This window comes from Longimicrobium sp. (assembly GCF_036399935.1).
Lineage (GTDB): Bacteria > Gemmatimonadota > Gemmatimonadetes > Longimicrobiales > Longimicrobiaceae > Longimicrobium.
Window position 1 is genome coordinate 1 of record NZ_DASWMD010000051.1, and the last position, 57,671, is coordinate 57,671.

Genomic DNA, 57,671 nt, shown 5'->3' on the forward strand with positions numbered 1-57,671 from the left:
GCTCCGGCGCATGCCTCGGGTGGGCCCCTCCCCCGGCCCCTCCCCGCATGCTGCGCATGCGGAGAGGGGAGAATTCGATCGCGCTTCGGCAGGTCGAGGTTGCGCGTGCAGGTGAAGCCCCGGACGGGACGCGCGAGCGGCCCGGGCCGGGCTTTCCGCTGCGCGAGCGGCGGGTTCACCCGCTCAGGACGGCGCTGGAGGTACCGGAGGCGCTTCAGCCGGGCTCCGGCGCATGCCTCGGGTGGGCCCCTCCCCCGGCCCCTCCCCGCATGCTGCGCATGCGGAGAGGGGAGAATTCGATCGCTCGTCGGCAGGTTGAGGTGCGCGTGCAGGTGAAGCCCCGGACGGGACGCGCGAGCGGCCCGGGCCGGGGCTTTCTGCTTTTCCAGCGGCGGGTTCACCCGCTCAGGGAGGCCCGAAGTTCTGGTTCGTTGCGTTCTCACGCCGGCGTGGGCTCGGAACAGGTGTAGACCGGGGGAGTAGAATCACGGCAATGACTCCTCCCGCCGTTTCCGCCCCGCCGCGTCCCGCGGCACACCCGGCCGGTGCTCCCGCGCCGGGGCCGGCGGTACGCGCGCGCGCCCCGTTCACCCGGCGGCGCCCGGAACGCCCGCCGCTGTTCACCGGGCGCACCCTCGGCATCTCCCTCGTCCTTCACGCGCTGCTCGCGGTGGGCGTTCTGCTACTCCCGGAGCGCGGGGATCGTACGCCCGCGTTCACCACCGGCGAAGAGGAGCGTACGCTGGAGTTGGTGGAGTACCTGGACGTGGGCGCGTGGGGCTCCATGGCGACGCCGGGCGAGCTGCCCCCCGCGTCGGCCGGCGCCGCGGTGAGCGCGGACGCGGTGATCGGGGCCGGCGCGGCGGACTCGGCGCTGGCCCGCCTGCCTAACCCGGTGGCGTTTCCGAACGCCGTTCCGTCCGGCATCCCCCGCGCGCTGCCTGGCACGGCTGGAGCGGGCGGCGGGACGGTCGGCGGCTCTGCGCCCGGCTCGACGGGTGGGCAGACGGGCGGCGCGGGGCAGGGGACGGGAGCGGGCCGGCGCGGGCTTTCGCCGGAGTACGGAGATCCGCGCCTGGCCGTGACGCCGCAGGCCATCCCAGAACGCAAGCTGACCGACGAAGAGCGCTACCGGCGCCATCTGGAGAGCCGCATCAACGGGCTGAACGACAGCATCGCGGGCGAGGCGGCGTACCAGCGGGGGCTGCTGGACTGGACCTTCCGCGACGCACAGGGCCGCCGCTGGGGGATCGACAACGGGCGGGCGGTGATCGGCGGGCGCAGCGTGCCGCTTCCTCGCCCGGCCTCGCCGCCGCGCGACCGCGACGAGGAACAGCGCACGGAGCGCGACCAGCGCCGCGAGATGGACCGCCAGGAGGAGGACGTGTCGCGCGAACGGCACCTCCGCGAGCGCGGGCGCGCCATCCGCGAGCGGGAGAACGAGCGCCGCCGCCAGCAGCGGGAAGGGCAGACCACGCCCTAGCCGGGCCGGCACCCGCGCCACGCACACGAAGCCGTATGGGAACGCGAATTGCTTTCCCCTGCGGCTTCGATCGTTCGTCCCGACAACGCGTTGAAAGCCCATGGCCCAGAACGACAAGAAGCGCCAGGACCGCCAGTACGAGGTCGAACTGGAAGCGGCCCCGAACGACAGGAAGCGTCAGGACCGCAAGTACGAAGTCGAGCTGGAAGCGGCCCCGCGCGACAGGAAGCGCCAGAACCGCCAGTATGTGGTCGACCTGGAAGAGCCCAGCAACGCGGGCCGCAACCTGCTCTATGCGCTGGGCGCGCTGGGCGCGCTGGGCGGGCTTGCCTTGGCGGCATTTCTCAGCGGCCGGACGGGCGACCGGCCGGCGCCGCGCCGTACGCAGGGTGAGGAGCAGCCAGAGGGAACGACGTCGTACCCCGCCCGGCTGCGCCGCGACCAGGCCGATCAGGACACGCTGGCCGTGCTGGAAGACACCATCCTGGACGCCTTCCTGGACGACGAAGTTCTGTCGGCGCGCGGGATCGACGTGGGCGCGGTGAGCCACGGCATCGTGGAGCTGTCGGGCTCGGTGTGGACGCGCGACGAGGCGCGCCACGCGGTCGCGGTGGCCCAGGGCGTGCCCGGGGTGGACACGGTGATCAACCGGATGGAGATCGAGGACGAGCGCGAGCGCCTGCACCCGCGGGCGGACTACGGGGATGACTTCGACGAGGATGACGAGATGAGCACAGAGTGGACCGGGAACCGCTCGGGGATGGGCAGCCGCCGCCAGGGGCGCGAAACGGACCCCGCCCGCAGCGACGATTCGCACTCGCACCGCGAGTTCGCGATCGAAAAGGCCGACCGCGACCAGATGGACGACGAGGGGTACGGCGGGTGGCCGCGCGTGAGTGAGCGTCCCGAGGTGCAGGAAGCCAACCGCACCAACTTCTCCGAGGACGAGCTCGACAACCAGAGCCCTTTCGGCAAGCACGCGGTGCCCGTGGTGGAGCAGCCGCAGGCGATGAACAGCCAGGCTCGCGTGGGCGAGGGGATGAAGCCCGGCACCGAGCTTCGCCTGGAGCAGTCGGACGTGCCCCTGAAGCCGCACCAGCGCCAGCCCGGCGACGAGGACCGCGGCGTCTGATCGACGGGTCCGCAGTGATGAACGGCCCCGGAGCGCGACGCTCCGGGGCCGTTTTCATGGGTCCACGCGAGGGCCAAGGCACACCCCATGTCATCCTGAAGGAGCGGCCAGAACCTAGCGGATGCCCCCTCCAAAGCCCGCAGCGACTGAAGGATCCGCCACACACCACGGGCGCGCCACCTGGGCGCCGGATGCACCGCGGCAAGCCAGTCCGCGAATGCGGAATCGGGTGGTCGTTGCAGCGAATTCATTCGCCGGGCGAGGCCGGCCGCGCGCACCCCGGTCCTCTTCTCACTCCCGGAACTGCCGAGGTCCGAGCATTCGTGCCGCTGCCGCGCCCTGACTGGTTCGTGGTTCAGGCTAGATCCTTCGGCCCGCCTGGGTCTGGTATTCGGGCAGGGTCGGTGCGTTTGGGCCTCTGGATGACAGGGTCTTATGAGTGTGCAGGTGCGGTGCGTCTGCGCGTCGGCACGACCGGGTTTGGGTGCGTACAGGTATGGAGTGCATGGTCGTCCGCACGACAGGTATTCGGGTGCGTGAAGGTACGGTGCGCCCCGGCCTCAGACCGAAAGCGGCGCCTTTGGGCGGCAGGTTGCGGGCCGGGCGAGGGTGCGCGTAGCTTGGCGCGCACCTGGCCCACCCCTCGGAGGCGCGACCCGTGACCACGTATCCCAACCTGACCGTCGTTCAGCACCCGCTGATCCGCCACAAGCTGGCGGTGCTGCGCGACGTAGAAACGCCCACCAAGCAGTTCAAGGAGCTGGTGGACGAGATCGCCATGCTCATTACTTACGAGGTCACGCGCGACCTTCCGCTGGAGCCGGTGGAGATCGACACGCCGCTGGAGCGCACCACCGAGATGATGCTGGCGGGCAAGAAGCTCACGCTGGTGCCCATCCTGCGCGCCGGCCTGGGGATGGTGGACGGCGTCGCGCGGCTGATCCCGGCGGCGCGCGTGGGGCACATCGGCCTGTTCCGCGACCACGAGACGCTGAAGCCCGTCGACTACTACTTCAAGATCCCGTCGGACCCCGGCGCCCGCGACTTCATCGTCCTCGATCCCATGCTGGCCACCGGCGGCTCGGCGTCGGCCGCGGTGTCGTCGCTCAAGCGCAGCGGCGCGGCGCGGGTGAACTTCGTGTGCCTGGTGGCGGCCCCGGAGGGGGTGCAGCGCATGCTGGACGACCACCCCGACGTCCGCGTGTGGACCGCCGCGCTGGACCGCCAGCTGAACGACGTGGGCTACATCCTCCCCGGCCTGGGCGACGCGGGCGACCGGCTGTTCGGGACCAAGTGAGTGCGTGAGTGCGTGAGTGCGTGAGTGCGGATCGGGGGGAGCGAGCAGGGCAGTTGAGCGTGGGGCCGGTTCGGACTATATTCGTCGGCGCTCCGGGCCGGTAGCTCAGGGGTTAGAGCAGTGGACTCATAATCCATCGGTCGTGGGTTCGATCCCCACCCGGCCCATACACCACCCACGTTTGAGGGGCCGCCAGCGGGAGCATCCGCCGGTGGCCCTCTCGTTCTTCAAGCAGCGGCGCATCTACTCGGCACGAAGTGAGATCTGGGGATCGACTGCCGCCGCGCGCCTGGCGGGCCGGTAGCTCGCGAGGAGCGCAACGCTTCCCAGGGTAATAGCGATGCCGCCGAAGAGGAGCGGATCGAACGGCTCCACTCCACTCAGCAGCAACTCGAGCAGGCCCGTGATCCCACTGGCCGCGATCACCCCGACGACGATGCCGAGTCCGACGATGCGGAGGCTCTGCACAAGCACGAGGCGCGAGACGTCTCTCGTGCGGGCCCCAACGGCCATGCGGATCCCGATCTCACGCGTGCGCCGCGCCACGTTGTACGACATCACCCCGTGCAGCCCCCAGGTGCCCAGGACCAGGGCCGCGGCCGCGACGGCACCGAAGACAACGGCCAGCCAGCGGAGCGGCGCGCGAAAACGGGCCAGGTATGCTTCCATCGTCATCCCGCCGGCGAGTTCCGCCCCTGTCCCCGGCCCTCGAACCGCCTCCTCGATCGCCGGAAGGAGCGCCATCGGCTCTCCCTTGGTCCGCACCACCAGGCCCACGCTGCCGGGCGGGTGTTGCCAGGCGGAGGCGTAGACCTTCGCTACCGCCTCGCTGCCGGATCCCACGCCCTCGGCACGGATGTCTTCTACCAGCCCCACGACGGTGTACCACGCACCGTCGAGGTTCGCGCGGTGAAACTGGACTTTTCGCCCCACGCCGTTTCCCCTCAGCCTGAAAACGGACGCGAATGCCTGGTTCACGACGACCACGCGAGGAGCGCCCGCGGTATCCGCCGCGCCGAACTCACGGCCATGGAGGACACGAACCCCCAACGTGCGGAAGAACCCGGGGCCCACCGCGTGATACCGGGCGGGTTTGACCCAGCCGGGTGCGGTCGGACTGCCGGTCAGCGCGTGGACCATATCGCTCTGGCCCAGCCCAACCCAGGCGCCCGCGGACCCGATGCTCGTATCCGCGACGCCCGCAAGCGCCGCCACTCGACCGAGCATCCCTTCGTAGGCGAGGTGCCGCTCAGGGGCGCTCAAACCGCCAGCGTCCGGCAGACGCACCTCGGCGGTCAACATGCCTCGGGGGTCGAAGCTCGAGGTGGGGACGTCCTCCGAGGAGGAGGCGAAGCCCCGGAGGAGTACCCCGGCGCTCGTGAGCAGGACCAGGACGGCGCCGATCTGCGCCACGGCCAGCGTATTCCTCAGGAATGCCTCACCGCGGGTGGCCGTGGCACGCCCGCCGCTGGTGAGGAACCGGCGCAGGTCGCGCCGCCAGGCCACGCTCACCGGGGAGAGCGTGGCGAGAAGCGGCACGAGGAGGAAGATGACCACCACGCATCCGAGCAATCCAACCCCGGTGGGGTGATTGCCCCAGGGCGACGCGCCACCCGGCCACGAGGCGTGGAGCGCATGGGCCGTGGCGACTCCGATCAGCAGACCCAGTCCCCCGCCGAGCAGGGGCACGCGGGCACCGTCGCGAAGGAGGTCGGGGACCAGGCGGCCCCGCGTCGCTCCGAGTGCCGTACGCAGGGCGACGTCCGGGCGGCGGGCCGTCGCCCGCGCGAGGGTCAGGGTAAGGGCTTCGACCAGTGCGATGGCGAGCAGGAGCACGACTAGGGCGAGCAAGACCTGCAGCAGCACCCGCCATGCGCCGTCCTGGAGCTGGGGGATGGTCTGCCGCGAGGCAGTCCAGCCGGAGAGCCAATCCGCCGTCAGGGAACTCTCTTCGAAGTCGGGATCCATGTAGGGTGAGGCGCGATGCAGGCTGGAGCGGATGATCCCGAGCAGGGGGATCCCTAAGCCAATTCCAATCGCCAGGGCCAGCACCACCGGGACGGTGACTCCGGCGGTTTCGGCCACGGAGCGCGCGGCGCGAGAGGGTTGCCGAACGCTCCTGCCCGGTTCATCGCCGGGGCGTCGCGTCTCACGCTTTTCGTGGATCACGCGCGTTGTTCCTCCCGGACGATCCGCCCATCGAGAATGTGCAGGGTGCGTCCGGCGCGATCGGCGTAGCGTGGGTCGTGGGTAACCAGCACGATGGTGGCGCCCTCCGAATGCAGATCGGCGAGCAGGTCCATCACGGCGTCCCCGTTCGCGGAGTCCAGGTTGCCGGTCGGCTCGTCGGCGAGCAGTAGAGGTGGTGCTCCCACGATTGCACGCGCTACCGCCACGCGCTGCTGCTCACCCCCGGAGAGCTCGGAAGGATAGTGATCCGCCAGGTCCGCCATCCCAACCCGCTCCAGCGCCGCCCACACGGCGTCCTCCCGCGCCGCCTTGGACGCGTCGCGGTACGTCAGCGGAAGCTCTACGTTGGCGAAGGCCGTCAGATCGCCGATGAGGTTGAACGACTGGAACACGAAGCCGATCTCGCGCCCCCGAACCCTCGCCCGTTCATCGGCACCGAGAGACGACACGGGCCGGCCGTCCAGGTGGTACTCGCCCGCGGTCGGCACGTCCAGCAGTCCCAGGATGGAGAGCAGGGTAGACTTGCCGCAGCCGGAAGGTCCTGAGATCGCCAGGTACTCGCCTTTGCGCACGTCCAGGCTGATGTCGCTGAGCGCATGCGTCTCGGCCGATCGGGCGCGGAACACCTTCTGGACGCACTCCAAGCGGACGAGGCCGTCGGCCAACGGGTGGGGCGCACGCATATCAGGTGGGGTCCGGGTTCACGGCTGGGGCGATGGATGTGAGACGGCGGTTCGGGTTCGACCGTTGCTTCGAAACGTACCGCTTCGTCCGGTGTAGCTGCGAGCAGGTGACTGTTGAGCCTTCACGACCAAGCCGGTGAGCCGGATGCACCCCTTCTTCCTCTCCGCAGTCCTCCTCCTCGTCAGTTGCACGCCACCGCAACTGCAGGCACCCAGTTCTTCTGCCCGGGAGGGCTACTTCCCTGGGGCCGAGGGCGAATCGCTGTACTATCAGGCAATCGGCGGTGGGCCGGACACCGTCGTTGTGGTGCACGGATTTCAGGGCAACGGCAGCAGTTATCTGGCGCCTGACCTCCAGCGCCTTGCAGACGGACGCACGCTCCTCGTCTACGACCAACGAGGTGAGGGTAGATCCGATTCGGTGCAGGGCCTGGAGCATCCTGGTCTGGAGGAGCACGTCCGGGATCTGGAGGCGCTTCGGCGGCACTTTGGGCTGGAGCGCCTGCGCCTGTTCGGCCACTCGGGCGGCGCAGCCATCGTCGTGCATTACGCGGGTGTTCATCCCCAGCACGTGGAGCGGGCGCTTCTGGTCGCGCCTCCCCCACTCGTCGGCGCGGCGTATGGCGAGCTGACCGGCCAACGGTTCTTCGCCCGCCTCGACAGCGCTACCTGGGCGCGCATGCGTGCGCTGGAGGCACGCATCGCCCAGGCCGAAGACCCGGCGGTCGTGTGCCGCGAGATCATCGCAACGACGCTGCCGCGCGCGTTCCTGGCCGACTCGACGGCGCTGGGCCGGATGCGCGGCGACTTCTGCGGCGCACCGCCCGACCGGCTGCGGACCCGTGCGGCTCGCCGCGACGCATTCCTGCGGTCTCAGCAGGGCAGGGACTGGCATCCGATCCTGGAGCGGATCCGCGTCCCCGTGCTGATCATCCACGGAGAGCAGGATGCAATCCCCGCGGAGTCGGCGCGCGAACTCGCCCGGGCTTTGCCGGATGGGCGGGTGCTCATCCTGCCTCTCGCTGATCACCTCCCGTGGCTGGATCAACCGATCAAGTTCTTCTCTGCGGCTGACGCATTCTTCCGAGGCATCTGCCGTGGTGGGCACGAGCGTGTGAACCCGCCGCAACGACAGCGGAAAGCCTCGCAAACCGCGCGAGAGTTCAAACCGCACGCGCCCTCCGTCTGCCGAAGCGCGATCGAATTCTCCCCTCTCCCGCTTGCGGGAGAGGGGCCGGGGGAGAGGGCAGCCGAGGCATGCGCCGGACCCAGTCGAACCGCACCCACGTACGCGAGGCAGGCTCCGCAAGAGCGGGTAAACCCGCCGCTGGAAAAGCGGTAAGCCCCGACACGGGCCGCTTGCGCGTCACGTTCCGGGTTTCAACGGCACGCGCACGACGTCTGCCGAAGCGCGATTGAACTCCTTGCGCGGGGCACCATCCGGCTCAATGATGGGCCACCCTGTTGAACGACTCCAGCCCACCACTCGGAACGCAATGAAGACTTCTTTCCCTCGCCGGAGCGGCTCGCCCAGACGGCGCCTCCGGGTGCTGTGCGCGGCGCTGGGCAGCCTCCTCCTGGGAGCCTGCACCGTAACCGCCTCCGCCGGGAACCCCCGTCCGGCCTCGTGGGCCGCGGACGAAGCGCAGATTCGCGCGGCGACCACCGCGTCGGCCGAAGCGTGGAACCGCGGCGACCTGAAGGGACACCTCTCGATCTACGTAGACTCGGTTACGTACATGACGCGCAACGGGCCGCGCCCGGGCGTGGGCGCCATCGAGCGGGATTTCACCGCCGCGTTCTTCAACCAGGGGGTGCCCAAGCAGCAGCTGCGCTTCGAGCAGCTCACCGTGCGGCGGCTGGGGCCCGAGGCGGCGCTGGAAACCGGGCGCTTCATCCTTTCCGGTGGCGGGCAGCCGGACCAGTCCGGCTGGTTCACCCTGGTGTGGGTGCGCACGGCGGATGGCTGGAAAGCGGTGCACGACCACTCGGGCTGATCGCGTCTCCTGGGAAAAGAACAGCCCCGGCAAGCGCGCGCTTGCCGGGGCTGTGTCGTTTGTGAGGCGAACCGTGCTACGTGTTGGCGACGGTTACAGCCTCCACGATCTTGCCCTCGCGAACCAGGGCGTAGCCCATCAGCTTGCCCTGCTTCTTCCACGTGCTGGGCGGGTTCTGGAACGCCCACACCTCGCCGTCGTCACCCGCCTGGCGTTGCAGCTTCTGCCACGCCATGCGAATGCGCAGCGCGGCCATGTCCGGCAGGTGGCGCGCATAGGAGGTCGGGGCGTTGTCCACGCGCTCCGTCAGCCACTCTTCGATGATCTTCATGGGTCCTGCCCTGAATCCGGTTGATCGCACCCGTCAGGGCAAATGGACCTGACGTTTACAAGCTACCGCAACCGGCCGCCCCACGCTACCGCAGCGCTCTGGCGCCCGGTTCGGCGCGGCACCAGAATGGACGGATTCCACCGGAGACCGACCATCCTCACCGTCCCACATTCGACCATGCGAATCGTGACCTACGGCGCGGCGTGCAGCCTGGACGGGTTCATCGCGGGGCCGGACCACTCGCTGGACTGGCTGCACTTCAGCAAGGACGTGCAGGAGTTCTTCGGCGCGTTCATGGCCACCGTCGACACCATCGTCATGGGCCGCAAGACGTGGGAGGCGTCGGCCGGGCAGATCGGCCCCGACGGCTACGGGATGCGCACGTACGTGTTCTCGACGTCGCTGGAGCGCATCGACCACCCCGCCGTGGAGCTGGTGCGGGAAGACGCCGCCGAGTTCGTGCGGCGGATGAAGAACGACCCGGGGAAGGGGATCTGCGTGATGGGCGGCGGCGAGCTGGCCTGCTCGCTGCTGCGCGCGGGGGTGATCGACGAGGTGGGACTGAACGTCCACCCGCTGCTGCTGGGCTCCGGCGTTCCCCTGTTCCGCGACGCCGGGCGCATTCCGCTGGACCTGCTGGAATCGCGCGTGATGGACGGCGGCTGCGTCCTTACCCGCTACCGCGTGCACCCGAGCTGACGGTACCCGGTCAGCGGGCGAGCTGCGCGTCTCCGGCGGAGAGGAACGTTCGCGTGCCCTCGTGGTTCACCACCGCGGCGAAGTAGTAGCGGCCCGGCGGAAGCCCGGCACCCAGGATCTGCTGGGATGACGCCTGTACGCCCCAGGTCCGCGCCTCGCCGCGCGACAGCGAGTACTCCAGCATGTCCGGCCCGCAGCGGGGGTGCGAGGTCCACGCGGGCGGCCCCGCGCGCGGCGCCTGGTCGCGCTCCTCGCGCGTGCGGTACGCGTGGAGCACCACGGGGCACTCCGCCGACATCCGCACCAGCGCGCCGCCCGCGTGGGACAGCGTTCCCGTCACCGCCACCTGCACGGTTCCACCGTCCACGGTGCTCCGCGCGCGGAACGTCATCACTCTCGTGACGCGCTCGGCGCTCATCGCGCGCCGCGGCGCCGAAAGCTGCGCGTCCCCGGCGGGAATGTCGGGCGACGCAGCGGAGTTCAGCTCGATCACCGCGGTGAACCAGTAGCGGCCATCCGGCAGCGAATCCCCCAACACCTCGATTACCGGCGACTCCACGCCGAACCGGGCCAGCGAGTCGCCGGGCGCGATCACGGCCCCGTGCCCCACGGCGTCGCAGCCGTAGAAGCCGCCACCGCCGTACGGCTGACGCTCCTCCGAACGCCAGGCTGGCGGCCCCGTTCGCGCGGCGGTTCGATACGCCCGGAGGTTCAGCGCGCACGAGCCGTATTCCACGCTGACCGGGCGGCCACCGGCGTTGACCACCACGCCGCGGCCCCGCAGCGTCGAGCCGTCCACGCCGACCGAGGCCTGGTAGCGGAGCGCGCCCAGGCCGGTGCTCATCACCACGTCACCGGCGGGGATCTCTACGGTCCGGTCGCGCAGGCGGACGGTGGCCGACAGGTAGTAGCGGCCTGGCGGCAGCGAGTCCCCCAGAAACCGGTCCGCGTCCATCCCGGTCTCGAACTCACGCGACTCGCCGGGGCTGAGCGCGATGGTGAACGGGTCCTGCATGCACTGCGCGCCCCGGTACGCGTGGGGCAGGGCAGGGACGGTCCGCGCCGGGTCGCGATACGCGCGAACGCCCTCCGTGCACCCGCGCACGGCCAGGTCCACCGGGCGGCCGGCGCGGTTCTGCACCGTGATCAGCGTCCTCACCCGCGTCGGTCCGACCGCGCCCTCACGGGTCGAATCCGCCACGGTACGCGCGCTGAAAGCGATCCCATCCACCACGGCGCCGTTCGCGATCTTCGTGGTGCTTTCCGTCATCTCCATGTTGCGCCACGCCTCGGTGCACTCGGGCAGCCCGCCCCCGGCGTAGTAGGCGAGACGGCGCCTCACCTCGTCGGTGCTCATGGAATCCACCGAGGGTAGAATCTCCCGCTCGCCGCCCCGTCCCCGGCCGCCGCCGCGCCCCCGATCTCCAGCCTCGCCCGGCGCGGCGGGACCGGGCACCGTCCATCCTCCCGCCCCATCCGCGAGTCCGGGGTTGAACTGGCGCACCAGGGGATCGGCGGCCAGGCGGCGCAGGGCCTCGCCGCTGCCCACCACCTTGAGCCCGTACACGGCCGGCGCGCCGCTCCGCAGCGTTCCCGACGCGGCGCGGACCGCCTCGATGTCCGACAGCATGTACCGCGAGCCGGGGTCGCGCTCCCCGGGCGCCGGAGGGGCGCCGCGGCCCTGCATGGCACCGGCGCGGGCCACCAGCACGCACGGGGCCATCCGGATCTGCTCGGCCTTCACGCGGCGCGCATCGGCGATCACCTCCGCCGAGGCGCGTTCCACCGGCACCGCGTGCACCGACGGGTTCCGGCCCACGATCAGCCACACTTCGTACGGGCGCACGCCGTACCGCTGCACGAGCGCCATCACCTCCTCGTCCGCCACCGCCCGCCCGAACCCGATCCCCGCGGCGCGGGTGCCCGCCGGCAGCCGCATCTGCTCCGGCGGCTCCATGGGACGCGGCGGGGGCCCGGAGCTGCCGGCCGGCGGCGCGCCCTCCGGGGCGGTGCCGCACGCAGTGGCCAGCGCGACGAGGGAGGCAGCGAGGATGGGCGGGCGTAATGCCATGGGGCTGCGCGTTCAGGTTCACGGATGCACGGGCGGAGTACGCACGCGGCGCGCCGAATCTGACCCGGTCCGGGACCACGTGTCCGGCTCGGCCCGAGCGATTGCGCTGTCCGGCTGGTGGCACGCACCGTGACGGGACCACGGCCCGCGGCGGCGCCGGCCCCGCGTGGCGGACCCCTGGACAGCAGATGGACGAGATGGCCGACGAGCGCCCGCAGGACGACGACCGCATCCGCATCATCGGCTACACCTGGTCGCCGCGCTCGCACGACGTGCGCGACTTCCTGGCGCGCACCCGGGTGCCGTACCAGTGGCTGGACTTCGAGCACGACCCCCAGGCGCGGCGCCAGGCAGAGGCGCTGGGCGCCACGGCGGGAACCGGACTGCCGCTGCTGATCTTTCCCGACGGCACGCACGTGGCCGATCCGGACGACACGGCGCTGGCCGAAAAAGTGGGGCTGAGCACCCAACCGGACCGGCCGTTCTACGACCTGATCATCGTGGGCGCCGGCCCCGCGGGGATGGCGGCCGCCGTGTACGGCGCCAGCGAGGGGCTGCGCACCCTGCTGATCGAGCGCGAAACGCCGGGCGGGCAGGCGGGGATGAGCGAGGCCATCGAGAACTACCTGGGCTTTCCCGAGGGGCTGCGCGGCAGCGAGCTGGCCGAGCGGGCCATGCACCAGGCGGAGCGGTTCGGCGCGGAGGTGATCGTGGCGCGCGAGGTGGTGGGGCTGCGCGACGACCGGTCCAACCGCGTCGTCTGTCTGGACGACGGCACGGAGCTGTGCGCGCACGCGGTCCTGCTTTCGCTGGGCGTGTCGTGGCGGATGCTGGAGGCACCCGGCTGCGACCGTCTGATCGGCCGGGGCGTGTACTACGGCGCGGCGGCCGCGGCGGTGCCCACCTGCCGTCAGCGCGACGTGATCATGCTGGGCGCCGGGAACTCGGCGGGGCAGGCGGCGCTGTACCTGGCGCGCTTCGCCCGCTCCGTGACCATGGTGGCGCCCGAGGCCGACTTTTCCGAGCGGCTGTCGGAGTACCTGCTGAACCGCATCCGCGGGACGGAGAACATCCACCTGCGCACCAGCTCCAAGGTGGTGGAGGTGGAGGGCGGCGACCTGCTGGAAAAAGTGACGATCGAGCACGTGGACACGGGCGAGCGCGAGGTGGTGGAAACCGCGACGCTCTTCGTCTACATCGGCGCGGCGCCGCGGACGGAGTGGCTGGAGGGCGTGGTGGAGCGCGATGAGAAGGGGTTCGTGCTCACGGGGGCGGACCTGGACGGGGCGAAGTGGACGCTGGACCGTCCGCGCTACCTGCTGGAGAGCAGCATTCCCGGCGTGTTCGTGGCGGGTGACGTCCGGTCGGGATCGGTCAAGCGCGTGGGCGCCGCGGTGGGCGAGGGGTCCATGGCCATCCAGTTCATCCACAACCACCTGCGTGGACGTTAACCTCAGCCTGTCATCCTGAGCTCCAGGCGCGGGCACGTACAAGCCCGGGCGCGGCACCGGTCATGGATGTCAGGCCTCAGCTGCCGTGGGCCCTCACCCGGCCGCGCTGACACGCGTGCCACCCTCTCCCACAAACAACGTGGGAGAGGGGGTACACTTCAGACCGGGTGCGCTTCGAACGGTGGGAACGCGGGCCCGGCCAACGAGCGAAAGGGGACCGGCGCGAGCGCGCCGGTCCTCCTTTCGTTCACCCGCGGGCTGGTTCAGGGCAGGATGCCCACGAACGCAGCCAGGGTGGCCGTCCGCTCGCCGTCGTCGATGGAGCGGAAGCCGGCGCCCACGAACACCTCGTTGTCGTTGTACGTGGCGAACGACGCGTCGGTGTAGTTGTACGGGCTGGCGCCGAAGCGCGCGGTGTACGTGGGACCTACCATCCGCACGCCCGCCGCGGTCAGCTGGACCTGGCGGTAGTACAGCACGATGGTGCGCACGTCCTCGGTGCCGCTCTGGCCGATGGCGACGCCGGTGACCGCGTACCCGGACGGAACCTCGCCGAACGCCTCAAGGCTGTGGTATGGCGACGAGCCGAAGCGGTAGTCCACCGTCTCGCCCCAGCTGCCGTCACGGTTCACGCGGCGGCCGCGCAGGGCAAGCGTGGTGTAGTCGTCGCTGCCGTTGATGCGTGCCCCGAGGCCGGTGACCACCAGGAAACCGCACGACGACGAGGCTGTTCCCGAAACCTCGAGGAAGCTGTACGGCTGGATGCCCGCGCGATACTCCGTGTAGTTGCTGATGTGGTTGCTGCACGGGGGCGGCGGCGGGTTGTAGCACTCGCCGTACGGGTCGTTGGGATCGCAGACTGGCTCGCACGGCTGGTCGAAGCCGCAGGGCTCGCACGGCTCGAACTGGGTGCAGACGGCGAGCGGCTGGGCGCCCGGCTCAAGCGCCGACATGCCCGGCATGATCAGCACGGTGCGAGCGGGCTTGTAGTTGGTGGCCACCGCCTCGCCGGTGCCGGGGTCGATGATGGAGGTGGGGGCGGAGCGCTGCTCCGCGCCCTTATCGGCGGCGGTCGCCGGAGCCGTAGGCTGGTCGCCGCAGGCGCCCAGCACGGACAGCGTGGCCGCGGATACGGCCAGGACGAGGGTCTTCAAACGCATTTTGGGCGTGCTCCAGGAAGGGGAAGGGAACTTGGGCCGGTAACGGACCGGCGGAACGGGAGCGTTGGCCGTCGCCGTGGGCTCCTGCAGCCGGGCGCCACCGCGGAGCCCCCGCCTGCATCGAGCATGATCTTGCGATCACGATCGATTATAGTCCGGATAGGATAGCGGAGTTAGGCTTTCCCCGCAAGGTTCCCGAACCAGGACGACCCGTACGCCAGACCTCGCGGGGCGAAGGCTCCAGCCGCGGATCGGGCGCGGCAGCGGGCACGGATGCCGAGGCCTCGGCTGCCGTGGGGGCCTCACCCGGCTGCGCTGACACGCGTGCCACCCTCTCCCACAAACAGCGTGGGAAAGGGTACACTTCAGCTTTTGGGTGCTTGGACGCCGGTCGTGATCCGCTTTGGCGAATGGATGTCATCCCGATGGAGCGGCCCCGGCGAACCTGCCCGTACACCCAACCGGGCAGCGACTGAGGGATCCGCCACACACTTCGCCTTTACGCACCACAGATCGCGAACGCGGAGACCGGGCGCCCTCGGTTGGACACGCGGCAGTTCCTGTGCATGCGCGTCGATACCGGATATGAGGTCAGGCGGAATCCGCGCTCTCCGAAGCGAACGTGTCCGCCAGGTCCCGCCAGTGCGGATTGCCCGCAGCCACCAGCGCGAGCTTCTTCTTCCTCGACCAACTCTTGATCTGCTTCTCGCGCGCGATTGCCGCTGTCACGTCGTGCGTGTGCTCGAAGTGAACGAGCCGATCCACGCCGTACCGAGACGTGAACCCGGGCATGAACTTGTGTTTGTGCTCATACACCCGGCGAACCAAATCGCGGGTGATCCCGACGTACAGCGTCCCCGTGCTGCTGGCCAGGATATAGACGTAGTAGTTGTGCATCGTACAGACTACCTGAACGAGAAAAGCCGGGGTACGGTGTTCCTGTGGTAATGTAGCGATACTCGGATTGTGTGGCGGATCCCTCAGTCGCTGCGGATTGTGGCGTGAGGGCGGGTCGGGCGTGGCCGCTCCATCGGGATGACATTGCGCTCCGGCAGGTGTGGGTGCGGGCGGGTGAAGCCCCGACCAGGACGGCGTTCCGTCGCGGTCGGGTTCACCCGCTCTTGGACCCCGCCTCCGGAATCCCGCGCACGTTCACCCCGGCCGGGGCCGTACGCGGGCGGTGGCCTGGGCTTGCAGCGGGTCGTCGGGCCAGTAGTGCTTCGGGTAGCGGCCCTTCAGGTGCTTGCGGACCTCGAAGTACCCCGTCCTCCAGAAGCTGGCCAGGTCGCGCGTCACCTGCACCGGCCGGTGCGCGGGGGAAAGCAGGTGGATGGTCAGCGGCACGCGCCCGCCCGCGATCCGCGGCGTTTCCGTCATCCCGAACAGCTCCTGCAACCGGGCGGCCAGCACCGGCGCATCCGGATCGGAGTAGTCGATGGGCACGCGCGAGCCGCTGGGCACCGCCACGTGCGAGGGCGCCTGCTCGTCCAGCGCCATCCGCCGCTCCCATCCGAGCATCCCCAGCAGGATCTCGGACAGGTCCAGCCGCGCGACGTCGCCCAGCCGCGTCATTCCGTAGACGAACGGCCCCAGCCACTCCCCCAGCGTCGCCGCGAGCGCCGAATCCGACACGTCCGGCCACGTGGGATCGTGGCGGTGAAGGAAGCCGATGCGCTCCTGCAGCTGCCGTGCGCCCTTGCTCCACGGCAGCGCGCCCATCCCCTCGGACGCGATCCCCTCCAGCAGCGCCGCCGCGACCTCGTCGGGATCGGCGTCGGTGACGGCGGACTCGCGCAGGACCAGCGCGCCGAGGAGGGACCGGCGCCGTGGCCGGACGGCTCTCGCCCCCGCGTCCCACGCCACTTCCGTCACCGTGCGGACCTGCTCCGCGAAGTGGCGCTCCACGTCGTCCTGGTCCACGGGTGCGGCCAGGAAGACGCGGCTCTCGCGCCCTTGCCCATCCAGCTCCGCGGCGACGACCCAGGGCGACTGGGCCAGCGGATCGGATTCCACGAGGGCGGCGCCGCGGCCGTTGCGGAGAAGGAACCGGCTGGGCTTCCCCGGCCGCCGCTGCCCGATGCGATCGGGATAGGCGAAGGCCGCCAGCAGCCCGGCCGCGTCCACGTCGTCCGTCTCGCCGCCGCGGACGCCCAGCCGCCGGCGCCACTCGCGCGCCTCCGCGAGGACGCGGCGAAGCCCGCCCGGGTCCACGTTCGGCGCCCGGACGCGGCCGCCCGACGCCAGCTCGCGCAGCGCATGCAGGCGCAGGCGGAGGTCGGCTTCGGGCGGCTGGTCGCCGCGGCGGAAGACGTCGCGGTCGCTGAGCAGGGCGGCCAGGTCGCAGGCCAGGCCGCCGATCCCCAGTTCCATCCCCCGGAGCGCCATGTGCGCCAGGCGCGGATGCAGGGGCAGCCCCGCCATCCGCCGTCCGTGCGGGGTGATGGAGCCGTCCGCGGCGAGCGCGCCCAGTTCGGCCAGCAGCTCGCGCGCCTGCGAGAAGGCGCCGGCGGGCGGGGGATCCAGCCAGGCCAGCTCGGCGGGATCGGCCACGCCCCACGCGGCCAGCTCCAGCGCGAGGGGCGCGAGGTCCGCATCCAGGATTTCCGGCGTGCCGTGCGGAACCAGCGCTGCCTGCGCGTGCTCCGGCCACAGGCGATAGCACACGCCGGGGGCCACGCGCCCCGCGCGGCCGCACCGCTGCTCGGACGAGGCGCGCGACACCGTCGTCGTTTCCAGCCGCGTCATCCCGGTCCGCGGCGAGAAGCGCGGCACGCGCATCATCCCGCTGTCCACCACCACGCGCACGCCCTCGAGGGTCAGGCTGGTTTCGGCGATGGAGGTGGAGAGCACCACCTTGCGGCTGCCCGGGCGGCTGGGGGCGATGGCCTCGTCCTGCGCGGGCTGCGGCAGGTTTCCGTACAGCGGCAGGACGCGCACGCCGGACGGCAGATCGCGCAGCAGCTCTTCCGTGCGATGGATCTCCGCCGCGCCGGGAAGGAAGACCAGGACGTCGCCCTCGGTGGAGTCCACCGCCTGGCGAACGGTTCGCGCCACCGCCGGCTCGATCCATCCCTCCACGCGGGCGGGCAGGTAGCGGACTTCGACGGGGTGCATCCGCCCCTCGCTGGTGACGACCGGCGCGTCCCCCAGCAGCGCGGCGACGGGCGCGCCGTCCAGCGTGGCCGACATCACCAGCACGCGCAGGTCGTCGCGCAGCACGGCGCGAGATTGTAGCGTCAGCGCGAGCCCCAGGTCGGCGTGAAGGCTGCGCTCGTGGAACTCGTCGAAGATCACCAGCCCCACGCCCTCCAGCGCGGGATCGCCCTGCAGCATGCGCGTCAGCACGCCCTCGGTCACCACTTCGATGCGCGTCGCCGGGCCCACCCGCGTTTCCATCCGCACGCGGTACCCCACCGTGCCGCCGACGTCCTGCCCCAGTGTTCGCGCCATGTGCCGCGCCGCCGCCCGCGCCGCCAGCCGCCGCGGCTCCAGCATCACGATCGTCTGCCCCGCCAGCCACGGCTCGTTCAGCAGGGCCAGGGGCACGCGCGTGGTCTTGCCCGCGCCGGGCGGCGCCTGCAGCACGGCCGCGCCGGACCGGGCCAGCGCGCTCCGCAGCGGGGGGATGACGACTTCGATGGGAAGCTCGGCCATGACGATCGGCGAACGAGAGCCGCGCACGGGCGTTCCGCGCGCGGCTCTCAATGTATCAGTGCGGGAGGGGGGATTCGACCCGCGCCCCGCCGATCAGGTTTCCCCGGGCAGGAGGAAGCGCCGGCGACGCCGCGGGCCGGGTGACCGCGATCCGGACGCGGGCGGCCGCGCCCCTGCCGCTACATCGGCATGCTCGGCGTCTGGAGCCGTCTACCCCGCGCTGCCGAGCGGAACGCGGGGCGCATCGTCAGCCGCCGCTTCGAGTTCCCGGGCGCTGGAGGAAGCGGGGACAGGCGCGGCGGGCCCGCCCTGCCAGGCATTCCGGGCCGACAGCACCCGGAACCGGTCGTCGCCGGAGCCGCGCAGCCGTTCGTCGCACGCCTTCTGGAACTCGCCCACCAACCGTGGGTCCAGGTCCTGCTGCCATCCGCCGACCTTCCCCTGGCGGATGAAGGGCGTCGTCTTGGCCGGTGGCGGGGGCCTGCGCCCCTCGAGCGCGAACTTCTGTTCGTGCTCACGCATGAAGGCAAAGGAACACCGCTCCAGGATCCTGGGCATGTCGGCGGGATCGATCGTGATTCCGCAGAAGTCCGCGATGCGCTTCACCCCCGTCTCCAGGTCGGCGCTCAGCTCCTCGTAATGGACGATCAGCACGTTCAGGCGCTCCTCGTTGCGGAGCCACCCCGAGACGTGCGCGAACCAGCTGCCGTAGGGGATGTGCCCCTTCATGAACGTTTCGAAGAATTCGTTCAGCGGCCGATTCTTCCACCCGGGAAAGTACGTGCGGGCGTGGTGGTAATAGGATACGGCGACGTCGAGCCCGTTGCGGACGCCGTAGATGTACTTCCCGGGTCCCTTCGGAATGTCGCGGTAATGGTGGTGGCTCTTTACGACGCGCGGTGTAGCTGAAAGATCGGAGATGTGCCGGCCCCTGGGCATCAGGGTCTCTTCCAGGTGGGGCGACACCTGGTCGATGTGAGCGAAGTCCATCGCTCCATCGGTGGTAAGCTGGTACACGATCATCTGGAGCCACGTCGTACCCGACTTCGGGTACGTGACGACGAAGATGTCGTCCGGAGAGCCGTCGTAGGCCAGGTTGTACTGGAGGAGCTTCCCCCGCTCGATCTTGCCGTGAAGCCTCATGACGAGCGGCCTCAGAACGGTACGCTCGATCGACTGCAGCAGCGACACCGTAGAGCCGACGAGCGCGCCGTGGATCTTGCGGGGTATCCGGGCCATGTGCGAGTTTTCCTGTTGGCGGGTGCCGCGCACATCCCCGAACGGAGAGCGCGCCAGTGGATGTACGGGAATCGAGAGTAGGAAGACTGACTAATAATACCTGACATCTCGTGCGCCGTCCACCCGCCCGCGCGTGGTCTCGCCCGCGCGCCCGAGCGCTGGGATATTCGGGGGTGACTCCCGTTAGAACGGCAGCCCGAACCCCAGGTTCACGCTCGTCCGCTCGCCCGTGGCCACCGTCAGCGTCAGCGCCTGCCCCGCGGCGGCGAAGAACACCCCCCCGCCCGCCGCCGTGTGCCAGTTGCCCTGGGAGCGGCCGTCGTACCACACCCGTCCCGCATCCGCCAGCCCCAGCACGCCGAACGTCCCGCGCAGCCCCAGGTTGGCGCGGAAAAGCGGCTGCCGGAGCTCCGCCCCGCCGAAGAGCATCTGGTCGCCCGCGAAGCGCTGGCCGGTGTGGCCGCGCAGGGTGCTTCCGCCGCCCAGGAACGCGGCCTCGTGGAAGGGGAAGTCGCCCCACACCCGCTTGCCGCCGGCGCGCACGGCCAGCACCGGCCCCACGCCGAACGACACGTACGCCGATGCCGCCGCGTGCGCCTCGCCGAACGCGCCCGAGGCGTCCCAGAGGGCGGGGTAGGCCGAGGCGCCCGCCCGCATCCGCCACCCGCTGCGCGGAAACGCGCCGTCGTCGCGGCGGTCCAGCTCGGCCTCGGCGCGGGCCCCCACCTGGCCGAACGGCTCCAGTCCCAGGGGCGCATCCAGGTCCAGCGGGCTCCCCGCCTCCACCTCCGGGTCCGTCCACTTGGCGACGGGGCCGATCTGCAGCTCGCCGCGCCCCGCGAAGGGAATGTTCAGCGCCGGCGCGATCATCACCTGCCGCAGCCAGGTGTCGTACAGGGTGCTGGGGCCCGGGCGCTCCGTGGCGTTGCCGAAGCCGAAGAAGCGAACGTTCTCCAGCTCCGACGCGTACGAGTCGAGCGTGTACCAGTGCCGCCGGTTTTCGGGATGCACTTCCGCGGTGTACGACAGCAGGAAGCGGTTCTCCAGCGGCGACCAGGCGCCGCGCAGCCACGTCTTCCACGCGTACGGCTCGCGGCGGAAGCCGTACTTGGTCATCTTGGGCCCGCCGCCGAACACGGGTCCCGCGCCGCGCTTCCAGTCCACGTAGGTGGAAAAGACGGACGAGCTCCACCCCCAGTCGCGATAGGTGCGGCGGCCGGTGATGCTGCTGCTGTCCACCGGCTGGTCCCACTCGCGGGTGGATACCTGCGTCCCCCGTCCGCGAAGGAACTGGTTGTCGCCCTTGTCGTCGTAGAAGGCCACACCGGTGGAGCCGGACGAGTCGGCCAGCACGTCGTCGCCCCCGCCGCCGATCACCCGGATGCCGATGCCGTGCCCCCGGCCGCGGACCACGGCGCGGTCGTCGCCCCCGTGCAGGTACAGCCGCACGTCGTCCGTTTCGCCCGGCACGAAGCGGCGCCGGAAGCTGACGATGCGCTCCTCCGGGCGTCCCGCGCCGGTGACGGTCACCTGCAGCGAGCCGTCGTCCATGCGCTCCAGGACGGCCACCTCGGGGGCGTCGGTGGTGTGCACGTCCACGTTCAGCGCGATGCGCTTGTAGAACGCCCGGGCGATCTCCGGCAGCGCCTGCCGCCGCTCGATCAGCTTCGTGCGCATGCTGGCGCCCTCCAGCGCGTGGTGCTCGGGCGGCATGGCGCGCACGGCGCGGTCGATCACCTCGTCGGTCAGCCGGGCCCGCAGCGCGACGGCGACGGAGTCCCACGCATCGCGCGGCAGGTCCGAAAGGAGCCGCCGGTCCAGCGGCTCGGCCTGCAGCGTGAGCCCGGTGAGGCTGGGGTACTCGCCCTCGAACTGCACCTGGCGGGGAAAGACGCGGCGCGCCAGCTCCAGCACCAGCCCCTCGTGGTCCACGAAGGCGTTGTCGCGGTCGCGGGGAATGGGGCGCCACACGCGGAGGCCGCCGCGGCGGAAGCCGGCCCAGCGCCACTGGTCTTCGTGCCGGTCCCAGTCGCCGACGAAGATGTCGAGCAGGCGCGCCGCCAGGAACTCGCGGCTGTCCAGGCGCTCGGTGGGATTGTCTTCCAGGTCCTTGAGGAACTCGTCGGTACCCTTGACGTTGTCGGCGCCGGCGAAGGGCGGGCCGGCGATCCGCGCGCCTTCATCCTCGTTCTCGTCGTCGCCCGCCTCGGCGTCCTCGTCGTCATCGCCGCCGCCGGGGCGGTTCTCGTCGGGGCGCTCCTCGATCATCCCCACCACGCCGTCGAACTGCTCGCGGAAGCGGCCGAGGGACGGCTCGCCCTTCATCACCACCAGCCGCGGCCGGGCGTGAAGGATCCCCGCGGCCTGCAGCAGCGGCGAGGTGATGGAGGGGGAGACCGGGTTGGACGCACTCACCTGGTCCTGCACGATCCACTCGATGACGGTGCCCTCGAACTCCGGCCCCAGCCCCTTGCGCACGTTCTTGTTCAGGGGGCGGAACACGTAGCGGCGCCCGTCGCGGCCGCGCAGGTGCAGGGTGTTGCTGGCGAAGTCGCCGCCCACGCGCAGCGGGGTGATGCCGCCGGCGAAGGTGTCGGGGTCCAGCACCTCAATGCGTACGGGCTGCGTCCACAGGTGGCGGTAGTTCTGCCCCCAGAGCGCGCGGCGAAGAGGGCCGGCGTCGTACCACTCGCCGGCCACCACCGTAACGGAATCGGGCTGCGCCGCCGCGGGCGCCGCGACCAGGGCGGCGACGGCGGCGAGCAGGCCGAGGATCGAACGGAAACGAGTGGCCATCTGCTGTCGTGTAGGGCGGGCCCTGCGCGCGCCATGCCCGTACGCGGCCGCGCGAAGCCCGAAGCTGTCGATCGCTTCATGGTCGCTTGCACGTTGAATGCCGCGTCGCTCCGGTGCTCGCAAGTGGGGCGGCGGCAGGGAGTTGCGTCCCCGCATCCCGCCCCGTGGGCGCACACTGCGATCAGCGGAATGGCGGGGTTAATCTTCGTCTAACCAAACCCGGGTAAACTTTTTGGCCCTGAGTTACGTCATAGTGTGCGTAGTCGATGACGCGACGTTCACCCCACGCCTGGAAGGCACCGATGACCAAGACGCTCTCGCGCTCCGTGCGCTTCATGTTCGCCACGCTGGTCCTTACCCTGACCGCGTACACCCTGCTGGAGTCGGCGCTCGGCGCGAGTCCCGCGCGCGCCGACGCCGTGGCCGCCGCCCCCGCGGCGGAAGGGCTCTCCACCTGCGGCACCGAATCGGCGCCGTGCCGGCTGGAGACCGTCACGGTCCAGGCCGATGCGCCCGACGCGCACCTGGCCTCCAGCGGCCGCGCGCCCCGCATGAGCCTGCGCGTCCGGACCTGACCGGCGCCTGCTTGAATCGCAGTACCCTTCCATGCAAGGAGCCCCGCGCCGTCACCGGCCGGGGCTCCTGTGTGTTTTCCGCCGCCCGCGTCAGCCGTGCAGCCGCCGGTGCGCCTCGCGGACCTCCGCCGCCACCCGCCCGTTCATCCGCACCGCCGCCACCCCGATGGCCAACACCATCAGGACGGTCGCGCCGGTCATCAGCCACGGCGGGGCCGCCCGCCCGGTGGCGGTGAGGAACACCTCCACCTGGATGGTGCCCAGCACCGCCGTGATCACCACCGCCATCAGTGCCATGAACGCTCGCAGCCGCGCCGCGATGGGCGCCCGCGCCTCCGCCGGAAGGGCAAGGAACCGCGGCTTCTCCGGCACGTTCCACAGTTCGGGGCGGTACTCGCTCACGCGGCCCATCACGAACAGAAACCCGGCCATGGCGGTGGCGATCAGCGGCAGCAGGAACCAAGAGAGCAGCGACGTGCCGACCCATCCGTCGGGGTTGCCGGCCAGGTCGAAGTGGATGGGAATGCGCGCCGGCAGGCGCGGATACGCCGCCGCGGACCCCACGTAGAGGGCGGCCAGCAGTCCCAGGGCGGCCAGGCGGAGAGGCTTTTCGTTCATCGTTCGTACGTGGATCGCGGTTGGTTTCGTCCGTCCCTGCGATGATGATACGGGCCCGCGATCGAAAAGGTGGCGCCACCCGGGATCAGTCGCGCCGCACCACCTTGCCGTGCAGCACCACCAGGCGCACGTCGCGCGTGACGGCGATGGCGCGCGTGGGATCGCCCGCGACCGCCACCAGGTCCGCCAGCAGCCCGGCGCGGATGGCGCCGCGGTCCGCCAGGCGCAGGACGCGCGCGTTCACCGACGTGGCGGAGCGCAGCGCGTCGATGGGGCGCATCCCGTAGTCCACCATCAGTTCCAGCTCGCGCGCGTTCTCGCCGTGCGGAAACACCCCCGAGTCGCCGCCGAAGCAGATGGTGACGCCCGCGTCCAGGGCCTGGCGGAAGCTGGCGCGCTTGGTGGTGATCCGCGCCGGCTCGGGATCGGTCCCTTTCCGCCAGCCGCGGTACTGCGCCACGGCGTCGCCCGCGGCCAGGGTGGGGCAGAGGGCCACGCCCCGCTCCCGCATCAGCCGGAAGATCTCGGGCGTTCCCCCGTCGCCGTGCTCGATGGTCACCACGCCGGCCAGGATGGAGCGCCGCATTCCCTCGGGCGAGGAGGCGTGCGCGACGACCGGCGTCCCCGAGGCGCCGGCCGTTTCCACCGCCAGGCGCAGCTCGTCCAGGCTGAAGGTGGCCTCCGTGGCTCCGCGCGGCCCCCAGCGATAGTCGGCGTACAGCTTCACCCAGTCGGCCCCGCCGCCGATCTGCTCGCGCGTCACGCGGATGATCTCGTCGCCGTCCGCCTCCTGCGCGCCCCGGGGCGACGGGAACTCCGGCGCCAGCACCCGCGGCCCGTAGGCCCCCGTCGCCACGATGGCGGGGCCGGACACCAGCAGCCGCGGGCCCGGGATGATGCCCTGCTGGATGGCCTGCTTCAGCCCCACGTCGGCGTACCCGGCGCCCTCGGAGCCCAGGTCGCGGGCGGTGGTGAAGCCGGCCATCAGCGTGGCGCGGGCGTGCACCGTGGCGCGGGCCACGCGAAGAGACTGGCTTTCGCGCAGCACCTGGTCGTCCCACGACGTCTCGTTGTACGGATGCAGCAGCAGGTGCGAGTGCCCCTCGATCATCCCCGGCATCAGCGTGGTTCCGGGGAGGTCGATCACCTGCGCGTCCGCCGGGGGACGAAGCTGCGCGGCCGGCCCGGCGGAAACGATCAGGCTGTCGCGCACCAGCACGGCCCAGCCCTCGTGCACCGCGGTGCCGTCGAACACGCGGTCGGCCCTCAGCAGCAGCGTGGTGCCCTGCGCGGGAAGGGCGCGGGCGAACAGCAGCAGGGCAAGGACGATCAGCGCTCGCATCGCAACACGGGATTCGGGAGTCGGTCCATCGGGCGGCACACGATAGCGCCGTGGCGCCCGTGGCGCACGATCAGCGCCGCACGTTCTGCTTCACCACCACGCGAGCCAGGCGCACCTCGTTCACCACGTCGGAGTGCGACCACGAGTAGGTGAAGCGGTCGATGACGATGCTGGCGCGCACCTTCTTCGGCGGCGCGGCGCCCAGCAGCCGGCGCGCCTCCGCCGGCTCTTCGAAGCAGAACCAGCCGATGCGCTCGTCGCCCGAAAAGCGGGGCAGGCGAACGGCCGATTCGCGGTCCAGCTCGAAGCAGAGGGCGGGCGAGTCGGGGTCGTCCGGGTGCGCCCGGGTGATCCCCGACACCGTCATCTCCCCGGCGAAGCGCACGCTGCCCACCCACTCGCCGTCGGGCATGGACTGCGCGACGTCCCTGGATTCCACGACCATTCCCGCCACCGTGTCGCCCACCTGCACGCGGGCAGGATCGAAGATCACCCTTCCCCGCGCGTCCCGCGACGGGGGTGACGCCGTGTCCGGCGGGGTCTCGGCGGGGGAAAGGAGCGTATCCGGGGCCGCGTCGCCCGCGGCGGATCCGCCCCCGCCGCACGCGGTGGAGAGGAGGGCGAGGCCCAGGAGCGCACAGAACGTTTTCATCGATGCCGTCGTAAGTGGTTGGCCCCGTTCACGGTGCGGGGGGCTTCCGCATCCGAAGCTTTCTGGCGATATTCCGCGCACCCGCCGTACCCATCCTCGATCTTCCTGCCCTGATGGAAACCACAGCCGCCATCCCCGGCCTGCGCGCCTGCCCCGCCTGTGGCACCATGAGCGCCACACGTTTCTGCGGCGACTGCGGCCGCGCCGTCGACGGCACGCCCGCGCGGACCGTGGAGGTGCTGAAGGAAGGCGCCTCCGAGCTGTTCGGCGTCGACAGGAGCGCGCTGCGCACCATCCGCGACCTGCTGCTGCACCCCTTGAAGGTGGCGCAGTCGGTGCGCGGTGACAACGAGGAGGGATACGTCCGGCCCTTCCGGCTGTTCTTTCTGCTCGCGGGCGCGTACATCCTGCTGCTGACGACGGTGCAGCCGCACTCGTTCGAGCTGTCGTCGCAGGCGACCCCCGAGCAGCTTGCCACGATGGCGAAGGTGGCGGCCGGCCACGGGATTTCGCCGGAGATGATGAACGCGCGCTTCGGCCAGCGGATGAACATGCTGCTGCCGCTGATCAGCGCGGTGATGCTGATTCCCCTCGGGGCGCTGTTGCGGCGGATGGACCGGTCGCGCCCGGTCGGCGATCACATGCTGATGATGGCCAGCGTCACGAACTCCCTGTGGATCACCTGCATCCTGCTGATCCCCGTGGCGTTCCTGGGCAAGTGGCCCTTCATGATCGCGGCACAGCTGGCCGGGATCGGGTACATCTCCGCGGCCATCATCCGCCTGTACCCGGGCGCCACCCGCGTGCGAACCGGCCTGCGCCTCGTCGGCTTCCTGCTCGCCTACTACACACTGACGATGCTCCTCTCCATCGCTCTTTCGCTTGGCGTGATGATTTCGGTGCTCCGCTTCTGAGCACCCCAGGGGGGAGCGAAGCGGGCGGAGGCCACACCGGTCTCCGCCCGCTTTTCGTTGTCCGTGCGATGGCGGATCAGGACGCGGCCGCGGCGATGGGGCGGAGGAGGGAGGCGGGCACCTGCTCGGGGTCCATCGGCCGCGCGAAGAGATAGCCCTGGCCGTACTCGCACCCCATCGCCCGCAGGGCGGCGAACTGCGCGGGCTCCTCGATCCCCTCCGCGACGATGGCCACGCCCAGGCTGCGGGCCAGGGCCACGATGGTCTGCACCACCGCCGTGCCGTCCGCGCGCTGCACGAAGGAGCGGTCGATCTTCAGCCCGTCCAGCGGCAGCTGGTGAAGCAGGCTGAGCGACGAGTAGCCGGTGCCGAAGTCGTCCAGGTAGATGGGAATGCCCAGCGCGCGAAAGCGGCCCAGCAGGGGGATGGCCTGGTCGGGATCGCGCATCACCGTGCTTTCGGTGAGCTCCAGCTTCAGGGTGCCCGGGCGCAGCCCGTGCTCGCCGACGACGGCCTCCACCTCCTGCAGCAGGCGCGCGTCGCCGAACTGCCGGGCCGACAGGTTCACGCACACGAACCGCGGCTGGTCCGCCGGGTACTCCGCCTCCCACGCGGCCAGCTGCCGGCAGGCCTCGCGCAGCACCCAGCGCCCCAGCGGCACGATCAGCCCCGTGTCCTCGGCTACCCCGATGAACTCCACCGGACCCACCAGCCCGCGCTCGGGGTGGTGCCAGCGCACCAGCACCTCCCACCCCACGGTGCGCTCCGTGGCCAGCTCCACGATTGGCTGGTAGACCAGGCGGAACTCGCCCCGCCGCACGGCCTGCCGCAGGTCCGTCTCCAGTTGAAGCCGCCGCAGCGACTCGTGGTGCATGGAGCGCGTGAACACGGCGAAGCGCTCGGCGCCCAGCGAGCGGGCGTGGTACATGGCGGCGTCGGCGTTGCGCAGCAGCTCGTCGGGGTGCCCCTGCCCGTCGGCCGAGAGCGCCACGCCGATGCTGGCGGAGGTGAACACCTCGTATCCCCCCAGGCTGATGGGGGCCGAGAGCGCGGCCTGGATCTGCTCCGCGCGCCGCGCGGCCTCGGCGGCGTCGCCCACCCCGTCCAGCAGCAGCACGAACTCGTCGCCCCCGAAGCGCGCCACCGTGTCGGCCGGGCCCACGCACGCCAGCAGCCGGGCCGCCACGATCCGCAGCAGCTCGTCGCCCTTCAGGTGGCCCAGCGAGTCGGTGACCAGCTTGAAGCGCTCCAGGTCCAGGAACACCACGGCGAAGGGCCGCGGGGCGCCGTCGTCGCCGGTGCGCGCCGCGGCCTGGGCCAGCCGGGTGCCGAAGAGGGTGCGGTTGGGAAGGTCGGTGAGCGCGTCGTGCAGGGCGTCGTGGCGCAGGCGCTCTTCGGCGGCCTTGCGGCCGGTGACGTTTTCCACCATCGCCACGCAGAACCGCGGCTTTCCCGCGCCGTCGCGCACCGCCGACGCCGCCAGGTGCACCCAGATGGTGCTGCCGCTGGGGAGCAGGTAGCGCTTCTCCATCCGGTACGAGCTGCGCCGGCCGGCGGCCATGTCGCGGAACAGCGACAGGTTTCCGTCGGTGTCGTCGGGATGGTTGAGCTTCCAGAACTCCAGCCCGTGCAGCTCCTTTTCGCCCAGGCGCACCATCTCGCGGTAGGCGGCGTTGGTCTGCACGATGCGCCCGTCCATGGTCACCACCAGCACGCCGATGGCGGCGCCCTCGAACATGGCGCGGAAGCGCTCCTCGCTGTCGCGCAGGGCCGTCATGGCGTCGCGGGCGGCGAGCTCGGCCGCCGCGCCCGCGGCCAGCTCCATCAGCAGCCCCAGTTCCGGCTGCTTCCACGCCCGTCCGGGTTCCGCCACGGCCAGCGCGCCCAGCACGGTGCCGCCGGCGTCCCGCACCGGCACGGCCAGCGCGCCGGCGGAGGCCTGCGGTTCGGCGGACGCCATCGCCCGGTCCATCCCCGCCCGCAGCGCGACCAGCAGCGACGGGTCGCCGTGGGGGCGCTCCGCCTGCGTGCCGTCGGCCTCACGCGACAGCAGCAGCGCGGCCGGCACACCCAGGGTGCGGGCCGCCAGCCGGGGCCAGTCGGTGTGGTTGCGGGCGCTGCGGTCTGTCACGGCGGGGCGGGTGAGGGGCCGCCGTCCACGCCCTCGCGCGAACGGACAACATCCGGGGGAACAACCGGAGGGTACGTTGAATGGTTAGCCGTGGGGGTGGGGAAGCGCAATGATTCGAATCACGACAAGACAAAAGCGCCGGCCCGTGCGGGCCAGCGCTGATGCGGGGCGGAGCGGTGAAGGAGGCGCCGCCCGCCCGGTGCAAACGGCGGAAAAGCGGCGCCGGCCATGACGGGCTTAGAGCCGCGGGCCCTTGCGGGCGGTGCGCCGGTCTTCCAGGCGAATCATCCACAGGCATACGAAATACACCACCAGCACCAGCAGCCCGAACACGGCGATATTGCGGAAGAGCGTGCCCCAGCCAGCCATATGTCCCTCGTAGGTTTCTGTCCCAGGTCAGCAAGTCGGCGCACAACATACACCGGGCGCCGCCGTCCGGCTAGGCTGCGCGGGCCCTGACGCCGCCGCGCTGATACGACAGTTCCTCGGCCTGTGCCTCTGCTCCGCTGGGGCCCTCACCCCGCCGCGCCGACACGCGTGCGACCCTCTCCCACAAACAGCGTGGGAGAGGGGGGTACACTTCAGGGCTGAGGTTTGGAAAGGCAGGCCCGGTGCGCGGGCCGGCGCCCCCCATCCCCAACCCTTCCCCCGCAAACAGCGCGGGGAAAGGGAGCCAGTCGATCGCGCGTGGCCAGCCGGAGCGCGATTCAGGTCTCCCCCTCCCCTGCGCAGCGGGGGACGGGGGCCGGGGGGAGGGGGCTCCCAAGGCATGCGAGGCGCCCAGCCTCATCCGGAGTGAATTCTCCTCTCTCCCGCGCAGTTTGCGGGGGAGAGGCCGGGAGAGGGGGCAGCCGCGGAATGCGCCGGAGCCGATCGAACCGGGTGCGTGAGTGCGGATGTAACTACGAGATCGAGATGCGGATGCGGCCGTCCACCGCCACGCCGCCGTCGGGTAAGGCGAGCCAGGGGTTCACGTCCAGCTCGCGGATGGCGTCGTGGTCCGCCACCAGCTTCGAGACGCGCTGCACGGCTTCCTCGATGGCGCCCAGGTCCGACGCGGGCTCGCCGCGGATGCCTTCCAGCAGCGGGAACGCGCGGATGCACCGCACCATCTCGGCCGCGTCCACGTCCGTCACCGGCTGCACCCGAAAGGCCACGTCCTTGAGCGCCTCCACGTAGATCCCGCCAAGGCCGAACATCAGCACGGGGCCGAACTGCGGGTCCTGCGTCATCCCGATGATGGTTTCCTTGCCGCCCGACACCATCTTCTGCACCAGCACGCCGTCCACCTCGCCCGCGTCGATGCCGGCGCGCTCCGGAACCTCCGTCGTCAGCCGCTGATACGCGGCGCGCAGCTCCGCCTCGTCCTCCACGCCCACCACCACGCCGCCCACGTCGGACTTGTGGATGATCTTCGGCGAAAGGACCTTCAGCACCACCGGCCAGCCGATCTCCCCGGCGGCCCGGGCCGCCTCGTCCGCCGATCTCGCGACGCGGTGTGGCGCTACGGGAATGCCGTACGCCTCCAGCACCCGCATCACCTCCGTCTCCGACAGCTTCGCGCGCCCCTCGCCCCGGGCGGCGGCAATGATATCCGCGACCGCGCGGTGATCGACGTCGAACGCGCGCACCTTCCCCACGGGACGCTCCAGCCACTCCCGCTGCCGGTACATGGCGGCCAGCGCGCGGGCGGCGGACTCGGGAAAGCGGTAGCCGGGAATGCCGGCCGCGTTCAGCTCGGCCAACCCCTGCGGCAGCCCCTCGCGCCCCATCAGCACGGCCATCACCGGCTTCTCGCTGCCGCCGGCCACGGACACGATGGCCTCCGCCACGTCTTCCTGGCGCACGCCCAGCGGCGGGACGAACGTGGCGATCACCGCGTCCACGTTGGGGTCGGCCAGCACCGCCTCCACGGCGATCCGATAGCTCTGCGCCGTGGCGCTGGCGATCATGTCGACGGGGTTGGCCAGCGACGCCTCCTCCGGAAAGTGCGCGGCGAGCGTGGCGCGCGTCTCTTCCGTCAGCTCCGTCACCGCCAGCCCGTGCGCCTCGCACGCGTCGGCGATGATGATCCCGGGGCCGCCCGCGTTGGTGACGATGGCCACGCGGTTGCCGCGCGGGATCGGCTGGTGGCTGAAGGCCATCGCCAGGTCGAACATCTCCTCCACCGTGTCCACGCGGATCACCCCGCACTGGCGAAGCAGCGCGTCCGTGGCGGCATCGGTGCCCGCCAGCGCGCCCGTGTGGGACGAAGCGGCGCGCGCCCCGGCGCGGGATCGGCCGGACTTCACGGCGATGATCGGCTTCTTCCGCGTGATCTCGCGGGCAAGCTGCGTGAAGCGGCGCGGGTTTCCGAAGTTCTCCAGGTACATCAGGATCACGCCCGTCCGCTCGTCGCCGGCCCAGTACTGGATCAGGTCGTTGCCGCTGACGTCGGGCTTGTTGCCGACGGAAACGAACTGCGAGATGCCGATGCCGTACTCCTTCGCATAATCGAGGATGGTGACGCCCATCGCGCCCGACTGGCTCATGAACGACACCGGTCCGGCGGGGGGCATCGTGGGCGCGAAGGTGGCGTTCATCGACACCCCCGGCGCCGTGTTCAGCACGCCCATGCAGTTGGGGCCCACCAGCCGCATCCCGTAGCGGCGCACGATCTCCATCAGCGCGTTCTGCCGCTCGATCCCCGCGCCCCGGATTTCCGCGAAGCCGGCCGAGATCACCACCAGCCCCTTGATTCCCTTGCGCCCGCACGCCTCGGCGGCGCCGAGCACGTGCTGCTTGGGGACCACGATCAGCGCCAGGTCCACCTCGTCGGGAATGGCGTCCACGGACGGGTACGCGCGGATGGAGTGCACCGAGGCGGCCGTGGGATTCACGGGATAGACGGCCCCGCTGAACCCGTGGCGCACCAGGTTTTCCAGGATCTGGTAGCCGATGGTGTTCGGCTTTCGGCTCGCGCCGATGACGGCGATGGAGCGGGGGCGGAGAACGGCGTCGAGCAAGACGGTGCGGGAGTGCGTCGGTGCGTGAGGCGCGGAAGTATGGATCCGCTTCGAGGCGGCAATCTACGCGGCGGGGGGCGGGGCACCAAGGTCGGCTCGACGAGGGACGGACCCTGGCGAGGGAACCTGGGCGGAATGGGCGACTACAACACGGCGGCGTGGCGGATCTTCCCCGCGGAGTGGGCGAAACGAGCGCGAGACGTTATTATCCACGCGTACCCTGACCTTTCCGAAGTCCAATGCCGACCATCGCTTCCACCCTCCGCGCGTTCGTTCGCGCCCCCGCGGTGCTCGCCGCGCTGCTCCTGTGCGCACTGGTGCCGGACGCGGCGCGGGCGCAGGACCACGGGCATCATCACGGGCGGGCGGAGGCGCGCGGGCATCACCCGGCCCCGCGGGAGGGCATCTCGGGGCAGGGCGTGCTCAAAGGCGAGGAGGTGCCCAGCAGCGCCCGCGAGGCGTACACCATCGCGGCGCGGATTCCGTCCATCCTAGACGCCCTGTACTGCCACTGCGACTGCCACGAGCGCGACGAGCTTCGCTCGCTGCTGGAGTGCTTCGAGAACCGGATGGCCACCACCTGCGGCATCTGCCAGAACGAGGCGAAGATGGCCGGCGAGATGCACGCCGACGGCAAGTCGCTGGAGGAGATCCGCAAGGCGATCGACGACCGCTACGGCGACTGATCGCCCGTCGTCGTCCCTCTGTTGCGAGCCCCGCGAGATCGATTCGCGGGGCTCGCTTGCGTGCGGACCCGATTGGATATATCTTTCCAGCCGGATGAACGGATAGATGAGCGCTTCCGCCCCCGCGATCTTCGATCGCATGTCGGCCCTGGCCGATGCCACGCGCAGCCGGCTGCTGCTGGTGCTGGAGCGGCACGAGCTGACGGTGGGCGAGCTGTGCCAGGTGCTTCAGCTTCCGCAGAGCACGGTCAGCCGGCACCTGAAGCTGCTGGGCGACGAGGGATGGGTGAGCGCGCGGGCCGAGGGCACCAGCCGCCGCTACCGGATGCCCGCCGACCGGCTGGACGCCGACGCGCGGCAGCTCTGGCAGTTGGTCCGCCGCGAGGTGGCCGGGCTGGCCGGGGCCGCGCAGGACGCGGAGCGGCTGCGGAGCGTGCTGGCCCAGCGCAGCACCCGGTCGCGCGAGTTCTTCTCCTCTGCGGCGGGCGAGTGGGACCGGCTGCGGGCGGACCTGTTCGGCCGGCGGGCGGATCTCCTGGGCCTTCTCGGCCTGGTGGACGAGGCGTGGACGGTGGGCGACCTGGGATGCGGAACGGGGCAGATGGCGGCCTCGCTGGCCCCGTTCGTGGCCCGGGTGATCGCGGTCGACGGCTCGCCGGCCATGCTCGAAGCCGCCCGCGCCCGCCTGGCCGGCACGCCCAACGTGGAGGTGCGCGAGGGCGAGCTGGAGTCGCTGCCCATCGACTCGGGCACGCTGGACGCGGCGGTGGCGTTCCTGGTGCTGCACTACGTCGCGGAGCCCGCGGACGCCCTGGCCCAGGCCGCCCGCGCGCTGAAGCCCGGGGGCCGGCTGCTGGTGGTGGACATGATGCCGCACGACCGCGAGGAGTACCGCCAGGCGATGGGCCACGTGTGGCAGGGCTTCGAGGCGGAGCGGCTGGGTGGATGGATGGCGGACGCGGGGCTGACGGCCTTTCGCTACGTCCCCCTGCCGCCGGACCCGGCGGCCAAGGGCCCCACGCTCTTCGCGGCGAGCGCACGACGGGGAAGTGCGTGAGTGCGTGAGTGCGTGAGTGCGTGAGTGCGTGAGTGCGTGAGTGCGTGAGTGCGGAAGTGCGGAAGTGCGGAAGTGCGGGCGCGCCGCACAGGCGAACGCGCACGAGAGCAGGCAGTCCACGAAGGTGGACATCGTGTGGTCGTTGCAGCGAATTCATTCGCCCGTGCAGGGTGGCGGCCGACCCATAGCCCGGGATCCCGAGCCTCGACTGCGGCGATCCGAGTTCCAGAATTTGGAGTCGCTGCCGCGCCCAAGCTGGGAAGTGGTTCAGGCAAGATCCTTCGGCCCGCGAGGATTGGTGTACGGGCCGGTGAGGTGCGCCTGGGCCTCAGGATGACAGATCCGCCCGCGTGGAGCCGGTGTGCAGTGCGCCTGGGCCTCAGGATGACAGGCCCCCCCTGTGGTCGAGTAGTAAAACGTGAACGATGGCCGATCCGGCTATCCCCTTTTCCCCATTCCCTGTTCCCTGGAGCTTACGTGAGCGCAGTCGCCGAACTTACCAGCAACCCCTTCACCGCCGCCCGCGAGATGGGCCGCGAGCCCTTCAAGGTGGCCGACATCTCCCTGGCCGACTTCGGCCGCAAGGAGATCCGCCTGGCCGAGCACGAGATGCCCGGCCTGATGGCCCTGCGCGCCGAGTACCGCGGCAAGAACCCGCTCGCCGGCGCCAAAATCATGGGCTCGCTGCACATGACCGTGCAGACCGCCGTCCTCATCGAGACGCTGGTGGAGCTGGGCGCCGACGTGCGCTGGGTGTCGTGCAACATCTTCAGCACGCAGGACCACGCCGCGGCCGCCGTGGTCGTCGGCAAGAGCGGCACGGAGACCGATCCGCAGGGCGTGCCCGTGTACGCCTGGAAGGGCGAGACGCTCGAGGAGTACTGGTGGTGCACCGAGCAGGCGCTGATCTGGCCCGACGGCAGCGGCCCCAACCTGCTGCTCGACGACGGCGGCGACGCCACGCTGCTCGTGCACAAGGGCGTGGAGTACGAGGCCTCCGGCGTCATCCCGGGCTTCGACGCCGAGAACGAGCCCGAGGAGTGGGGCATTATCCTCGACACGCTGCGCAGCACCATCGCCAGCGAGCCCGGCCGCTGGACGCGCATCGCCGCCGAGCTTCGCGGCGTGTCGGAAGAAACGACCACGGGCGTGCACCGCCTGTACGAGATGATGAACGCGGGAACCCTGCTGTTCCCGGCCATCAACGTCAACGACTCCGTGACGAAGTCGAAGTTCGACAACCTGTACGGCTGCCGCCACTCGCTCACCGACGGCATCCTGCGCGCCTCCGACGTGATGCTGGCTGGCAAGGTGGCCGTCATCTGCGGCTACGGCGACGTGGGCAAGGGCTGCGCGCAGGCGCTCAAGGGCCAGGGCGCCCGCGTGATCATCACCGAGATCGATCCCATCTGCGCCCTGCAGGCGGCGATGGAGGGCTACCAGGTCACCACGCTCGACGCGGTACTGGAAACGGCCGACATCTTCATCACGGCCACCGGCAACAAGGACATCATCACGGTGGACGACATGGCCCGCATGAAGGACAAGGCCATCGTGGGCAACATCGGCCACTTCGACAACGAGATCGACATGGCCGGCCTTAAGAAGCGCGGCGGCATCGAGCGCATCAACATCAAGCCGCAGTACGACGAGTTCGTCTTCCCCGACGGGCACAGCGTGATGATGCTGGCCGAGGGCCGCCTGCTGAACCTGGGCTGCGCCACGGGCCACCCCTCGTTCGTGATGTCGGCGTCGTTCACCAACCAGGTGATGGCGCAGATCGAGCTGCACACCAACAACTCGGCGTACGAGAAGAAGGTGTACGTGCTTCCCAAGAAGCTCGACGAAAAGGTGGCGCGCCTGCACCTGGACAAGCTGGGCGTAAAGCTCACCCAGCTGTCGCCCAAGCAGGCCGAGTACATCGGCGTGCCGGTGGAAGGGCCCTACAAGCCGGACCACTACCGCTACTAACCGTGCGTGAGTGCGTGAGTGCGTGAGTGCGTGAGTGCGGAAGCAACTACGCACGAACGGATGGCTGATCGCGGCGGGGCGGGGGAGCGATCCCTCGCCCCGCCTTTTCTGTGGGACGGCGAGGGTGGACCGCGCTAAACAGGCATTTGCGTTTGGTTATGTAAAGTGTGTCATCTTATCGATTTGCGGGCATCGCGATTGCACTTGCCGCCCGGACCACGCGCTCCCTGGAGAGCGCGCCCGATCGGCAGATCCGGCCGGCGGGGTCCGGGACAACGTTTTGCCTGCAGGAGGCAACCATGGTGCGTCGCTCCCTCCTTCCGCTGGCCCTCGCGGCCGCGATCCTTTCCGCATGCACCGACGAAGGGATCGTGGATCCCGTCGCCACGGCCGTCGAGCCGGGCGCCGGGCCGCGGTTCTCCGGCGCCGTGGCTCCCGACCCGCAGCCCCGGCTGTACTCCAACGGCAACAAGTCGCTCGGCTGGGCGTACCGCCGCTCGTTCACCACGGCGTCGCGGGTGAGCACCGACTCCCTCAACGCCTACCTGATGTTCGACGACGACGAGTGGCCCATGTACAACGCCTTCTACGAGGGCGCCGTCGACGATTCCATCAAGGCGTGGGCGGCGGATACGCGGCTCAACGTGAACCCGTCGTTCGTGGCGGCGCTGCTGGTGATGGAAAGCGGGCTGAACCCCCACACCTTCGAGGGGGGCGGCGTTACGTACGGCTACGCGCAGATGGGCCCCACCTCCGACGGCGCGCTGATCCAGCACATCGACGAGCACCCCGATTTCGCCTGGATGAAGCCGCAGGTGCATCCCGCGTACGCCGCCACCAACGGCTACTCGCGCTCGCCGGCCAACCCCACCGATTCCGTGGCGCTTTCGCAGTGGTACTTCAGCGACCCGCTCAAGACCACGCGGGCGATGGTGTACCACCTGAAGCAGATCGAGAACGTGTGGAAGGGCACCCACAAGGTCACGTGGGGCAACGGCAGGCATTCGTGGTGGCGTCCGTCGGACAGCCGGCTGGCCTTCTCGCCGAAGGACACCTCGTACGCGGCACTGGCGGTGACCGTGTTCGGACGCGCGCCCACCGAGACCGAGATGTTCGACCTGGTGGCCGTCAGCTACAACCGCGGCTATCCCTGGGTGGAAAAGCAGCTGATCAAGTACGGCGCCAACTGGGCCAACCAGCTCAAGGCCGACGCCCTCTCCGGCCCGTGCCTGAAGCCCGCCAGCGCGGGCCCGCGCGACAGCCTCGACATCCGGCGGGAGGCGGCCTGCTACCTGGACCGGGCGCGGCACTACACGATCCTGTTCCAGAACGTCAACACCGAGATGAACACCGGCAAGGAGGTGATCGACAACTTCGACACCGACGCCCTCACTCGCTGGTTCACCTATCAGGGCGGCGGGAGCACCCTGACGCGGAGCGTGCCGCCGTCGTGGATGGCCTACACGGGCACGGCGGTCGACGAGGGGCTGGGGCTGCGGGTGGACTACAACATTGCGTCAGCCGGCTGGGGCGGCGTGGGCCGATGGTACTCGTCGGCGCAGAACTGGAAGACGCGCACGGCCATCGGGAACACCGAGGGCATCGGGTTCTGGTACTACGGCAACGGGCGCGACCTGAACAGCGGCCAAGGGGTGGTGATCACCGTGGAGCTGCAGGACAACAAGAGCGCCGACCCGGCGTACCAGGGCGTGGACACCGCCGAGCGGTGGGTCTTCAGCTTCCGCGACAACTTCATCGGGTGGCGCTACATCGACGTCCCGTGGACGGCCTTCACCCGCGGCAGCTGGCAGCCGCACGCCGCCACGCCCAACGACGGGTTGACGCTCACGGAGGTGTGGGGGATCAGCTTCTCGCCGCAGAGCACGGCGAAGTGGTTCCGGCTGGACCAGTTCCGCCTGGTGCAGGACCGGCCCTGGACCTGATCGGCCAAGGGCGCGGCCGCGTCTTCGCCCCGGTCCGCCGGGGCGCTGGCGCGCGGCGCGCTGCGTGATTACAATCAGGGTGCCCCGAACCCGCACCGCGGGATCGGGGCACCAGTTCCGTCCCCCGCGGCCCGTTTGGGCGCGGGAGACGGAGGATCCGCGGCGAACGCCCGCGGATCCGCTGCGGTCCACGACAGCCGGGACGATCCCGGGCTGCAGAAATGACCGCCGGCGGGGCGCCGACCCACCAGTCGCGCCGCGGACCGCGCGCCGGCAGCACAACCCGAACGATGGACGACCGAGAACGCCTGCAGTGGCTCGTGGCCCAGGCCCGGCGCGGAAAGAGCACCTCCCGCGCGAACCTGTGGTCGATCACCTTCCTTCACGCCTCACCCCTTCTCGCGGCCTGCCTCCTGGCGCTGCTGCTGGGGCGCCCCGAAGTCGCGGCCGCCACGCTTGCGCTGGTGCTGCTTACCTTGGGGCTGGTTCGCACCGCGGTGCGGCCCCGGCGGATGGTCATGGCTCCCGCCCGGCATCGGGTGGTGCGCTACGGGAGGTGAGACGCAGCCACTGACAGGTCCCGGAGGATGACTCCCGGGGACCGCCGGAACGGCTGGTCGATGCAGATAGACGGGTGGTCCTTCGTTTCGAGGGGCCGCCCGTTTCGCGTTTCCGTCCCGGCGTTTGACTCGCCCCGGCCCGCCGGGTAGAATCGTCGGCGTTTCCCGGCGTCCATCGTCCCCAGCCCGCGCAGCGAATGCCGCCCAGCCCGCAGTGGTGCACCGTGGAGTTCCGCGCACGGTACTCCGAGACGGACCAGATGGGGATCATCTACCACCCCAACTACCTCACCTGGTGCGAGATGGGGCGTACGGAGCTGATCCGGCAGCTGTGGAAACCGTACTCGCAGGTGGAGCGCGACGGTGTGCTGCTGGCCGTCACCGACGCCACGCTGCGCTACCACGCGTCCGCCCGCTACGAGGACCTGGTGCGGGTGACGGCCACGCTGGAGCAGGTGCGCTCCCGCGCCGTGTCGTTCACCTACCTGGTGGAGCGGGTGGAGGACGACGGCACCACCACGCGCCTGTGCACCGCGCGCACGGGGTTGACGGCCATCGACCGCGCCGGCGCGCCGCGCAAGCTGCCGGCAGACCTGCTCGACGCCTTCCGCCGCGCCGCGGCCCCGGAGCCCGTATGAAACTCGTCTTCGCCCTCGCCCTGGCCGCCGCGCCGCTGGCCGCCTGCGCACCCGCGGCCGGCGGAGGCACCTCCCGGCCCGCGCCGTCCGCCGCCGCCCCGCTGCTGCGGCTGGAAGACCGCCGCGAATACGATCCCGCCGTCTTCCAGGCCGCGCTGACGAGCCCCTCCGCGCCGCTGCGGCGGCGCGCCGCCCTGGCGGCCGGGCGCATCCGCGACCGCCGGTCCATCGCCCCGCTCGGCGCGCTGCTGGGCGATGCCGACACCGCGGTCGTCGCCACGGCCGCCTTCGCCCTCGGGCAGATCGGCGACACGGCGGCGGTGCCGCTGCTGGCCCCGCTCGCGGATCCCGCGCGCATCGCCGCCGCGCCGACCGTCGTAGGCGAGGCGGCGTACGCGCTGGGCAAGCTCCGCCATCCCCAGGCCCGTGCCGCGCTGGAGCGGCTGCTGACGGATGCGCCGCGCGAAGGAGCCGGCGTACGAGAGGCCGTGGGGATGGCGCTGCTGGCCATCTGGCGCCAGGGCCGGCCCACGCCCGTGGACGCGATCGCTCCCTGGCTGCGCTCGGCCGATCCCGAGCTTCGCTGGCGTGCCGCGTACGCGCTCGCCCGGCGCGCGGAGCCGCGCGCGACGGCCGCGCTCTTCCCCCACGCCGCCGACGCCGACCCGCTCGTCCGCTCCTTCGTCGCCCGCGGCCTCACCGGGCCGATGGCGGACTCGGCGGGGATCGGGCGGACGGCGGCGCAGGACGCGCTGGGCCGCATCGCCACGCAGGACCCGGCCTACGAGCCGCGGATCAACGCACTCCGCTCGCTGGGCACCTTTCCCGGCGCGCGGACGCTCGCCCTGCTGAGCGACGTCGCCGCGAACCCGCGCAACGAGCACGAGGCGATCGCGGCGCTGGAATCCATCCAGCGATTGGGCAAGGACGCGGCATCGTCCGCCACCTTCCTGGCCGGCATCGCCCGTTCCGACACGCGGCCCGTCTTCATCCGCCAGACCGCGCTCACCGCGCTGGCGGACGTGGACTCCACCCGCGCGGCCGAAGTGGCCCGCGCCCTGGAAACGTCGCCCGAGTGGAGGCTGCGCGCCGCGGCCGTGCGCGCCGTCGCGGGGAACGGCCCCGGCAACAGCCGCCTGATGACCTTCGTCGCGGATCCCGATCCGCGCATCGGAGCCGCGGCCATCGAGCAGGCGCTGACCGCGGCGGGCGACAGCGTGGGCCGGCTCCGCGACCTGCTGATGGCGGGACTGGCGCACCGGGACGCGATGGTCCGCACGAACGCGCTCGCCGGCCTGGCGCGCCTCGCCGACCCCGCAACGCTTCCCGCCGTGCTCGACGCCTACCAGCGCGCCCAGACGGACACGCTGAACGACGCCGCACTGGCCGCCGTGGACGCGGTGGCGGCGATCGACAAGAAGCAGCCGGGCGCGGCCGCCGGATTCCTGGCCCGCTTCCCCCGCTCGGCCGACTACCTGGTCCGCCAGCGCGTGAACGCCGCCTGGGGCGACACGCTCACGAGCACGTGGGGCGCGCCGCTGCCCATCGAGACGAACCGGTCCCCAGCGGACTACGAGCGGATGGCGGCGATGGAGCGTCGGGGAATCCGGCGCGCGACCATCGTCACCAGCCGCGGCGACATCCACCTGGAATTGTTCGCCGGCGACGCACCGCAGACCGTCAACAGCTTCCTGTCCCTGGCCGCCAGCGGGTTCTTCGACGGGCAGGAGTGGCCGCGCGTGGTTCCCAACTTCGTCATCCAGGGCGGCGACCCGCGCGGGGACACTTCGGGCGGTCCGGGGTACGTGATTCGCGACGAGCTCAACCGCAACCTGTACCTGCGCGGCACGCTCGGCATGGCGCTCTCCGGCCCCGACACGGGCGGAAGCCAGTGGTTCGTCACGCACTCGCCCCAGCCGCACCTGGACGCCACCTACACGGTGTTCGGACGGGTGACGAGGGGGATGGAGGTGGCCGACCGCCTGCTGCCGGGCGACGGCATCATTCGAATCCGGGAGAACCGTTGATGGCAGTTCGATACGCCGCGGCCGCGCTCGCCGTCTTGCTGGCGGCCTGCGCCCCCGCGGCGACGTCCACCGCGCCGCCGCCCGGCCAGGCCGCGCCCGACCCCGCGCCGGTCGCCGCCCAGGCCATCCGCTCCACCACGCCGGCGTCGGCGCGGCAGGCGCAGTTCGGCTGGGAATTGGACGAAGCCGGCGCGCGCTTCCGCGGCCGGGGGACGGCGCGGTACGTGGCGCCCGGCCGCTTTCGGCTGGACCTGTTCGGCCCGCGGGGCGAAACGTACCTGGCCGCCGCGATGATGGATGGGCAGATGCGGGTTCCGCCCCTGCTCCTGGAGCGCTTCCGCCTCCCCTCGCCGGCGCTGCTGTGGGGCGCCGTGGGCGTGGTGAATCCCCCCGCCGATGCGCGGCTGATGGACGCCTCCGTCAACGGCGAAACCACCACGCTGCGCTACGCGCTGGGCGACGACGTGCTGGAGTACCGCCTGCGCGGCGGACGGCTGCAGACCGTTCGCCGCAACACGCGCGGCGGCGTGGCCGAATCGATCGACCTGGAACATTCCGAAGCGGGCAACCTCCAGAGCGCGCGCTACCGCGACTGGGCCGCGTACCGCTCGCTGAACCTGACCGTGGAGTCGCAGACCGATGTCACTGGCTTTCCCGAAGCGACCTGGAATCCGCCGGGCACTTGACGCCGTCCTGCTGACGGCGATCCTGGCCCTGCTTTCCGGCTGCAACTACAGCTTTACCGGCGGCGGGCTGCCGCAGCACATCCGGCGCGTGTACATCGAGCCGTTCGAAAACGAAACCCCGTACCCCGGGCTGGAAAGCCTGCTGCTGCGCGAGCTGCAGGACCGCTTTCCCGGCAGCCTGGGCGTGCGCCTGGCGTCGCAGTCCAGCGCCGACGCCGTCGTGCGCGGCAAGCTGAAGTCGGCCGAGGAGCAGACCACCAACATCAATCCCAACACCGACGCCTCGGGCCGCATCGGCCGGCTGGAGGCGCAGGTGCAGGTGAGCTTCGACGCCGAGATCTACGACGTGCGGAACGACAAGGTGCTCTGGCGCGGCAACAGCATCACCGCGCTGGGGGCGTTCAACCCCAACACGGAGGACGTGGACGACGGCCGGCGCAAGGCGCTGCAGCAGGCGGTGCAGCGGCTGATCGAGGGGGCGCAGTCGCAGTGGTAGCCCTTCGCATCGCCTCCCGCGGCAGCGAGCTGGCCCTGTGGCAGTCCCGCGCCGTGGAAGCCGCCCTCCGCGCCGCCGATCCGTCCCTCGAGGTGCGGATCGACGTGATCAGGACCACGGGCGACCGCATCCAGGACGTGCCCCTGGCCAAGATCGGCGACAAGGGGCTGTTCACCAAGGAATTGGATGCCGCGCTGCTGGCCGGCGACGCCGACCTGGCCGTCCACTCGCTCAAGGACGTGCCCACGCGCCTGCCGGACGGCCTGGCCCTGGCGGCGGTGACCGTCCGCGAAGACCCGTGCGACGTGGTCCTCCTCGCCCCCGGGCGCACGGGCGGCCTGGACGCGCTGCCGCCCGGTGCACGCGTGGGCACCAGCTCGCTCCGCCGCCGGGCGCAGCTGCAGGCGCTGCGGCCGGACCTGGAGGTGCTGGACCTGCGCGGCAACCTGAACACGCGGCTGGCCAAGCTGGACCGCGGCGACTACGACGCCATCATCCTCGCCGCGGCCGGCGTCCGGCGGCTGGGCTGGGAGGATCGCATCACCGAGTCGCTGGATCCCGGGCAGTGGCTTCCCGCCGTGGGCCAGGGGGCGCTCGCCGTCGTCTGCTGCGCCGATCGCGCGGACGTGCTCGACCGGCTTCGCGCCCTGCACGATCCCCACACCGCCGCCTGCACCACCGCCGAGCGCGCGCTGCTGCGGGCGCTGGAAGGCGGCTGCCAGGTGCCCATCGGCGCGCTGGGGCGGGTGGATGGCGATCGGCTGGTGCTCGACGGCCTCGTCGCCGACACCGACGGTACGCGCATGCTCCGCGTCCAGGAGTCCGGCCCGGTGGATGACGCCCTGGCGATCGGCCGGCGCGCGGCGGATGCGCTGCTGGCGCGTGGGGCGGGGGAGGTGCTTGCCGCCGTCCGCGCCCGCGCCGCCGCGCCCGGGCCCGCGGCGCCATGACGCCCCTGGTGCACCCGGCCGACAAGGTGATGTCGCGCGCAGACGTGCTTCACCGCTTCGGCCGGGCCCGCCGCGGGCGCATCGTCTTCACCAATGGCGTCTTCGACATCCTGCACCGCGGCCACGTGGAGTACCTGTTCGCGGCCCGTGGCCTGGGTGACGCCCTCGTCGTCGCCCTGAACACGGACGATTCCGTCCGCCGGCTGGCCAAGGCGCCGGGGCGGCCCGTCAACCCGCAGGACGACCGCGCGGTGGTGCTCGCCGCGCTGGGGTGCGTGGACGCGGTCACCCTGTTCGATGAAGACACGCCGCACGCCATCATCACGGCGCTGATGCCGGACGTGCTGGTGAAGGGCGGGGACTACACGGTCGAAACCATCGTCGGGGCGCCGGAAGTGATGGCCGCGGGAGGGAGGGTGGAGGTGATCCCGCTGACCCCCGGCCGGTCGACGACGTCCATCCTGGAACGAGCGAGAGGGGGAGGGGAACGTGGCTGAGGAAACGACCCGCGCGGACGGGCGGAGTGCCGGCGTGCTGCGCCCGGTGACGCTGGAACGGGGCGTGGGACTGTACGCCGAGGGATCGTGCCTGATCACGGCCGGGCGCACCAGGGTGCTGTGCACCGCGTCGGTGGAGAAGGGCGTCTCGTCGTGGCGAAAGGGGAGCGGCGCCGGCTGGGTGACCGCCGAGTACAGCATGCTTCCCCGCGCGACCAACACCCGCAACCGCCGCGAGCGGCGCGAGGTGGGCGGGCGCACGCAGGAGATCCAGCGGCTGATCGGGCGCTCGCTGCGGGCCTGCGTGGACATGGAGGCCATGGGCGAGTGGACCATCACCGTGGACTGCGACGTCCTGCAGGCCGACGGCGGCACGCGCACGGCTTCCATCACCGGCGGCGCCGTGGCCCTGTACGACGCCTGCGCCTGGCTGACGGACAAGGCCGGCCTCTCCGCGTCGCCCTTCCAGCACTTCGTGGCCGCCATCAGCGGGGGGATCGTGGATGGCGTGCTGCTGCTGGACCTTGACTACTCGGAGGACGTCCGCGCCGAGGTAGACCTGAACGTCGTCGCGCGGGAGAGCGGGGGATTGATCGAGGTGCAGGGCACGGGCGAGCACGGCGACTTTTCGCCCGCCCAGCTGACGCAGCTGGTGGAGCTTGCATCCGGCGGCATCCGCCAGCTGAACGCCCTGCAGCGCGCGGCGCTGTCGTGAAGCTGCTCGTCGCCACGCGCAACGCCGGCAAGGTGAAGGAGATCCACGAGATCCTCGCCGCGGTCCCCGGGGTGGAGGTCGTGGGCCTGGCGGAGCTGGACGTCCCCGAGTCGCCGGACGAAGACGACGTGGAGGCGTTCGACACCTTCGAGGAGAACGCGCTGGCCAAGGCGCGCTACTTCGCCGCGAAGACCGGCCTGCCCGCGCTCGCGGACGATTCGGGGATCTGCGTGGATGCCCTGGGCGGCGCGCCCGGCGTGCGCTCGCGGCGCTTCGCCCCGGTTGACGAGGCGCGCGGCGAGCGGCAGGACCAGGCCAACAACCGCCACCTCGTCCAGGTCCTCGCGGAGGTGCCGGACGAGCGGCGGACGGCGCGCTACGTCTGTGCCGTCGCCATCGCGTGGCCGGGCGGGGACAAGCTGGTGAGGACGGGAACCTGCGAGGGCGTGGTCCTGCGGGAGCCGCGTGGCGCGGGAGGCTTCGGATACGATCCGCTCTTCTACGCCGAGGACGCGGGGCGGACGTTCGGCGAGATCCCGGCGGAGCGGAAGCACGAGATCAGCCACCGCGGCCGGGCGCTGCGGGCGATCGCGCAGGCGCTGGCGGGGGTTGACGAAAGTGAAGGCGGGGCATAGGTTTTTCTCTTCCCGACGGGGTGTGGCGCAGCCCGGTAGCGCGCCTGCTTTGGGAGCAGGAGGTCCTCGGTTCGAATCCGGGCGCCCCGACTAAGCCGGAGCAGGACAGGCGCCAGTAGCTCAGTTGGATAGAGCAACGGCCTTCTAAGCCGTAGGTCGCTGGTTCGAGTCCAGCCTGGCGCGTACTCTAAGTTGAGCCCCCACCGTAACTTACGGCGGGGGCTTTTCTGTTTTTTGTGTCCAGTTCAGCGGCTCCGTGCGCAGAATTGTGTGAAAAGAACTGTAAAATCGGTGCGAAAACCCGTTAATCTGCCCTCGTGAGAGCCGCGACGGGGGAGTATGCATGATGAGGTGTAAGTTGCACAATCGGTTAACTTTAACACCACCGAAGACGATCTCTGCTCCATCGTAGCTCGAAAAATCGACCTACGGCTAACCACACCGCAGGACCAGCCTGCGTGCATCGAGCGATCGTTTCGAGTTGTCTCGCCTGGATGTCGGCTCATTACTGAGCTTTTTGCTCTGATAATCGTGCGTAGAATCGTGTCGATCGGCCCGGGCCGCTGACCTACTGCCAACCCCGACGGCAGTGCTTCAAAGGCCGTTCTGCTCGAGTGTTTCCGAATGGGATGAGCAGGATTGCTGGAGTGTCGAACTTGAAGACGGCTCCGAGAGAGTTGGAGAGAAGCTATCCAACCGTGTCGTTAGCAGTGGCACCAACCGGGCGGGATGCTGCTCCACTCGGAACTCCACCACTTCTGAGCGGTGACGCACTTCGCCCAAGTGGCCGTAAATCCGCTCGACCATGTGCACGCCCGTGTGGCCCAGTTCGCGTGCTACGGTAAATGTTGACACGGGAGCCCCGTTGTCGAGCGTCTGCAGCCGCGCGGTTGCATAACCATGGCGGAGCTTGTTCCAGCGTACCTCTCCCGGCTGGAAACCGACGCGACTGCCGAGCGTGCCGAGCATTTTCCTGGAGTCCGTAATCATGCCCTCCTCCCCTCGCGCCAGCAGGCGCTCGGAGGGAAAGAGCAGCCGGTTCAGCCGTGATCCGTACTTGCCGAGATAGTCAGACAGAACTTCTGTGAGTTGCGGCCAGAGCGGCACGGCGCGTGTCGATCTAGGCGTTTTCAGCCTCCGCCAAGCGTTCGGGTGGATGCGAACAACTCGCCTGCCGAAGTCGACATCCTCGATTTCAATCCCGAATGCCTCGCGCATTCGGCAACCGGTGAGCGCGACGAATGCGATCAGCGCATAGCTGCATTCGGGCAAGGGGCGAGCTGGTGGAGTCGGTCGGTATGTCCGCGCGGATTCGAGGAGCGCAGCCGTTTGCCAGGGCTCGAACCACTCATCCATAGGAGGAGATTCCGATGGTTTTACGATGCCGCCGATCGGGTTTGGTCCGTGATAGACACGTTCGCGGATAGCCGCTGTGAACAGGCCGCTGAGCGCCTCCAGGTACTTCCGCTGCGTGGATCCGGAGAGTTTGCCGCCCCGGCCATTGGGAAACTCCGTGAGCCAGATCTTGAAGCGGAGCACCTCCCGCGAGGTAATCGACAGCAGCGGCCGGTCGGCTCCAAAGAACCGGATCGCGCCCGATTGGAGTCTCGCACCGGTTTCTTTGAGCCAGGTTTCCGTAACCGTTGCTTCCTGCCGCCGGAGCGAAAGGTGCTGAGGCACGAACGCGCCGAGTGTCATCCGCTTCTCCACTCCCAGCACGGCGCGGTCTACCTTCGCCTGCTCTAACTCCTTCATCCTGTCGGTGAACACCTTCGCCGCGATCGCGGGATTGGTCGTACCCAGGCGCTTCGGTGATCCCGGCTCAACCAGAGGTTCGCGTCCATAACCGAGCGACGTGAAATCACCCCACGCTCGTGCGGGTCCGGCCCGGTGGTGCCGCCAATAGATCCTCGCCATGTGTTTACTCCGCTTCTGATCCGGCTTGGGGTCGGAGTATCGCTTCACCTTCCGGATCAGGAACTCGACATTCGTTGATCGTTTCGTACACTCCTGGCATGACTCGTCTCTCCAATGGTATGTAAACTCCGTGGACGCATAGCCGCTGCCGGTCATAGCGTTCGGCTATGGCCGGCACCAACCCAGACCTCATCCGCTTCGGAGCGGCAATCCGTACGCTGCGCAACCGCCGGCGACTTACCCAGGAGAAGCTTGCCGCGCTGACCCACCTGGATAGGAGCTTCGTGGGTCAGATCGAGCGCGGCGAAACCAATGTCAGCTTCCTGAACGTCATGCGGCTCCTGGCTGGGTTGAAGGCCAGCTGGAGCGAACTTGCCGCGTTGCTCGACTGATGCCTTCTGCGCGGGTAAGGCAGAGCCCGCCGCTTGGCGGCTCCGCGAAGGGTATGTAAACTCCGCAGACGATTTCGTCAACGGTCGCGGTCGGCGCGGGACGGTGACCCGGGGTATCTGGTCTTTGAACAAAGACCGTTTACCCTTCAGCCATCCTTGCCCACCGTGTCTAGACGCAAGATGGGTCGCCGTCCTGCGACCGAGACAGAACCTCGCGCGTACATTCGCTGGATCGGGGGACGCGCGTACGCTGAACTGGGTGGTTGGGCTGCGTGGGGTGGCCGGCGCCAGGAACCCCTACGAGCGCGTGGGGAGAAGTTCGCGACTGACCAGCCCAACACGGCAGCGATCCTTTTTGGATACCGCTTGGCGGAGCTACGTGAGAACCGCGAGGCGGAGGAGAAAGCCGCCGCGGCCGCAGTGTCGGTGCCGACCTCCATCGCGTCGTTTGCCGGCTATCATCTTGCCTGCAAGCAGCACCCAGTAGGTCGCCGCAGACCGTCCGGGCGTGAGATCGATCTTCAACGCAGACGCCTCCTCCATGCCGCACGGTTCTTCGACAACCGGGGCATTCGCGATGTGCGCGAGATCACTCGGGAAAGCGTTGCCGCGTACGCCGAGCATCTTCGGGCGGAGGTGATGAGCGTGCCTGTCCACACGGGGCGGCGCATCGCTCGTTTGAGTCCGGCAACGCAGCGGAAGTATCTCGGGACGCTGAGCAACATGCTTAAACGTGCGAAGAGCAAGGGGATCATCAAGACCAACTTCGTAGCGGATGTCCTTGAGCGTATCGAGTGATTCAGATGGTAGACTGGTCTCCAGGGCTTCCGGAGTTGTGGGCCGGTGCCGCGTACAAGCTGGCCCTGAGAGTGGCCCTTTCTTCCTGCGCGCCCGCATCCTAAAATGTTTCTCTCGTCTGTATCCAGCCGTCTCGTGAGTAACCGTGACGTGATATTGGGGAAGTACCGCAACCCGTAGTCAGAACGGGCGATGTTCGACGCCTCTCGCCGGTGTGTCAGCCACGCGATCCGTTTGAGATAGCACCACCCGGACTTCTTCCATGACCATCTTCAGCTTGCGAAACCGGCTCGTAGACGACTACCGGGCCTACGTCGAGAGTTTCATCGAGATCCGCGACCCGGCAATCCGTGATCGGGTCGGCCAGGAGTTCGCGGGGGGCCTGCTCTGGCCGGAGCCGCTCCTCCAACTCAATCCCTTCTTTGCCCCCGGCGACGACGTGGACACGCTGGTGCGCGAGGGCGTTCTCCACCCGGAATGCGGGCGGATCTTCCGCAAGGACAAGACTGAGGACGACCCGGAGGGCAAGCCGCTCCGGCTCCACCGGCATCAGTCGGACGCAGTGCGAGTGGCACGCGGCGATCACAACTACGTGCTCACCACCGGCACGGGCTCGGGGAAGAGCCTGGCCTACATGATCCCCATCGTGGACCGCGTGCTGAGGAACGGCACCGGACAGGGCGTGCAGGCCATTGTCGTGTACCCCATGAACGCGCTGGCGAATAGCCAGTATGGCGAACTGGAGAAGTTCCTCCACGCCGGCTATCCCGGTGGGCCGCCCGTACGCTTCGAGCGCTACACGGGGCAGGAGGACCAAGCGAAGCGCAGGCAGATTCTAGATGATCCGCCGGATATCCTGCTCACGAATTACGTGATGCTGGAGCTGATCCTCACTCGCGTGAACGACCGCCGGCTCGTGGAATCCGCACGGGATCTGCGCTTCCTAGTGCTGGACGAGTTGCACACCTACCGGGGCCGGCAGGGAGCCGACGTCTCGATGCTCGTCCGGCGCGTTCGCGACCTGTTGGAAGCGGAGCGGCTGCAGTGCGTGGGGACCTCCGCCACGCTCGCGGGAGAGGGTGGCTTTGACCAGCAGCGCGCGGAGGTGGCGCTGGTCGCCAGCCAGGTATTCGGCGCCGATGTGCACCCCGAGCATGTCATCGGTGAGACGCTACGGCGCGTTACGCCGGAGTTGGACGTTCACGATCCGGCCGCCACAGGACGGCTCGCAAGCTGTGCGGCGGGCGACGCGCCTTCCCCCGCCACGCGCGAGGAGTTCCTGCGGACGCCGCTGGCGTCCTGGATAGAGACCACTTTCGGGATCGTGGAGAAAGATGGGCGGCTGGTGCGGGCTACCCCGCGCAGCATCGGTGGGGAGAGCGGCGGGGCGGAACTGCTGAGCAGGCGGACCGGCGTGGACGCGGCGCGGTGCCGCCGTGCCATTGAGCAGGCCCTGCTGGACGGTTTCCGCTTCCGGGACCCGGAGACGGGGAAGCCGGTCTTCGCGTTTCGCCTGCACCAGTTCATCAGCCGGGGCGACACGGTCTACGCCACGCTGGAGGCGCCGGAGGTGCGGCAGGTGGCGCTGCAGGCGCAGCAGTTCGCGCCCAACGACCGCGGCCGCATCCTCCTTCCCTTGGCCTTCTGCCGGGAGTGCGGCCAGGAGTACTACTCGGTCCGCGTCGCCCGGCCGGCGGGCGGCAGCCGGGTGTTCGCCCGCCGGGATCCGTCTGACCGGCTGGAGGAGGAAGGGAAGGACCTTGGGTTCCTCTTCGTGGGCGAGGTGAGTGCGCCGGCTGCGGAAGGCGACGCGGCGGACGAGACCGGCGGCTACCCGGACGCGGAGCGGATCCGCGTAGGCCTGCTGGGGGTGGAGGACGACGGGGGTACGGCGTGCCTCTTCCTTCCCGCGCCCTTTCGCCGCTGCCTGGGATGCGGGGTGGAGTACAACGCGCGCCAGCGCTCCGACTTCTCCAAATTGGGGACGCTGGGGTCGGAGGGGCGAAGCACGGCGACAACCATCCTGAGCCTCTCGTCCGTGCGCGCGCTGCGTGAAGCGGCCAACCAGGGCGATTCGCTGGCGGCAAAGCTCCTCTCCTTCACCGACAACCGGCAGGACGCGTCGCTTCAGGCGGGGCACTTCAACGACTTCGTGGAGATCGCCACGCTGCGCGCGGCGCTGTACCGCGCCGTCCTCAAGGCCGGGCCAGACGGCGTTACGCACGAGGAATTGACGCAACGGGTGTTCGACGCGCTGGCGCTTCCGTTCGACGCGTACGCGGCGGACCCCGGGGTGCTGTTCCAGGCGGAGCAGCAGACCAAGCGCGCGCTGCGCGAGGTGCTGGGCTACCGGCTATACCGCGACCTGAAGCGCGGGTGGCGGGTGGTGATGCCCAACCTGGAGCAGTCGGGGCTGCTGGAGATCCGCTACCAGTCGCTGAAGGAACTCTGTGAGCACGAACTGAGTTGGCAGCGGCGCCATCCCGCCCTGGCGGCGGCATCGCCCCAGGTGCGGATGGCGGTGGCGCGCACGCTTCTGGATTTCATGCGCCGCGAGCTGGCCATCGGGGTGAACTACCTGGACGCAGGCTTCCAGGAGTCGCTGCGCCAGCTTAGCGGCCAGCGGCTGCGCGCGCCGTGGGCGCTGGATGAGAGTGAAACGCTGGAGTACGCGCGGACGCTGTACCCGCGGCCGTCCTCGCCCGGCGACTGGCGAGGCCACGTCTACCTGTCGCCCCGCAGCGGGTTCGGGCTGTACCTGAAGCGCGCGGAGACGCTGCCTCATTGGACGCATCCGCTGAACGAGGAAGCGCGGAAGGAGATCATCCACGACCTGCTGCAGTGCCTGCGGGTAGCCGGGCTGGTGGAGCAGGTAGAGGATCCCAGGCCCGGCGACGTGCCCGGCTACCAGCTTCCAGCTTCCGCGCTGCTCTGGGTGGCCGGCGACGGAACACAGGCGTTCCACGATCCCATCCGCGTCCCCAGCGCGCCGGACCAGGGCGGGCGTGTGAACCCGTACTTCGTGGAGCTGTACCGCCAGGAAGCCGCCGCGCTGGGAGGACTCGAGGCGCGCGAGCACACAGCGCAGGTCAAGTACGAGAAGCGGCTGGAACGCGAATCCGACTTCCGCACCGGAAAGCTTCCCATCCTGTACTGCTCGCCCACAATGGAGTTGGGGGTGGACATTGCGGATCTGAACACCGTGAGCCTGCGCAATGTCCCGCCCACCCCGGCGAACTACGCGCAACGCAGCGGGCGCGCGGGGCGCAGCGGTCAGCCGGCGCTGGTGTTTACCTACTGCTCGTCAGGTAGCTCGCACGACCAGTACTTCTTCAAACGCCCGGAGTTGATGGTCTCGGGCGCCGTCACGCCACCGCGCATCGACTTGGCTAACGAGGACCTGGTGCGGTCGCACGTGCACGCGGTGTGGCTGACTGAGGTGGCGCTGGACTTGGGCGGCTCGGTGAAGGATATCCTGGACCTGGAGGACGAAGAGCTTCCGCTGGCGGGGTGGGTGCGGGAGAAAGTGGAGGACGCGGCGGCGCGGCAGCGCGCGCGTACTCGCGCCGCCGCGGTGCTGGCCAGCATGGGAGAGGAACTGGAGCGCTCGGACTGGTTCGGGTCGGGGTGGCTGGACGGCGTGCTGGAGCAGGTGGTGCGCGAGTTTGACACGGCGGTGGATCGCTGGCGCGACTTGTACCGCGCCGCGCGGACGCAGCAGGCGGCGCAGAACGCCGTGGTGCTGGACGTGGCCCGCGCCGAGCGCGAGCGCAACGAGGCGCGGCGGCTGCGCTCCGAGGCCGAGGCCCAGATCAAGCTGCTGACCGGGACCGACGAAGGCTTTCAGTCCGACTTCTACTCGTACCGCTACTTCGCCAGCGAGGGGTTCCTGCCCGGCTACAACTTCCCGCGCCTTCCGCTCTCGGCGTTCATCCCCGCTCGGCAGGTTCGCGACCGCGACGAGTATCTGCAGCGCCCGCGGTTCCTGGCCATCTCGGAGTTCGGGCCGCAGGCGGTGGTTTACCACGAGGGTTCCAAGTATGTCATCAACAAGGTCATCCTTCCCCCGGACGCGGGGGAGGAGCTAACCACCAGCCGGATGAAGCAGTGCGGGCGCTGCGGCTACGCGCACCCGGTGGCGGAAGGCGACGGGCCGGACCTGTGCGAGCAGTGCGGTGAGGCGCTCACGCTGACGCTGCGGCCCCTGTTCCGCCTGCAGAACGTGGCCACCAAGAGGCGCGACCGCATCAACTCCGACGAGGAGGAACGCTTTCGGCTGGGTTACGAGATCCGTACGGGCGTGCGCTTCGTGGACCACGGGGAGAAGCCGTCGCAGCGCGTGGCGGTGGTGCGCGGGGCGAACGGGGCGGAGCTGGGGACGCTGCGCTACGGCCACGCGGCCACCATCTACCGGGTGAACCTGGGGTGGCGGCGGCGCAAGCACGCGCACGTGCACGGGTTCGTGCTGGACGTGGAGCGCGGCTACTGGGAGTCCAACGCGGCGCTGGACGAGCAGGGGCGCGAGGACCCGCTCTCGGGGCGGGCCATGCGGGTGATCCCCTTCGTGGAGGATCGCCGCAACGCGCTGATCTTCGAGCCGGCGGCGCCCTTGGGCGCGAAGGTCATGGCGTCGCTGCAGGCGGCGCTCAAGAGCGCCATCCAGATCCACTTTCAACTGGAAGACCAGGAGCTCGCGGCCGAGCCCCTTCCCGACTGGACGTCGCGCAACCGCATCCTCTTCTTCGAGGCGTCCGAAGGTGGGGCGGGGGTGCTGCGGCGGCTGGTGGATACGGACGAGGTGGAGCAGCTGTCTGCGATCGCGCGTCGGGCCCTGGACCTGTGCCACTTCGACCCCGCCACGGGCGTGGACCTGCGGCGCGCGCCGCGCGCGACAGAGGACTGCGAAGCGGCCTGCTACAATTGCCTAATGAGTTACGGGAACCAGCTGGACCACGGCGACCTGGACCGCCAGAAGATCCGTGGCCTGCTCCTGGAGCTGGCCACGGCGCGGGTGGAGCCCCGGGCGATACCCTCCAGCCGCGCGGAGCACGCGGGGAGCCTGGCGGACGGCGACGGGGTGGAGGCGCGCTGGGTGCGCTGGCTGCAAACGCATGACCTGAGGCTCCCGAGCCGCGCCCGCCCGCTGCTGGAGCGGTGCGGGGCGCGTCCAGACTTCGTGTACGACGACGAGTACGCGGCGGTGTACGTGGACGGCGGCCCGGAGCGCGCCGTGCGCGACGCCGAGCGCATGGCCGAGATCGAGGACTTCTACACCGTGATCCGCTTTGGGCCGGAAGCCAACTGGGATGAGACGGTGCGCCGCTTTGGCGACGTGTTCCGGAGGCGCGCGTGAGCTTTTCCGTGGGATCGCTGGTGCAGGCGCGGGGCCGCGAGTGGGTGGTGCTCCCGCAGTCTACGGACGACCTGCTCGTCCTGCGCCCGCTGGGAGGCACGGAGGACGAGGTGGCGGGGATCTACCTGCCCCTGGAGGCGGTGAGGCCGGCCACCTTCGACCTTCCCGATCCGGAGCGGCCCGGCGACTACCGCTCGTCGCGGCTGCTGCGGGACGCCGTGCGGCTGGGGTTCCGGTCCAGCGCCGGCCCGTTCCGCTCCTTCGCACGTCTGGGGGTGGATCCGCGTCCGTACCAGCTGGTGCCGCTGCTGATGGCGCTGAAGTTGGACCCCGTCCGCCTGCTGATCGCAGACGACGTGGGGATCGGCAAGACGGTGGAGGCGGGGCTGATCGCGCGCGAGCTGCTGGACCGCGGCGAGGTGGAGCGGATGGCGGTGCTGTGCCCGCCGCACCTGGCGGAGCAGTGGCAGGCGGAGCTGCGCGACAAGTTCCACCTGGAGGCGGAGCTGGTGCTCCCCGGCACGGTGTCGCGGTTGGAGCGGCACAAGCGCTTCGACGAGTCGGTGTTCGAGCGCTTTCCCATCGTGATCGTATCGACGGACTTCATCAAGAGCGATCGACGCCGCTTCGAGTTCCTGCGCACCTGCCCGGAGCTGGTAATCGTGGACGAGGCGCACACCTGCGCCTGGGGCGGCGAGGGGCGGGGTAACCACCAGCGCCACCAGCTGCTCCGGGAGCTCGCGGACAAGCCGTCGCGCCACCTGGTGCTGGTGACGGCTACGCCCCACAGCGGCAACGAAGAGGCGTTCCGTTCACTCCTCTCCCTGCTGGACCGCGGCTTTGCCCACCTGCCGGACGACCTTTCCGGCGCGCAGAACGAGGCACACCGGCGGCGGCTGGCCGCGCACCTGGTGCAGCGGCGGCGCGCGGACATCCGCCACTACATGGACGCCGACACGCCCTTTCCCGAGCGCGCGGAGGCGGAGGAGACGTACACGCTCTCACCCGCGTACCGGCGGCTCTTTGACCGGGTGCTGGCCTACGCGCGCGAGACGGTGCGCCAGGGCGACGAGGGTGCGCACCGCAGCCGCGTGCGCTGGTGGGCGGCCCTTTCGCTGCTGCGCGCGCTGGCATCGTCGCCGGCGGCGGCGGCGGCCACGCTGCGCAGCCGTGCGGCCTCGGCCGACACCGACACCGTGGACGAGGCGGACGAGGTGGGGCGACGCTCGGTGCTCGACCTGGTGGAGGACGAGTCGGCGGAGGGCGTGGACGTGGCGCCGGGAGCGGACCCGGGCGAGGGGAGCGACGACGCGCCGGCCCGCCGCCGGCTGCGGGAGATGGCGCGCGAGGCCGACGCCCTGCGCGGCGAGGGCGACGCCAAGCTGCAGAAGGCGGTGCAGATGGTGCGCCGGCTGGTGGCGGACGGGTTTCGCCCCATCGTGTTCTGCCGCTTCATCCCCACGGCGGAGTACGTGGCCGACGCGCTGCGGGTGGCCCTTCGCGGGGTGGACGTGGCGGCTGTGACGGGGACGCTGCCGCCCGATGAGCGCGAGGCGCGGGTGCTGGCGATGGGGGACGCGGAGAAGCGGGTGCTGGTGTGCACGGACTGCCTTTCCGAGGGCGTGAACCTGCAGGAGCTGTTCGACGCCGTGCTGCACTACGACCTGTCGTGGAACCCCACGCGGCATGAGCAGCGCGAGGGGCGGGTGGACCGCTTCAACCAGCCGAAGCCGGAGGTGCGGGTGGTGACGTACTACGGCACGGACAACCAGATCGACGGGATCGTGCTGGACGTGCTGCTGCGCAAGCACCGCGAGATCCGCCGCAAGCTGGGCGTCTCGGTGCCGGTGCCGGTGGACACGGACCGCGTGGTGGAGGCCATCTTTGAAGGGCTGCTGCTGCGCGGGCGCGGCGGGGGCGCGGCCGAGCAGCTGGCATTGTTCGAGGAGCACTTTCGCCCCCAGAAGGAAGAGCTGTTCCGCGAGTGGGAGGCCGTTTCCACCCGGGAGCGGCGCTCGCGCACCATGTTCGCGCAGGAGTCGCTCAAGCCCGACGAGGTGGCGCGCGAGCTGGCGGCGGTGCGCGACGCCATTGGCGCGGGCGTGGACGTGGAGGCGTTCACCGCGGAGGTGCTGCGCGCCGCCGGGGCCGCGGTGCGGCAGGCGGACGGCGCGCTGGAGGTGGATCTGGCGGAGGCGCCCGGCTCTCTCCGCGAGGCCGTCGGGATGAGCGACCGTTTCCGCGCCCGCTTCGCCCGGCCGGTGGGCGAGCGAGAGGTGCACCTGACGCGCACGCATCCGGTGGTGGAGGGGCTGGCCACCTGGGTGATGGATACGGCGCTCGATCCTCTGGGCCAGGGGGTGGCCCGGCGCGCGGGCGCCATCCGCACCCGCGCCGTAGAGCGCCGCACGACGGTGCTGCTGCTGCGCCTGCGCTACCACATCGTAGTCACCCGCGGCGACGCGGAGCGCGCGCTGCTGGCGGAAGACGCGCGGCTGGTGGCGTTCGCGGGGGCGCCGGCGAATCCCCAGTGGCTCCCCGCCGGGGCAGCAGAGGCGCTACTGGCTGCGTCGCCGGACGCCAACGTTACGCGCGACCAGGCGGCGGACTACATCCGCCAGGTGGTGGAGGGCTTCGACGCCCTGAACCCGCGGCTGGACGAGGTGGCCCGCGAGCGCGGCGACGAACTGCTCGAGGCTCACAAGCGCGTCCGCGCGGCCGCGGCGCAGAAAGGGGTCCGCTATCGCGTGGAGGCGCAGCTTCCGCCCGATGTCCTGGGCATCTATCTCTATCTGCCGACCTGATACTGCAGAGTACACGGAACGTTTACAAGGGTACACATCACCGTAATCGGCTGCTGAATCAGTTGATCCGGCTTCATCTTTTCCTCGCTCCGCTATACCGTCCCGATGCGTTCTCGCGGTTCCAACCCGTTCACCACCGTCCGCACTGAGGGCGGGCTGCTTCCCGTGGACCTGCTGCAGCGCGTGGCCGAGGGCGACGCGCGGCTGGGGGGACTCTCGCCGGAGGCCTACCACCTGTCGGGCGAAAAGGTGGGGGAGGCGGTCTCGCGTTCCTGGCAGCGGCTGCTGGGGGCGTGGCGCGCCTTCCGCTCGGCCGCGGATAAGCTTTCTGAGTCGGAGGCGGGAACGTCGGTAACGCGCGAGAAGTGGCTGCTGCCCCTATTGCAGGAGCTGGGATATGGCCGCTTGGTAGGGCGGGGGACGGTGGAGGTGGACGGCGTGTCGTACCCCGTTTCCCACGCGTGGGAGCATGCGCCCATCCACCTCCTTGGGTTTCGCGTGGAGCTGGACCGGCGGACCGCGGGCGTGGCGGGGGCGGCGCGCACGTCGCCCCATGGGCTGGTTCAGGAGGTGCTGAACCGCTCGGACGCGCACCTGTGGGGCTTTCTTTCGAATGGCCACCGGCTGCGAATCCTCCGCGACAGCGTGAGCTTGGCGCGGCCGGCCTACGTGGAGTGGGACCTGGAGGCGATGATGGAGGGCGAGGTCTACCCGGACTTCGTCCTCCTCTGGCTGCTGTGCCACCAGTCGCGGGTGGAGGCGGCGCGCCCGGAGGAGTGCTGGCTGGAGCGCTGGGCGCGTGCGGCGCAGGAGCAGGGGACGCGCGTGATGGAAGACCTACGCTTGGGGGTGGAGCACGCGATCAACGCCTTGGGCACGGGGTTCCTGGCGCACCGCGAGAACGCGGTGTTGCGTGACCGGCTGCGCACCGGTGAGCTGGACCGGCAGGAGTACTACCGGCAGCTGCTGCGGGTCGTCTACCGCATGCTCTTTCTGTTCGTGGCCGAAGACCGCGGGCTGCTGCTGGATCCGGCGGCGCCGACGGAGGCGCGGGAGCGCTACACGCGCTGGTACTCTACGGCCCGGCTGCGGCGGCTGGCGCAGCGGCGCACGGGTACGCGTCACGGGGACTTGGTGCAGGGACTGTGGCTGGTGATGCGTCAGCTGGGCGAAAAGGGTGGGTGTCCGGAGTTGGGGCTGCCGGCGCTGGGCTCCTTTCTCTTTTCGCTGGAGGCGGCGGCGGCGCTGGAGGGGCTGGCTATCGACAACCGGCACCTGCTGGACGCGCTGCGGGCGCTGGCGTTTACCACCGACCGGCACCGGCTGCGCCCGGTGGACTTTCGCAACTTGGGCTCGCGTGAGCTGGGAAGCGTCTACGAGTCGCTGCTGGAGCTTCACCCCGAACTCAACGTGGACGCGGGGACGTTCGTGCTGCGGACGGTGAGTGGCAGCGAGCGTAAGACGACGGGCAGCTACTACACGCCGGAGTCGCTCATCCAGGCACTGCTGGACTCGGCGCTGGATCCCGTGCTGGACCAGGCGGCGCGCTCAGCGGACCCGGCGGCGGCCATACTGGCCCTCAGGGTGTGCGACCCCGCGTGCGGCTCAGGGCACTTTCTGATCTCGGCGGCGCACCGCATCGCACAGCGGCTGGCGGCCGCGCGCTCGCCCGAGGAGGAGCCCAGCCTGGAGGTGCAGCGCCACGCGCTGCGCGACGTGATCGGCCACTGCGTGTACGGGGTGGACCTGAACCCCATGGCGGTGGAGTTGTGCAAGGTGAGCCTGTGGATGGAGGCGCTAGAGCCCGGCCGTCCGCTCTCATTCCTGGACCACCGCATCCAGGTGGGCAACTCGCTGCTGGGCACCACGCCGGCGCTGCTGCGCGGCGGCATTCCCGACGAGGCGTTCACGCCCATCGAGGGAGACGACCGCAAGCTTTGCACCGAGTTCAAGAAGCAGAACAAGCGCGAGCGGCTGTCGGAGCAGATGGGGTTCTTCGTGGAACTGGGCGGGGGGGTGGCCAACGAGCTTTCCGAGGCTATGCGCACGGTGGACGCGCTTCCCGATGACACCTTCGACGAAGTGCAGCGCAAGCAGGCGGCGTACGCCGAGTTGGTGCGCTCCGG

At 70.4% G+C, this 57,671-nt stretch carries 43 protein-coding genes and 3 tRNA genes (1 of these 46 running past the window's edge); 30 read left to right on the forward strand and 16 right to left on the reverse strand.

Annotated elements, in window-relative coordinates; all coding sequences use genetic code 11:
• Window positions 1–493: 493 nt before the first annotated feature.
• The 4 genes from VGB24_RS15780 (at window position 494) to VGB24_RS15795 (ending at window position 4,079) form a co-directional block, all read left to right on the forward strand.
• Window positions 494–1,483, forward strand: a complete 990-nt coding sequence (locus tag VGB24_RS15780; RefSeq protein WP_331073911.1) for a hypothetical protein — start codon at window positions 494–496, stop codon at window positions 1,481–1,483.
• Between the two features lie 100 nt (window positions 1,484–1,583).
• The gene (locus VGB24_RS15785) at window positions 1,584–2,615 is read left to right on the forward strand and encodes a BON domain-containing protein (RefSeq protein WP_331073912.1); all 1,032 of its coding nucleotides are present in this window, start codon (window positions 1,584–1,586) and stop codon (window positions 2,613–2,615) included.
• Between the two features lie 676 nt (window positions 2,616–3,291).
• A complete protein-coding gene (upp, locus tag VGB24_RS15790; protein WP_349263929.1) occupies window positions 3,292–3,912 on the forward strand; it encodes a uracil phosphoribosyltransferase in 621 nt (206 codons plus the stop codon).
• Between the two features lie 94 nt (window positions 3,913–4,006).
• Window positions 4,007–4,079, forward strand: a tRNA-Ile gene (locus VGB24_RS15795).
• Between the two features lie 76 nt (window positions 4,080–4,155).
• Here VGB24_RS15795 and VGB24_RS15800 read toward each other — a convergent pair.
• Together VGB24_RS15800 and VGB24_RS15805 are read right to left on the reverse strand one after the other, a co-directional pair.
• Window positions 4,156–5,997 carry an FtsX-like permease family protein gene (locus tag VGB24_RS15800; protein ID WP_331073914.1) on the reverse strand — a complete coding sequence of 614 codons (1,842 nt, stop codon included), beginning with the start codon at window positions 5,995–5,997 and terminating at the stop codon, window positions 4,156–4,158.
• A gap of 80 nt (window positions 5,998–6,077) precedes the next feature.
• Complete coding sequence (locus VGB24_RS15805) at window positions 6,078–6,785, reverse strand: ABC transporter ATP-binding protein (RefSeq protein WP_331073915.1); 708 nt, start codon at window positions 6,783–6,785, stop codon at window positions 6,078–6,080.
• A 145-nt stretch (window positions 6,786–6,930) separates the two neighbouring features.
• Here VGB24_RS15805 and VGB24_RS15810 point away from each other — a divergent pair, with 145 nt between their 5' ends.
• Together VGB24_RS15810 and VGB24_RS15815 are read left to right on the forward strand one after the other, a co-directional pair.
• The gene (locus tag VGB24_RS15810; RefSeq protein WP_331073916.1) at window positions 6,931–8,127 is read left to right on the forward strand and encodes an alpha/beta hydrolase; all 1,197 of its coding nucleotides are present in this window, start codon (window positions 6,931–6,933) and stop codon (window positions 8,125–8,127) included.
• A gap of 154 nt (window positions 8,128–8,281) precedes the next feature.
• Window positions 8,282–8,782, forward strand: coding sequence for an SgcJ/EcaC family oxidoreductase (locus tag VGB24_RS15815; RefSeq protein ID WP_331073917.1), 501 nt, complete (start codon window positions 8,282–8,284; stop codon window positions 8,780–8,782).
• 76 nt (window positions 8,783–8,858) lie between these two features.
• Here the strand turns inward: VGB24_RS15815 and VGB24_RS15820 are convergent, their stop codons facing one another.
• Window positions 8,859–9,113: a hypothetical protein gene (locus VGB24_RS15820; protein WP_331073918.1), complete on the reverse strand. Its 255-nt coding sequence runs from the start codon at window positions 9,111–9,113 to the stop codon at window positions 8,859–8,861.
• 177 nt (window positions 9,114–9,290) lie between these two features.
• Here VGB24_RS15820 and VGB24_RS15825 point away from each other — a divergent pair, with 177 nt between their 5' ends.
• Window positions 9,291–9,812, forward strand: coding sequence for a dihydrofolate reductase family protein (locus tag VGB24_RS15825; RefSeq protein ID WP_331073919.1), 522 nt, complete (start codon window positions 9,291–9,293; stop codon window positions 9,810–9,812).
• Between the two features lie 10 nt (window positions 9,813–9,822).
• Here VGB24_RS15825 and VGB24_RS15830 read toward each other — a convergent pair whose 3' ends face one another.
• Window positions 9,823–11,883, reverse strand: coding sequence for a hypothetical protein (locus VGB24_RS15830; protein ID WP_331073920.1), 2,061 nt, complete (start codon window positions 11,881–11,883; stop codon window positions 9,823–9,825).
• Between the two features lie 188 nt (window positions 11,884–12,071).
• On the opposite strand from VGB24_RS15830, the gene VGB24_RS15835 reads away from it, so the two are divergent.
• On the forward strand, window positions 12,072–13,334 hold the full coding sequence (locus VGB24_RS15835; RefSeq protein WP_331073921.1) for an FAD-dependent oxidoreductase: 1,263 nt from the start codon (window positions 12,072–12,074) through the stop codon (window positions 13,332–13,334).
• Window positions 13,335–13,597: 263 nt separating this feature from the next.
• Here VGB24_RS15835 and VGB24_RS15840 read toward each other — a convergent pair whose 3' ends face one another.
• From VGB24_RS15840 to VGB24_RS15860, 5 genes are all read right to left on the reverse strand, one after another.
• Window positions 13,598–14,494 (reverse strand): hypothetical protein, encoded by an 897-nt coding sequence (locus tag VGB24_RS15840; RefSeq protein WP_331073922.1) that lies wholly within the window; start codon window positions 14,492–14,494, stop codon window positions 13,598–13,600.
• Window positions 14,495–15,085: 591 nt separating this feature from the next.
• On the reverse strand, window positions 15,086–15,391 hold the full coding sequence (locus VGB24_RS15845; protein WP_331073923.1) for a GIY-YIG nuclease family protein: 306 nt from the start codon (window positions 15,389–15,391) through the stop codon (window positions 15,086–15,088).
• A 255-nt stretch (window positions 15,392–15,646) separates the two neighbouring features.
• The gene (gene hrpB / locus VGB24_RS15850) at window positions 15,647–18,148 is read right to left on the reverse strand and encodes an ATP-dependent helicase HrpB (protein ID WP_331073924.1); all 2,502 of its coding nucleotides are present in this window, start codon (window positions 18,146–18,148) and stop codon (window positions 15,647–15,649) included.
• Window positions 18,149–18,358: 210 nt separating this feature from the next.
• Window positions 18,359–19,387 (reverse strand): sulfotransferase domain-containing protein, encoded by a 1,029-nt coding sequence (locus VGB24_RS15855; protein WP_331073925.1) that lies wholly within the window; start codon window positions 19,385–19,387, stop codon window positions 18,359–18,361.
• Window positions 19,388–19,570: 183 nt separating this feature from the next.
• Entirely contained in the window at window positions 19,571–22,183 is a 2,613-nt protein-coding gene (locus VGB24_RS15860) for a BamA/TamA family outer membrane protein (RefSeq protein WP_331073926.1), read from the reverse strand.
• Window positions 22,184–22,485: 302 nt separating this feature from the next.
• Here VGB24_RS15860 and VGB24_RS15865 point away from each other — a divergent pair, with 302 nt between their 5' ends.
• Window positions 22,486–22,758 carry a hypothetical protein gene (locus VGB24_RS15865; RefSeq protein ID WP_331073927.1) on the forward strand — a complete coding sequence of 91 codons (273 nt, stop codon included), beginning with the start codon at window positions 22,486–22,488 and terminating at the stop codon, window positions 22,756–22,758.
• Window positions 22,759–22,848: 90 nt separating this feature from the next.
• Here the strand turns inward: VGB24_RS15865 and VGB24_RS15870 are convergent, their stop codons facing one another.
• From VGB24_RS15870 to VGB24_RS15880, 3 genes are all read right to left on the reverse strand, one after another.
• Window positions 22,849–23,376 (reverse strand): DUF1648 domain-containing protein, encoded by a 528-nt coding sequence (locus tag VGB24_RS15870; RefSeq protein ID WP_331073928.1) that lies wholly within the window; start codon window positions 23,374–23,376, stop codon window positions 22,849–22,851.
• Between the two features lie 85 nt (window positions 23,377–23,461).
• Window positions 23,462–24,718: a metal-dependent hydrolase family protein gene (locus VGB24_RS15875; RefSeq protein ID WP_331073929.1), complete on the reverse strand. Its 1,257-nt coding sequence runs from the start codon at window positions 24,716–24,718 to the stop codon at window positions 23,462–23,464.
• A 70-nt stretch (window positions 24,719–24,788) separates the two neighbouring features.
• On the reverse strand, window positions 24,789–25,370 hold the full coding sequence (locus VGB24_RS15880; protein ID WP_331073930.1) for a hypothetical protein: 582 nt from the start codon (window positions 25,368–25,370) through the stop codon (window positions 24,789–24,791).
• Window positions 25,371–25,483: 113 nt separating this feature from the next.
• On the opposite strand from VGB24_RS15880, the gene VGB24_RS15885 reads away from it, so the two are divergent.
• Complete coding sequence (locus VGB24_RS15885) at window positions 25,484–26,284, forward strand: hypothetical protein (protein ID WP_331073931.1); 801 nt, start codon at window positions 25,484–25,486, stop codon at window positions 26,282–26,284.
• 76 nt (window positions 26,285–26,360) lie between these two features.
• Here the strand turns inward: VGB24_RS15885 and VGB24_RS15890 are convergent, their stop codons facing one another.
• From VGB24_RS15890 to VGB24_RS15900, 3 genes are all read right to left on the reverse strand, one after another.
• Window positions 26,361–28,415 carry a putative bifunctional diguanylate cyclase/phosphodiesterase gene (locus VGB24_RS15890; protein WP_331073932.1) on the reverse strand — a complete coding sequence of 685 codons (2,055 nt, stop codon included), beginning with the start codon at window positions 28,413–28,415 and terminating at the stop codon, window positions 26,361–26,363.
• A gap of 237 nt (window positions 28,416–28,652) precedes the next feature.
• Window positions 28,653–28,784, reverse strand: a complete 132-nt coding sequence (locus VGB24_RS15895) for a hypothetical protein (protein ID WP_331073933.1) — start codon at window positions 28,782–28,784, stop codon at window positions 28,653–28,655.
• Between the two features lie 533 nt (window positions 28,785–29,317).
• On the reverse strand, window positions 29,318–31,420 hold the full coding sequence (locus VGB24_RS15900) for an acetate--CoA ligase family protein (RefSeq protein ID WP_331073934.1): 2,103 nt from the start codon (window positions 31,418–31,420) through the stop codon (window positions 29,318–29,320).
• Between the two features lie 239 nt (window positions 31,421–31,659).
• On the opposite strand from VGB24_RS15900, the gene VGB24_RS15905 reads away from it, so the two are divergent.
• From VGB24_RS15905 to VGB24_RS15975, 15 genes are all read left to right on the forward strand, one after another.
• Window positions 31,660–32,106: a PCYCGC motif-containing (lipo)protein gene (locus VGB24_RS15905; protein WP_331073935.1), complete on the forward strand. Its 447-nt coding sequence runs from the start codon at window positions 31,660–31,662 to the stop codon at window positions 32,104–32,106.
• 106 nt (window positions 32,107–32,212) lie between these two features.
• A complete protein-coding gene (locus VGB24_RS15910; protein ID WP_331073936.1) occupies window positions 32,213–33,163 on the forward strand; it encodes a metalloregulator ArsR/SmtB family transcription factor in 951 nt (316 codons plus the stop codon).
• A gap of 528 nt (window positions 33,164–33,691) precedes the next feature.
• Window positions 33,692–35,134, forward strand: coding sequence for an adenosylhomocysteinase (ahcY, locus tag VGB24_RS15915; protein ID WP_349263930.1), 1,443 nt, complete (start codon window positions 33,692–33,694; stop codon window positions 35,132–35,134).
• 299 nt (window positions 35,135–35,433) lie between these two features.
• Window positions 35,434–37,077 (forward strand): carbohydrate binding domain-containing protein, encoded by a 1,644-nt coding sequence (locus tag VGB24_RS15920; protein ID WP_331073938.1) that lies wholly within the window; start codon window positions 35,434–35,436, stop codon window positions 37,075–37,077.
• A gap of 290 nt (window positions 37,078–37,367) precedes the next feature.
• Window positions 37,368–37,637 (forward strand): hypothetical protein, encoded by a 270-nt coding sequence (locus VGB24_RS15925; protein WP_331073939.1) that lies wholly within the window; start codon window positions 37,368–37,370, stop codon window positions 37,635–37,637.
• Window positions 37,638–37,834: 197 nt separating this feature from the next.
• Window positions 37,835–38,275, forward strand: coding sequence for a thioesterase family protein (locus tag VGB24_RS15930; RefSeq protein ID WP_331073940.1), 441 nt, complete (start codon window positions 37,835–37,837; stop codon window positions 38,273–38,275).
• Window positions 38,272–40,302 (forward strand): HEAT repeat domain-containing protein, encoded by a 2,031-nt coding sequence (locus tag VGB24_RS15935; RefSeq protein WP_331073941.1) that lies wholly within the window; start codon window positions 38,272–38,274, stop codon window positions 40,300–40,302. Before VGB24_RS15930 ends, VGB24_RS15935 begins: the two co-directional genes overlap by 4 nt.
• A complete protein-coding gene (locus tag VGB24_RS15940) occupies window positions 40,302–40,988 on the forward strand; it encodes a hypothetical protein (protein WP_331073942.1) in 687 nt (228 codons plus the stop codon). Before VGB24_RS15935 ends, VGB24_RS15940 begins: the two co-directional genes overlap by 1 nt.
• A complete protein-coding gene (lptE, locus tag VGB24_RS15945; RefSeq protein ID WP_331073943.1) occupies window positions 40,942–41,484 on the forward strand; it encodes an LPS assembly lipoprotein LptE in 543 nt (180 codons plus the stop codon). The genes VGB24_RS15940 and lptE overlap by 47 nt, the downstream gene beginning before the upstream one ends.
• Entirely contained in the window at window positions 41,478–42,434 is a 957-nt protein-coding gene (gene hemC / locus VGB24_RS15950; protein WP_331073944.1) for a hydroxymethylbilane synthase, read from the forward strand. The genes lptE and hemC overlap by 7 nt, the downstream gene beginning before the upstream one ends.
• Complete coding sequence (rfaE2, locus tag VGB24_RS15955; RefSeq protein WP_331073945.1) at window positions 42,431–42,931, forward strand: D-glycero-beta-D-manno-heptose 1-phosphate adenylyltransferase; 501 nt, start codon at window positions 42,431–42,433, stop codon at window positions 42,929–42,931. The genes hemC and rfaE2 overlap by 4 nt, the downstream gene beginning before the upstream one ends.
• Window positions 42,924–43,646, forward strand: a complete 723-nt coding sequence (gene rph / locus VGB24_RS15960) for a ribonuclease PH (protein WP_331073946.1) — start codon at window positions 42,924–42,926, stop codon at window positions 43,644–43,646. The genes rfaE2 and rph overlap by 8 nt, the downstream gene beginning before the upstream one ends.
• Window positions 43,643–44,281 (forward strand): RdgB/HAM1 family non-canonical purine NTP pyrophosphatase, encoded by a 639-nt coding sequence (gene rdgB, locus VGB24_RS15965; RefSeq protein ID WP_331073947.1) that lies wholly within the window; start codon window positions 43,643–43,645, stop codon window positions 44,279–44,281. Before rph ends, rdgB begins: the two co-directional genes overlap by 4 nt.
• A 16-nt stretch (window positions 44,282–44,297) precedes the next feature.
• Window positions 44,298–44,371 (forward strand) — tRNA-Pro (locus tag VGB24_RS15970).
• Between the two features lie 19 nt (window positions 44,372–44,390).
• Window positions 44,391–44,464 (forward strand) — tRNA-Arg (locus VGB24_RS15975).
• 411 nt (window positions 44,465–44,875) lie between these two features.
• On the opposite strand, the gene VGB24_RS15980 is transcribed toward VGB24_RS15975, so the two are convergent.
• Window positions 44,876–46,198 carry a tyrosine-type recombinase/integrase gene (locus VGB24_RS15980; protein WP_331073948.1) on the reverse strand — a complete coding sequence of 441 codons (1,323 nt, stop codon included), beginning with the start codon at window positions 46,196–46,198 and terminating at the stop codon, window positions 44,876–44,878.
• Window positions 46,199–46,365: 167 nt separating this feature from the next.
• Between VGB24_RS15980 and VGB24_RS15985 the strand changes: the two genes are divergently transcribed.
• The 5 genes from VGB24_RS15985 to VGB24_RS16005 all read left to right on the forward strand — a co-directional run.
• The gene (locus VGB24_RS15985) at window positions 46,366–46,590 is read left to right on the forward strand and encodes a helix-turn-helix transcriptional regulator (RefSeq protein WP_331073949.1); all 225 of its coding nucleotides are present in this window, start codon (window positions 46,366–46,368) and stop codon (window positions 46,588–46,590) included.
• A gap of 366 nt (window positions 46,591–46,956) precedes the next feature.
• Entirely contained in the window at window positions 46,957–47,388 is a 432-nt protein-coding gene (locus tag VGB24_RS15990; RefSeq protein ID WP_331073950.1) for a phage integrase SAM-like domain-containing protein, read from the forward strand.
• 262 nt (window positions 47,389–47,650) lie between these two features.
• The gene (locus tag VGB24_RS15995) at window positions 47,651–52,741 is read left to right on the forward strand and encodes a DEAD/DEAH box helicase (RefSeq protein WP_331073951.1); all 5,091 of its coding nucleotides are present in this window, start codon (window positions 47,651–47,653) and stop codon (window positions 52,739–52,741) included.
• Window positions 52,738–55,545 carry a helicase-related protein gene (locus VGB24_RS16000; RefSeq protein WP_331073952.1) on the forward strand — a complete coding sequence of 936 codons (2,808 nt, stop codon included), beginning with the start codon at window positions 52,738–52,740 and terminating at the stop codon, window positions 55,543–55,545. The genes VGB24_RS15995 and VGB24_RS16000 overlap by 4 nt, the downstream gene beginning before the upstream one ends.
• A 165-nt stretch (window positions 55,546–55,710) precedes the next feature.
• Window positions 55,711–57,671 carry the 5' portion of an Eco57I restriction-modification methylase domain-containing protein gene (locus VGB24_RS16005; protein WP_331073953.1) on the forward strand. 2,485 nt of this gene lie beyond the right edge of the window, so 1,961 of the gene's 4,446 nt are visible here — the first part of the coding sequence; it begins with the start codon at window positions 55,711–55,713; its stop codon lies beyond the right edge, outside the window.

What these genes read in the sequence shown, in the direction of transcription:
- VGB24_RS15780 (WP_331073911.1), top strand. Translation starts at nt 494, where the DNA reads ATGACTCCTCCCGCCGTTTCCGCCCCGCCGCGTCCCGCGGCACACCCG.
- VGB24_RS15785 (WP_331073912.1), top strand. Translation starts at nt 1,584, where the DNA reads ATGGCCCAGAACGACAAGAAGCGCCAGGACCGCCAGTACGAGGTCGAA.
- VGB24_RS15805 (WP_331073915.1), bottom strand. Translation starts at nt 6,785, where the DNA reads ATGCGTGCGCCCCACCCGTTGGCCGACGGCCTCGTCCGCTTGGAGTGC.
- VGB24_RS15810 (WP_331073916.1), top strand. Translation starts at nt 6,931, where the DNA reads ATGCACCCCTTCTTCCTCTCCGCAGTCCTCCTCCTCGTCAGTTGCACG.
- VGB24_RS15815 (WP_331073917.1), top strand. Translation starts at nt 8,282, where the DNA reads ATGAAGACTTCTTTCCCTCGCCGGAGCGGCTCGCCCAGACGGCGCCTC.
- VGB24_RS15820 (WP_331073918.1), bottom strand. Translation starts at nt 9,113, where the DNA reads ATGAAGATCATCGAAGAGTGGCTGACGGAGCGCGTGGACAACGCCCCG.
- VGB24_RS15825 (WP_331073919.1), top strand. Translation starts at nt 9,291, where the DNA reads ATGCGAATCGTGACCTACGGCGCGGCGTGCAGCCTGGACGGGTTCATC.
- VGB24_RS15830 (WP_331073920.1), bottom strand. Translation starts at nt 11,883, where the DNA reads ATGGCATTACGCCCGCCCATCCTCGCTGCCTCCCTCGTCGCGCTGGCC.
- VGB24_RS15835 (WP_331073921.1), top strand. Translation starts at nt 12,072, where the DNA reads ATGGACGAGATGGCCGACGAGCGCCCGCAGGACGACGACCGCATCCGC.
- VGB24_RS15840 (WP_331073922.1), bottom strand. Translation starts at nt 14,494, where the DNA reads ATGCGTTTGAAGACCCTCGTCCTGGCCGTATCCGCGGCCACGCTGTCC.
- VGB24_RS15845 (WP_331073923.1), bottom strand. Translation starts at nt 15,391, where the DNA reads ATGCACAACTACTACGTCTATATCCTGGCCAGCAGCACGGGGACGCTG.
- hrpB (WP_331073924.1), bottom strand. Translation starts at nt 18,148, where the DNA reads ATGGCCGAGCTTCCCATCGAAGTCGTCATCCCCCCGCTGCGGAGCGCG.
- VGB24_RS15855 (WP_331073925.1), bottom strand. Translation starts at nt 19,387, where the DNA reads ATGGCCCGGATACCCCGCAAGATCCACGGCGCGCTCGTCGGCTCTACG.
- VGB24_RS15860 (WP_331073926.1), bottom strand. Translation starts at nt 22,183, where the DNA reads ATGGCCACTCGTTTCCGTTCGATCCTCGGCCTGCTCGCCGCCGTCGCC.
- VGB24_RS15865 (WP_331073927.1), top strand. Translation starts at nt 22,486, where the DNA reads ATGACCAAGACGCTCTCGCGCTCCGTGCGCTTCATGTTCGCCACGCTG.
- VGB24_RS15870 (WP_331073928.1), bottom strand. Translation starts at nt 23,376, where the DNA reads ATGAACGAAAAGCCTCTCCGCCTGGCCGCCCTGGGACTGCTGGCCGCC.
- VGB24_RS15875 (WP_331073929.1), bottom strand. Translation starts at nt 24,718, where the DNA reads ATGCGAGCGCTGATCGTCCTTGCCCTGCTGCTGTTCGCCCGCGCCCTT.
- VGB24_RS15880 (WP_331073930.1), bottom strand. Translation starts at nt 25,370, where the DNA reads ATGAAAACGTTCTGTGCGCTCCTGGGCCTCGCCCTCCTCTCCACCGCG.
- VGB24_RS15885 (WP_331073931.1), top strand. Translation starts at nt 25,484, where the DNA reads ATGGAAACCACAGCCGCCATCCCCGGCCTGCGCGCCTGCCCCGCCTGT.
- VGB24_RS15895 (WP_331073933.1), bottom strand. Translation starts at nt 28,784, where the DNA reads ATGGCTGGCTGGGGCACGCTCTTCCGCAATATCGCCGTGTTCGGGCTG.
- VGB24_RS15905 (WP_331073935.1), top strand. Translation starts at nt 31,660, where the DNA reads ATGCCGACCATCGCTTCCACCCTCCGCGCGTTCGTTCGCGCCCCCGCG.
- VGB24_RS15910 (WP_331073936.1), top strand. Translation starts at nt 32,213, where the DNA reads ATGAGCGCTTCCGCCCCCGCGATCTTCGATCGCATGTCGGCCCTGGCC.
- ahcY (WP_349263930.1), top strand. Translation starts at nt 33,692, where the DNA reads ATGGGCCGCGAGCCCTTCAAGGTGGCCGACATCTCCCTGGCCGACTTC.
- VGB24_RS15920 (WP_331073938.1), top strand. Translation starts at nt 35,434, where the DNA reads ATGGTGCGTCGCTCCCTCCTTCCGCTGGCCCTCGCGGCCGCGATCCTT.
- VGB24_RS15925 (WP_331073939.1), top strand. Translation starts at nt 37,368, where the DNA reads ATGGACGACCGAGAACGCCTGCAGTGGCTCGTGGCCCAGGCCCGGCGC.
- VGB24_RS15930 (WP_331073940.1), top strand. Translation starts at nt 37,835, where the DNA reads ATGCCGCCCAGCCCGCAGTGGTGCACCGTGGAGTTCCGCGCACGGTAC.
- VGB24_RS15935 (WP_331073941.1), top strand. Translation starts at nt 38,272, where the DNA reads ATGAAACTCGTCTTCGCCCTCGCCCTGGCCGCCGCGCCGCTGGCCGCC.
- VGB24_RS15940 (WP_331073942.1), top strand. Translation starts at nt 40,302, where the DNA reads ATGGCAGTTCGATACGCCGCGGCCGCGCTCGCCGTCTTGCTGGCGGCC.
- lptE (WP_331073943.1), top strand. Translation starts at nt 40,942, where the DNA reads ATGTCACTGGCTTTCCCGAAGCGACCTGGAATCCGCCGGGCACTTGAC.
- rfaE2 (WP_331073945.1), top strand. Translation starts at nt 42,431, where the DNA reads ATGACGCCCCTGGTGCACCCGGCCGACAAGGTGATGTCGCGCGCAGAC.
- VGB24_RS15980 (WP_331073948.1), bottom strand. Translation starts at nt 46,198, where the DNA reads ATGGCGAGGATCTATTGGCGGCACCACCGGGCCGGACCCGCACGAGCG.
- VGB24_RS15985 (WP_331073949.1), top strand. Translation starts at nt 46,366, where the DNA reads ATGGCCGGCACCAACCCAGACCTCATCCGCTTCGGAGCGGCAATCCGT.
- VGB24_RS15995 (WP_331073951.1), top strand. Translation starts at nt 47,651, where the DNA reads ATGACCATCTTCAGCTTGCGAAACCGGCTCGTAGACGACTACCGGGCC.